Annotated in this window: 36 protein-coding genes, 1 tRNA gene and 1 pseudogene; 16 read left to right on the plus strand and 22 right to left on the minus strand. The window is 60.0% G+C overall.

The features are described from left to right. Window positions 1-238 precede the first annotated feature (238 nt). Window positions 239-1,258 carry a LacI family DNA-binding transcriptional regulator gene (locus tag BW14_RS06500; RefSeq protein WP_140489708.1) on the plus strand — a complete coding sequence of 340 codons (1,020 nt, stop codon included), beginning with the start codon at window positions 239-241 and terminating at the stop codon, window positions 1,256-1,258. Window positions 1,259-1,838: 580 nt separating this feature from the next. Here the strand turns inward: BW14_RS06500 and BW14_RS06505 are convergent. Continuing rightward, the gene (locus tag BW14_RS06505) at window positions 1,839-5,150 is read right to left on the minus strand and encodes a glycoside hydrolase family 2 TIM barrel-domain containing protein (RefSeq protein WP_258185252.1); all 3,312 of its coding nucleotides are present in this window, start codon (window positions 5,148-5,150) and stop codon (window positions 1,839-1,841) included. Window positions 5,151-5,313: 163 nt separating this feature from the next. Between BW14_RS06505 and BW14_RS06510 the strand changes: the two genes are divergently transcribed. Together BW14_RS06510 and BW14_RS06515 are read left to right on the plus strand one after the other, a co-directional pair. Beyond that, window positions 5,314-5,772 carry a LacI family DNA-binding transcriptional regulator gene (locus tag BW14_RS06510; RefSeq protein ID WP_140489681.1) on the plus strand — a complete coding sequence of 153 codons (459 nt, stop codon included), beginning with the start codon at window positions 5,314-5,316 and terminating at the stop codon, window positions 5,770-5,772. After that, on the plus strand, window positions 5,738-6,355 hold the full coding sequence (locus BW14_RS06515; protein ID WP_181162320.1) for a LacI family DNA-binding transcriptional regulator: 618 nt from the start codon (window positions 5,738-5,740) through the stop codon (window positions 6,353-6,355). The genes BW14_RS06510 and BW14_RS06515 overlap by 35 nt, the downstream gene beginning before the upstream one ends. Before the next feature lie 162 nt (window positions 6,356-6,517). On the opposite strand, the gene BW14_RS06520 is transcribed toward BW14_RS06515, so the two are convergent. The 8 genes and pseudogenes from BW14_RS06520 to dnaA all read right to left on the minus strand — a co-directional run bounded on the left by BW14_RS06520 (window position 6,518) and on the right by dnaA (window position 22,235). Beyond that, entirely contained in the window at window positions 6,518-10,744 is a 4,227-nt protein-coding gene (locus BW14_RS06520) for a bacterial Ig-like domain-containing protein (RefSeq protein ID WP_140489685.1), read from the minus strand. A gap of 294 nt (window positions 10,745-11,038) precedes the next feature. Beyond that, window positions 11,039-11,599, minus strand: a complete 561-nt coding sequence (locus BW14_RS06525) for a DUF3566 domain-containing protein (RefSeq protein ID WP_140463784.1) — start codon at window positions 11,597-11,599, stop codon at window positions 11,039-11,041. 67 nt (window positions 11,600-11,666) lie between these two features. Next, a complete protein-coding gene (gene gyrA / locus BW14_RS06530; protein ID WP_375138436.1) occupies window positions 11,667-14,384 on the minus strand; it encodes a DNA gyrase subunit A in 2,718 nt (905 codons plus the stop codon). Window positions 14,385-14,467: 83 nt separating this feature from the next. Then, window positions 14,468-16,558, minus strand: coding sequence for a DNA topoisomerase (ATP-hydrolyzing) subunit B (gene gyrB, locus BW14_RS06535; RefSeq protein WP_140489687.1), 2,091 nt, complete (start codon window positions 16,556-16,558; stop codon window positions 14,468-14,470). Window positions 16,559-16,723: 165 nt separating this feature from the next. After that, window positions 16,724-17,194: a DUF721 domain-containing protein gene (locus BW14_RS06540; RefSeq protein ID WP_140489689.1), complete on the minus strand. Its 471-nt coding sequence runs from the start codon at window positions 17,192-17,194 to the stop codon at window positions 16,724-16,726. Window positions 17,195-17,403: 209 nt separating this feature from the next. Beyond that, a pseudogene (gene recF / locus BW14_RS06545) lies at window positions 17,404-18,576 on the minus strand (DNA replication/repair protein RecF); the annotation flags it as partial. A gap of 48 nt (window positions 18,577-18,624) precedes the next feature. After that, the gene (gene dnaN, locus BW14_RS06550) at window positions 18,625-19,749 is read right to left on the minus strand and encodes a DNA polymerase III subunit beta (RefSeq protein WP_044089257.1); all 1,125 of its coding nucleotides are present in this window, start codon (window positions 19,747-19,749) and stop codon (window positions 18,625-18,627) included. Between the two features lie 965 nt (window positions 19,750-20,714). Next, window positions 20,715-22,235, minus strand: coding sequence for a chromosomal replication initiator protein DnaA (gene dnaA / locus BW14_RS06560; protein ID WP_140489691.1), 1,521 nt, complete (start codon window positions 22,233-22,235; stop codon window positions 20,715-20,717). A 318-nt stretch (window positions 22,236-22,553) separates the two neighbouring features. On the opposite strand from dnaA, the gene rpmH reads away from it, so the two are divergent. From rpmH to BW14_RS06615, 10 genes are all read left to right on the plus strand, one after another. Further along, the gene (rpmH, locus tag BW14_RS06565) at window positions 22,554-22,688 is read left to right on the plus strand and encodes a 50S ribosomal protein L34 (protein WP_007054596.1); all 135 of its coding nucleotides are present in this window, start codon (window positions 22,554-22,556) and stop codon (window positions 22,686-22,688) included. Window positions 22,689-22,722: 34 nt separating this feature from the next. Then, window positions 22,723-23,070, plus strand: coding sequence for a ribonuclease P protein component (rnpA, locus tag BW14_RS06570; protein ID WP_140463790.1), 348 nt, complete (start codon window positions 22,723-22,725; stop codon window positions 23,068-23,070). A 1-nt stretch (window position 23,071) separates the two neighbouring features. Next, on the plus strand, window positions 23,072-23,389 hold the full coding sequence (gene yidD, locus BW14_RS06575; RefSeq protein WP_140489694.1) for a membrane protein insertion efficiency factor YidD: 318 nt from the start codon (window positions 23,072-23,074) through the stop codon (window positions 23,387-23,389). Further along, the gene (gene yidC, locus BW14_RS06580; RefSeq protein WP_375138437.1) at window positions 23,386-24,399 is read left to right on the plus strand and encodes a membrane protein insertase YidC; all 1,014 of its coding nucleotides are present in this window, start codon (window positions 23,386-23,388) and stop codon (window positions 24,397-24,399) included. The genes yidD and yidC overlap by 4 nt, the downstream gene beginning before the upstream one ends. 125 nt (window positions 24,400-24,524) lie before the next feature. After that, on the plus strand, window positions 24,525-25,073 hold the full coding sequence (locus BW14_RS06585) for a R3H domain-containing nucleic acid-binding protein (protein ID WP_140489696.1): 549 nt from the start codon (window positions 24,525-24,527) through the stop codon (window positions 25,071-25,073). 100 nt (window positions 25,074-25,173) lie between these two features. Beyond that, window positions 25,174-25,839 carry a 16S rRNA (guanine(527)-N(7))-methyltransferase RsmG gene (gene rsmG / locus BW14_RS06590; RefSeq protein WP_140489698.1) on the plus strand — a complete coding sequence of 222 codons (666 nt, stop codon included), beginning with the start codon at window positions 25,174-25,176 and terminating at the stop codon, window positions 25,837-25,839. Window positions 25,840-26,425: 586 nt separating this feature from the next. Beyond that, window positions 26,426-27,394 carry a ParA family protein gene (locus BW14_RS06595; RefSeq protein WP_044089264.1) on the plus strand — a complete coding sequence of 323 codons (969 nt, stop codon included), beginning with the start codon at window positions 26,426-26,428 and terminating at the stop codon, window positions 27,392-27,394. Next, window positions 27,394-28,764: a ParB/RepB/Spo0J family partition protein gene (locus BW14_RS06600; protein WP_140489700.1), complete on the plus strand. Its 1,371-nt coding sequence runs from the start codon at window positions 27,394-27,396 to the stop codon at window positions 28,762-28,764. Before BW14_RS06595 ends, BW14_RS06600 begins: the two co-directional genes overlap by 1 nt. 566 nt (window positions 28,765-29,330) lie before the next feature. Next, a complete protein-coding gene (locus tag BW14_RS06605; RefSeq protein WP_258186067.1) occupies window positions 29,331-30,164 on the plus strand; it encodes a L,D-transpeptidase in 834 nt (277 codons plus the stop codon). Between the two features lie 835 nt (window positions 30,165-30,999). Then, a complete protein-coding gene (locus BW14_RS06615) occupies window positions 31,000-32,232 on the plus strand; it encodes an ATP-binding protein (RefSeq protein ID WP_140463800.1) in 1,233 nt (410 codons plus the stop codon). 136 nt (window positions 32,233-32,368) lie between these two features. On the opposite strand, the gene BW14_RS06620 is transcribed toward BW14_RS06615, so the two are convergent. The 5 genes from BW14_RS06620 to BW14_RS12415 form a co-directional block, all read right to left on the minus strand. Further along, window positions 32,369-33,394 carry an NAD(P)/FAD-dependent oxidoreductase gene (locus BW14_RS06620; protein ID WP_140463802.1) on the minus strand — a complete coding sequence of 342 codons (1,026 nt, stop codon included), beginning with the start codon at window positions 33,392-33,394 and terminating at the stop codon, window positions 32,369-32,371. A gap of 309 nt (window positions 33,395-33,703) precedes the next feature. Next, window positions 33,704-34,060, minus strand: coding sequence for an endonuclease domain-containing protein (locus tag BW14_RS06625; RefSeq protein WP_044089268.1), 357 nt, complete (start codon window positions 34,058-34,060; stop codon window positions 33,704-33,706). A 286-nt stretch (window positions 34,061-34,346) separates the two neighbouring features. After that, a complete protein-coding gene (locus tag BW14_RS12265) occupies window positions 34,347-38,459 on the minus strand; it encodes a murein biosynthesis integral membrane protein MurJ (RefSeq protein ID WP_258186068.1) in 4,113 nt (1,370 codons plus the stop codon). Next, a complete protein-coding gene (locus BW14_RS06640; protein WP_140489702.1) occupies window positions 38,456-40,738 on the minus strand; it encodes a DUF6049 family protein in 2,283 nt (760 codons plus the stop codon). The genes BW14_RS12265 and BW14_RS06640 overlap by 4 nt, the downstream gene beginning before the upstream one ends. 80 nt (window positions 40,739-40,818) lie before the next feature. After that, complete coding sequence (locus tag BW14_RS12415; protein WP_181162322.1) at window positions 40,819-41,754, minus strand: NUDIX hydrolase; 936 nt, start codon at window positions 41,752-41,754, stop codon at window positions 40,819-40,821. A gap of 539 nt (window positions 41,755-42,293) precedes the next feature. On the opposite strand from BW14_RS12415, the gene BW14_RS06650 reads away from it, so the two are divergent. Then, on the plus strand, window positions 42,294-43,712 hold the full coding sequence (locus BW14_RS06650; RefSeq protein ID WP_140489704.1) for a CCA tRNA nucleotidyltransferase: 1,419 nt from the start codon (window positions 42,294-42,296) through the stop codon (window positions 43,710-43,712). 78 nt (window positions 43,713-43,790) lie between these two features. On the opposite strand, the gene BW14_RS06655 is transcribed toward BW14_RS06650, so the two are convergent. The 8 genes from BW14_RS06655 to BW14_RS06690 all read right to left on the minus strand — a co-directional run bounded on the left by BW14_RS06655 (window position 43,791) and on the right by BW14_RS06690 (window position 53,454). Then, window positions 43,791-44,420, minus strand: a complete 630-nt coding sequence (locus BW14_RS06655; protein ID WP_044089275.1) for a LytR C-terminal domain-containing protein — start codon at window positions 44,418-44,420, stop codon at window positions 43,791-43,793. A gap of 45 nt (window positions 44,421-44,465) precedes the next feature. Beyond that, window positions 44,466-45,374 (minus strand): 4-(cytidine 5'-diphospho)-2-C-methyl-D-erythritol kinase, encoded by a 909-nt coding sequence (locus BW14_RS06660; RefSeq protein ID WP_044089305.1) that lies wholly within the window; start codon window positions 45,372-45,374, stop codon window positions 44,466-44,468. A gap of 118 nt (window positions 45,375-45,492) precedes the next feature. Then, entirely contained in the window at window positions 45,493-46,494 is a 1,002-nt protein-coding gene (gene rsmA / locus BW14_RS06665) for a 16S rRNA (adenine(1518)-N(6)/adenine(1519)-N(6))-dimethyltransferase RsmA (protein ID WP_044089276.1), read from the minus strand. Window positions 46,495-46,515: 21 nt separating this feature from the next. Next, window positions 46,516-48,024: a G5 domain-containing protein gene (locus BW14_RS06670; protein ID WP_044089277.1), complete on the minus strand. Its 1,509-nt coding sequence runs from the start codon at window positions 48,022-48,024 to the stop codon at window positions 46,516-46,518. 371 nt (window positions 48,025-48,395) lie between these two features. Continuing rightward, a tRNA-Thr gene (locus tag BW14_RS06675) sits at window positions 48,396-48,469 on the minus strand. 131 nt (window positions 48,470-48,600) lie between these two features. Next, complete coding sequence (locus BW14_RS06680) at window positions 48,601-49,542, minus strand: thioredoxin domain-containing protein (RefSeq protein ID WP_044089278.1); 942 nt, start codon at window positions 49,540-49,542, stop codon at window positions 48,601-48,603. 205 nt (window positions 49,543-49,747) lie between these two features. Then, window positions 49,748-52,165: a serine/threonine-protein kinase gene (locus tag BW14_RS06685; RefSeq protein ID WP_044089279.1), complete on the minus strand. Its 2,418-nt coding sequence runs from the start codon at window positions 52,163-52,165 to the stop codon at window positions 49,748-49,750. 119 nt (window positions 52,166-52,284) lie between these two features. Further along, window positions 52,285-53,454, minus strand: coding sequence for a helix-turn-helix domain-containing protein (locus BW14_RS06690; RefSeq protein WP_044089281.1), 1,170 nt, complete (start codon window positions 53,452-53,454; stop codon window positions 52,285-52,287). A gap of 277 nt (window positions 53,455-53,731) precedes the next feature. On the opposite strand from BW14_RS06690, the gene BW14_RS06695 reads away from it, so the two are divergent. Continuing rightward, window positions 53,732-55,639 carry a beta-L-arabinofuranosidase domain-containing protein gene (locus BW14_RS06695; protein WP_181162321.1) on the plus strand — a complete coding sequence of 636 codons (1,908 nt, stop codon included), beginning with the start codon at window positions 53,732-53,734 and terminating at the stop codon, window positions 55,637-55,639. Window positions 55,640-55,790: 151 nt separating this feature from the next. Next, window positions 55,791-57,200, plus strand: coding sequence for an MFS transporter (locus BW14_RS06700; RefSeq protein WP_044089282.1), 1,410 nt, complete (start codon window positions 55,791-55,793; stop codon window positions 57,198-57,200). Window positions 57,201-57,671 lie beyond the last annotated feature (471 nt).

Genomic DNA, 57,671 nt, shown 5'->3' on the forward strand with positions numbered 1-57,671 from the left:
CGCGCGAGGTTTCTCGCCGCGGCAAACGCCGTTCTCCGCAACCGCAAACACTGCTCTCCGCAACCGCAAACACTGCTCTCCGCAACCGCAAACGCCCCGCTCCGCAGCCGCTGTCTATTTGGGGAAGCATGGTATACACTAAGTTTGTGACCGGTCACGAGCCTAGTGAGCCGGAGCGATAAGCTGCGTCACACTCAAGGCAGAGTGGCACACGCGGAAAGCGGATACGATGACACATATGACGACGGAGCGCAAGAAAGCAACGATTAGGGATGTGGCCCGTATGGCAGGCGTGTCATACGGTACGGTATCCCGGTATCTCAACGGCAATGAACACGTATCGTCGAGCGCCGCCGAGCGGATCGCCAAAGCCATCGAGGAGGCGCAATACACGCCGAACAAGGCGGCCCGGTCGCTGGCCCAGCAACGCACCTCCATGGTCGCGTTCATCGTACAGGTGGAATCGATCTCGACACTGATGCAGGCCAGCGTCTCGGAAGCCATGGCGAACGCCAACCAGACCCTTGGCGAGGCCGGCTATCAGATGGTCACGCTGATCGCCAACAGCGAGGAATCGACCCAACGCATCGCGCAGCTGGTGCAGAGCGACTTCGCGGACGGCTACCTGATGTTCTCGCTGAGCGAGGATGATTCGCTACTGAACATCTTCCGCTCCGCAAACCGCCCGGTGGTGCTCTCGGAATCCAACTCACACAACACGACGCCATATCCGGCCGTCGATTTCGCCAATACCGCCGGCCAGCGCGACATCACGAACTATCTGATAGAGCGGGGATGCGCGAAGTTGGCCTACGTATGCGGGCCCGGGTATTCCCCCTCCTCGATCAAGCGACTGAACGGCTTCAAACAGGCGATGGGTGACCGATTCGATGACGGGCTCGTCTATTACGCCGACGATTGGGAGATCAACAGCGGCGAACTGGCCGCAGTCGCATTCCAGCCCAGGCTCGATGAGGTGGACGCCATCGCCTGCGCCAATGACGACATCGCCATCGGGGTCATCAACCAGCTGCATCGTTTCGGCTATCGCGTGCCCGACGATATCGCCGTGACCGGCTTCGATGACTCCCCGATCGCCCTGATGTCCGATCCGAAACTCACTACGGTCCGTCAGGATTCCAGCCTGCACGGGCGCGAGATGTCCCAACTGCTGCTGAGCATGCTGCGTGGGGAGGCCGTGGACGACCACACCGTCACCATGCTCCCGACCACGATCGTCGAGCGCCAGTCGGCCTAGCGGAAATTAAGCAATGGCTGTCGGTTTTCTCCTTCAGGGACATGGATGATTGTCCCTGAAGCTGGGATTCGCCCTTTCTTATCCTTCCGGGACACGAAAACCTGTCCCGGAAGCGCAATACGGACCTTTTCGCGCTTCCGGGACAGATTCACCGGCTCGCCGCACCGCAACACGCACACAACCGCACCAAGAATCCTTGAAATTCCGCCATTCCTTCCACCCGCAACCCACGCACCAGACAGCCCGGAAGCGGAATTCGTGTCCCGGTACACCAAAAACAGCCAAACCGCACTTCCGGGACACGAAAACCTGTCTCTGAAGACAGAATCAGCCCCTCCCCGTCCTTCCGGGACACCTCCGGGACACAAAAGCCCGTCCCGGAAGCCGCAATCTGCACGTTTCTCTCTTTCAGAGACACGAAAAACGTCCCGGTACGCGAATCCGCCCGTTTCCCCGCATACCGGGACATTCTCAACGCCTCATAACCCGTAAGAACCGAATCCATGGCCCGCATCCTGACCGAGTCCCGGAGCCCGAAGCCCCCACCGAACCCAAAACCCGGCCACAATCCGGCATACTGTTACAGCAGCTCCAGCGTCACGTCGAGCTTCAGCGGCTTGTCCGCCTGCAACTGGAACTCGGGATGCACGGGCGCGCCCCAAGTGTCGTCGCCGCCGACGCCCATCTGGGCGGCGAGCAGGCGCAGGAACGTATGACGCACCGGCGGCAACTCATCGGCATGCGTGGCGTCCTCGAGCATCAGCGAGCTGTACGGCAGCAGGCTCACCGCGAACGGCGAGGCGTCCGGCCCGGCCGCCGTGACGCGCATGCCGCGGCCGTGCACATCGGTGATCTCGGCCCAGCGCACGCCCTCATGGTTGCCGGTCTCCTGCGGAATCAGGTACGGCGCGAAGTCCTCGGACGCGGTCCGCTCGAAAATGCCGAGCTTGGCGCCATGCAGACGATCCGCGTACGTCTCCTCGGGTCCCAGACCGTAGAAGCGCAGATGATCGTACTGCGCCGGCAGCATCCATTCGAGGCCGAACGCCGGCAAGGTGGCCACGTCCGCCTCGCCCGGGTATTCGGCGGTCAGGTGGATACGCAAGGCGGCGTCGATCTCGTAGCGCACCACAACCGGCGTATGCGCGGCGTCGGCCAGCTCATAGGTGTATGTGCCGGTCAGGCCGTCCACGCCCTGCTCGATGGCGGTGTTCGTCACGCGCGCATAGCGTCCGGCGGCGAACCATTGGGCACGATCAAAGCCGGACTGGTTACCGCGATCGTTGTCCACCAACGCACGGAAGGTGGTCAGCGCGGGCCGGCGGATCACCATTTCGCGATCCGGCTCGCTGCTCTTGCCGCCGCTGAAGCCGTCCGTGCCGAAGCGACGGTACGATACCAGTCCGCCCGCGGTCTTGGACAGCAGCGCTTCGGCGGCATCGTTGTGGATGCCGGCGTTGAAGGGATCCTCGGCCACGACGGCCAGCGGCGAGGCGCCTGCAACCGAGCCGACACCAGCGCTCGAATCCGAATCCGAAGAATCCGCAGCACCCTCGCCATCCCCGAAGTCCATGCTCGCCACATACTGCCCGAACGTCAGCTCATATCCGGCCGGCGCCCAATCAGTAGCCGAAGCCAGTCGCTGGTCGACCTCATACACGACTTCGGCACGGCCCGTCAGCGGCACCAGATCGGTGACGCGGGGGAAGTCGATCGGCAGGCGCTGGGTGTCGCCGGCCGGCACATCGAACCGGTAATCCGCATGCCACCGTTCGACGCCGTTCACCAGCACGCGAGCGGTGAACACATACGCGGCGGTGGAGATGAACAGGTTGTCGTTGACGATGGTCACGCCGCTTTCGTCCGGCGTCAGGCTCACGTTGGCGTACAGCTGCTTGACCTCCTGCGCCTTGGGCGTCACACTGCGATCCGCGAAGACGATGCCGTTGCCGGCGAATTCGTAGTCGGTGGGGCGGTCGTCGAAGTCGCCGCCGTATCCAAGCCGCTCGGTACCGTCGCCGAGGTGCTGGAACAGGGCCTGATCCACGTAATCCCAGATGAATCCGCCCTGGTACTTCGGGTACTGTTCGAGCGCGGTGTACAGGTGCAGCCCGCCGGAGGAGTTGCCCATCGAATGGCAGTATTCGCAGGAGATGTACGGCTTCTGCCCCTCGCCGAACAGGTAGAGTTCCTTGATCTCGTCCGGCTTGGCGTACATGCGGCTCATGATGTCGGTCACGTCGCTGTATTCCGGCTCGTTGTACACGCTCTCGTAGTGCACCGGGCGCGCGGGGTCGGTCTCGTGCACGAAGTCGCGCATGGTGCGGAACACGTCACCGCCGAACGACTCGTTGCCGAGCGACCAGATCAGCACGCTCGGATGGTTCCAATCGCGGCGCATCATGCTGTTGAGGCGGTCCACGCAGGCGGCTCGCCATTCGTCGCGGCTGCCGGGCACGGCGGTTTCCGCGTGGAACGTGCCGTCGCCGTACGTCCAAGTGCCGTGGGTCTCGAGGTTGGTTTCGTCGATCATGTAGATGCCGTATTCGTCGCACAGCTCGTACCAGCGGGTCTGGTTGGGGTAGTGGCAGGTGCGCACGGCGTTGATGTTCAGCCGCTTGAATTCGCGGATGTCCTGCAGCATCACCGCTTCGGAGACCGTGCGGCCGGTACGTGCGTCGAATTCGTGACGGTTGACGCCACGGAACACGATGCGCTTGCCGTTGAGCTTCATCAGACCGTCTTCGATGGCGAAGTGGCGGAAGCCCACGCGCTGCGGCACGACTTCGATCACGTGGCCTGTGCCGTCCAGTGCGGTGACGGTCAGCGTGTACAGGGTGGGTTCCTCGGCGCTCCACGGGGCGACCTGCCCCACGTTCGCCTTCCATGTCACGACGGCATCGGGCGTGGCATCGAAGCCATCGTCGCCATCACCCTCACCCGAGGCCTCCCCGGCCAATCCAGCGGCGATTGTGGCGATGTCGGTGGTGTCCGAATCATTCACATGACGGGTTTCGCGCCAGACCTCCGCGCCATCGGCGTCGCGCAGCACCGCTTCGAATGCCGCCGCGCCTGCGGCATTGCGCACGATGGCGTCGATGCTCAGCTCGCCCTCGCCGCTGACGTGGTCATAGTCGGCGGTGATGCGCAGATCGTTCACATGCACTGACGGCTGGGCGGCCAGCTCCACCGAACGGAAGAGGCCGTGCATGCGCCAGAAGTCCTGGTCTTCGAGCCAGCTGGCGGAGGAGTACTGGAAGCAGGCCACGGCAAGGGTGTTCGCGCCCGGCTGCAGCAATGCGGTCACGTCGAATTCGCTGGGGGTGTAGGAATCCTCGGAGTACCCCACAAAGTCGCCGTTGAGCCAGACGGCGATGGCTGTGGATGCGCCTTCAAAGGTCAGGGTGATGGGGGAGAGCGGCTCTCCGGTTTCGCCGGCGCGCTTATTGGAGGCTATTGCAGCCGCGACTTTGGCTTCCGGCGCAAATGTACGCCGGTACAGCGCGATGTGATTGTGCTCGGGGATGCCTGGTGCCTCAGGTGCCTCATGGCCGGACCAAGGGTACTGCTGGTTGACGTATTGGTGATTGAGGAAGCCTTTGACTTCAAGGCATGAGGGCACGTCGATTGGCTCATATGAGGAGTCGTCGTACTCTGCGTCCGCGAATTCGGCTTGGGCCAGTGCATCGGTTCCGAGCTCGGCAAGATCGGCGATGGATACCAGCCATTCGCCGTCGAGGCTCTGCTTGAGATCCATTGTCTCGCCGGCGCCCGGCACATGGTCATAGTACTTGTGGCTGGAATGCGCGGTCAGCCTGTTCACCGCGAACACGCGCGGATCGGCGAGCCAGGCTGGATCGAATGCTGTGGCCGCCATCATTGAGCTGGTCATGTTACGTATGCTTCCTTTCACCGGCACCCCATAGTGCCTCGGCATTTGTTCATATCCTTTACCAATGGTACTCACACGTACTGTCCGAAGAACTGTTTGTGCTGCATCGTATTCGCAGAGATGACAATATGTTCGTATATTGGTGAGCAGGTAAGGAGTTCCTATGGTCACCATGAAGGATGTCGGGCGCGAAGCCGGCGTGTCCGCGATGACGGTTTCCAACGTGCTTCGTGGTAACGATAACGTTGCTCCGGAAACCGCCAAGCGCGTGCGCGAGGCCGCGGACAAGCTGCATTACCGGCTGAACACCACCAGCCTGTCCGCGCGCAGCCTGCGCGTATCCACCAGCCGTAAGGGCAAGGAGTACGGCACCATCGGACTGGCGATTTTCGAGCTTGACCAGCCATATCCCTCCCAACTCGCCTCGCTGATCTCGATAGAGGCCGAAAAGCGCGGCTATCAGACGGTGGTGCAGCAGACGCGCATCAACGAACTCAACGAACGTTCGATCATCGAACGCATGTCCAACCAGTTCTGCGACGGGCTGCTGTTCAGCTCCAGCCGACACGGCATACGAGATCGAGACCTTGTCCAATCACCGGCCGACTGTGCTGCTGGATGACGACCGCCGGCAGACCGATATCGATACCGTGCTGACACCGTGTGAGGCCGGTGCGCAGGCGGCGATCACCTACCTCTACGGAATCGGGCGTCGCCGAATCGGCATCATCGGCGCCAATCCGGCGGTGAATGAGGTGTCGCTCGACGACAATCGCGTAACCAAAGGCCGCCGTATCACCGGCTGCCGGACGGCGTTCGAGGAGTTGGGCATGCCTTGGGATTCCTCCCGCATCATCCCGACAGCATGGAATGACGTGGATGCCCGGCAGGCCGTACACACCTATGAATCGACGATCCGCGACTGCGACGCCCTGTTCTGCATGACCGACACGGTGGCGTTCGGCGTGATTCGCGGGCTCAAGGATATCGGACTCGATGTGCCGCGCGATATCGCCATCATCGGATTCGATGGCATCGCGATGGGGGCGTCCATGGTGCCGTCGCTGACCACGGTGGCCGTCGACATCGAAGACATCGCCCGGCGGTCAGTGGATCTGCTGATCAGGCGCATCGACGACGAACCCGACCTTCCCCATCAGCGCATCACCGCGGCATTCCACATCGAACGCCGCGAATCCGCCTGATATACGAAGAATGGCTCCCCAGCGGGGAGCCATTCACATACTGTGCGCACCTACCCGCGAGCTTACGTGCCCACGCACCTGCCCACGTACCGCACAAGCCTCACCAAACGTACGCTGAGTGGCGCTCAGCGTACGTTTGGTGAGGTAATAGACAGCCGAGCGTCAGTGGCGCTTGCGGTTGAGCAGGAGGATGCCTCCGGCCAGAATCAGCACCACAGCCATAGCGGCCACGATGGTGACGTTGGAGCCGGAATCAGTCAGCTTGCCACCCTGATCGGCGGTGTTCGGCTTGGCAGTGTTGTCCTTGTCACCACCGGGCTGCTGCTCACCACCCTTGGCCTTCACCGTCACCGTGAATGTGGTGGTGATGTTCTTATCGGCCTTGAGCGTGAGCGTCACCGTCAGGGTGCCCGCGTTGGCGAACGGCTTGGACAGATCCACCGGATGATCGGAACCGTCGAAGAAGGCGGCCGTCGCATACTCGCTGGCGTCCAAATCGCGCGTGGTACCGTTGGAGAGCTGGGCGCTCACCTTCAGCCCCTCGGCGGAGTACGTCTCGCCAACCGTGTATTCGGTCTTGGTGGGGTTCTGGGCCACGCCGATGCCGGTGATGGTCACGTCCGGCTCAGGCTGCACCTGTTTGGGGGCGACCGTCAAACCGAATGTGGTCGTGACCTCGGGATTCTCCACTGCGGATACCGTCACGGTCAGGTCTCCGGCCGGGAGCGGCTGGCTGAGATCGACCGCGTTGCCATCCTTGTCTGCCGCGGACAGCGTGTACTCGCTCGGCAGCAGTTCGTCGGTGTATTCACCGGTCCACTTGCCTTCCACCTTGAGACCGGAAGCGGCAGCGGAGAACAGGTCGCCCTCCGTGTACTTGGTCTCCGGGTTGACGGTAGCGGTCAGCGAATCCAGTGTGGGCAGCGGGTCGGCTGCCTGGAAGATCTTCACTTCGGCCACCTTCACGTACGGATAGTCGCTTCCGTTGTCCACCGGGGTGACGATCAGGCTGATGGCCTTGGTGGCGGGCAGTCCGCTCAGGTCGAGGACGGTAGGCTCGGCGGGCTTGCTGGCGTCGGGCTTGCCGATCAGATCGGTATCCACCCACTTGCCATCCTCGCCAAGGTACTGCACCTGGAACTGGGCGGGTGCGGCCTCGGCCTTGGTCTGGTCAACGTAGAACTCCAGATCTCCGAGCTTGTACGCTTGGTCGAAGGTCCAGTTGATCCATGCCGGATTGGCCGGCGCGTTCTCGGACTTGTCCTTCCAGTTCGACCAATTGGTGCCAAGATTGCCGTCGGACGCGTCCGAAGCCTTGGATGTGCTCCACATGGTCTGCACATCGGATGCGGCAGCGGACGAGCGGAACTTGTAGGCCAGGTTGGTCACGTTCTGCACGCGAACACGGAAGCGCGCGACCTTGCTGCCGTCCACATTGAGCTTGACCGTCACCGGCACGACGCCGGCCTTGGAGGAATCGAAGCCCAGCAGCGTGTACTCGGACGGATCGAGCACACGGGTAGTGCCGTCAGACAAGGTGGCTGTCACTTCCAGTCCGGAGACGTCCAAGGACTCGCCGGTCTGGTAGTCGGTCTTGGTCGGCTGCTTGGTCACGGCGATGGAGGCGATGTCCGTCACCGGGGCGGCCGTTTCGACCAGCGTCACGTTGTCCACATAGGCAGCGGAGGCATCATTCAGATCAGGCTGCGCGATGTTGACCCACAGGGCGCTGTCTGCCGGCACATCCCACGGCACAGTGAACGTACCGCGCACGTACACCTTGTCACCGCCGTCAGCGGTTTCGGCGTCCACCGACTTGTTCAGCAGCACAGTGCCATACTGGCTGAAGTTGCCGCCTGCACCGGAGCCTTCCTTGCGGGAACGGACGGTGGCGGTCACCGTGGATGGAGTCTGGTCGTTGCTGGCACCGGTGGTGACCCAGAATCCAAGTTCATAGGTCTTGCCGGGCTGCGCGGGGATGTTGCGCTGATCGATCTGCGTGAACGAGACGCCGTCGCTCTTGCCGAGCTTGGCGGCTCGTTCGCCGGAAACCACCGCGTTCTGCTGGTTGAGGTCGGAGCGGTAGCGCTTGATCTTGGCGTCGTTGTAGTTGTCGCGGTTCTTCGAATGGTCGCGGTTGGCCGGCGCCCACGGCGAGATGCCGTTCTTCGGCTGGCTGGCCTTGCCGTGGTTGATGCTTTCGAACGAACCGTCCCACAGCTGGTCGTATACGGTCGAGACGCTGATGCCGGTGACCGCACCGGACTTGCCGGTGTTGGTCAGGGTCAGCTTGGACACGTCGGACGAGGTGCGCACGTGCAGCACCTGCTCGCCTTCGCCGGTGGTCTTTTGTGCGTATCCGCGATCGTTAGCCAGTCCGGCTTCGAGCACGGCGTCACCGGCAGTGGTGGCCTTGATCTCCAAGGTGGCGTTGCCGGGCGCGTCGATGGTCACGGACTTGCCTGCGGACAGGTCCCCCACAGCACCGGTTTCGGTGGTATCGGCACCTTGGAAGGCACCCACGGCCGGGGCGGACCAACCGGACACCACGTGCTGGGTGCCATAGGTCTGCTTGGCGTGATCGAAGCCATGCGGGAAGTCGAGGGTCTTGAGCGCATTGTCACCAGTCAGATACTTGTTGCTGATGGCGAACGGGAAGCTGTCGCTGGCCATCGCACGGCCCTTGCCGGCTGCGTAATCGGTGGCCTTGGCGGAGTAGAGCGAGCTCAGATCGCCCTTGGCTACGGCCTCGAGGTCCAGTCCGGTGGCGGCGACATAGTCAGCCAGGGAGACGTACTGGTTGCCGTTCTCGCCGACCTTGGCCCATTGGGTCTGATCGCCGCCGACGTACAGGTTGCTGCCATAGTTGATCTGGAAGCCGTCGTCATTGATCTTGCTGTTCTGGTCGGTCAGCGTGGTGCCATCTTGCGCAATGATCACGTTGTTGTTGTACGTCACGCCGGCGTTCTGCGCATTGTTGGAGAACGTGACCTTCTCGCCCTTGGGCAGGATGGTCGTGTTGTTGTAATAGTTCATGTCGGTGATGCCGTCGAGCGTCACCGTGCGGTAGGTGTCGGTGGAGTCGTCCCGTGGCGTGGCGGCGACGCCGTCGTTGACGGACAGGTTGTATCGGAAGGTGCCGCCGAGAGCCGTGCCGATCTCGTCCGGATTGTTGTACCAGTCGGTGCAGGCGCACACGAGGGCCGCGCCGCCGGCGTTGTCATGGCTGTAGTTGTACTGGAATACGGTGTTGCGCGTGCCGTAGTCGAAGTCCCATGCGGTGCCGTCGTTGTTGCCGGGCAGCTTCTTGGTGTTGGTCACCTCGTTGAACTGGAACAGCGTGTTGTCGGAGTTCCAGTTCCAGATGCCGGCGTTGGAGCCCTGGCCGTTGACGCTTGCCGCGTTCTCCAGATAGTTCTTCTCCACCACTGCGCCATCGGACATCTGCACGACGATGCCGTCGCCGCCGATGTCCTTCAACGTGTTGGATGCGATGTACAGGTTCCTGTTCGGGGTCCACGGGTACTGGTCGCGGGTGGAGCCGCTCACGCCGCATTCCCAGGCCACGTCCTCGCGGCAGCGGAAGTCGGAGGACATGTTGATGCCGGATCGGTTCACGTTGGTGATGGTGTTGCCCACGATCTGCACGTCGTTGAACCAGGATCGGGTGGCACGGGAGGTATCGGACTTGACGCTGCCCTTGGTTTTGTCAGCGCCATCGACAGGGATGGAGCGACCGTAGTTCTCCAGCTGGATGGCCGCGGATCCGCCAAGGTCCTTCTGCTTTTCGCCGTAAATGTCGTGGATGGAGTTGTTGCGGATGATGATGCCGTTCAGCTCGCCGGCGTTGTCGTTTTCGGCGGTGATGCCACGGCGCATGTATTTGTAATAGTTCGCTTCGGTGTCGGTATTGGAGATGTCGAGGTTCTCCACGGTGATGTATTCGCTGTTGCGCAGCAGGACCACATCGGCCACGCCGGCACCGTCGAGCTTCGGTGCGGGGGCTGTGGCGTCGCCGTAATCGCCGATGACGATCGGAGCTTCGGCGGTGCCGCGCGTGTTCACGATGCGCAGGGCGGCTTTGATGGTGGTGCCGTCTACCGTCTGATCCTCACCGGTACAGGTGGTGCCGCGTTTGAACAGCAGTCGGTCGCCGGCCTTGAGGGTGACGTTGTTGGCTGCGGCGAATGAGTTGAACGGCTTGTCCTGCGTGCCGTCGCCATTAGGGGCCGCCTGGCAGTCGACGTAATATGAGGTGCCGGTGGCTGGGGTGTCTTGGGTCGTCTCGTCCGCATAGGCTGCGACGGTCGGCACCAGTGCCATACCGGACAGCAGCGTCGCGCTGGCGACTGTGCCCGCGAATAGGCGCCTTAGAGTGGATTGGGTCATTGAAGAAACCTCCTCGCTTCTTCTTCATTGATGTTTGCGCAATCAAACGAATGCGCACGCCATTTCTGCCCCCCAATAGCGCCCGCGTCCTTCCTCGCAGTTAGGCGCACCGAGGTAGTTTGTAAGTATAGTCAAAACACGTGACCGGTTACAAATTTTGGCAAATCTGCGCGCATGAAATGGCATCCATAACAAAAAAGCGGCCCCGAAAGGCCGCTGTTCAATGATTGATTGCACCCGAAAAGGTGTTAGCTGGGACTATGCCGGCGCTGTACCGGACTAGCCTAGCCGAACTCAGTCGTCGCCGAGCGTCAGGTGGACGCCGCCGACCAAGGTGCTGACCACGTTATACAGCAGGGAAATAATCGTGGTGAGCAGGGTGGCAATCACAACCTCGATGATGGAGAAGATGGTCACGCCGGAGATCACGGTGGTCAGGGACAACACGTTCTTCAAGTCGAATCCCTCGGTGTTGAGACCGGTGCTGGAAACGATCTGGGTGATCTGTCCGAAAACGCCGACGGCGTCAAGCATGACCCATACCAGCGCGGCGGCGACGATCTGGATGATGGCGCCGGCGATGGAAAGCATGAACGTCACCTTGGCCACGGACCAGGCGTCCACGCGGGTCAGGGACAGGCTCATGCGGCGTGCGCGCGGCGTGCGGCGCACGTTCGGACGCGAGGTGGTGGGAGTGCTGCCGTTCGGCAGAGCGGATTCCTCGGGATCGCTGGACACGGAACGTGCCACGCGGGGGGCACCCTGCGCAGGGCTGATCAACGGCTCAGCAGGTTCGACTGTGGGTGGGGCCACGGGCTGCATGACCGGCTCGTTTCCTTCGAGATTCTCGCTCATCGTTTCTCCTTACAGGCTATCGGTAGCCTCTGCTGTTAGCGAGGCTACCAGCTTTTCCGGACGCCGCTCACTCGGCGTCCGCGTTGTTCACATTCTCCTCGGATTGCGCGGATTCGGCGGCCTCGGTGGCCTCAGCAGGTGCGGCGGCCTCAGTGGACTCGGCTGCAGCATCGGCCGCATCGGCAGCAGATCCAGCCTCCTCGTCGTCCTTCTCCTCGTTGCGCGCGATGGACAGGATCTCATCGCCCTTGTCCGGCTTGGCGAAAGTGACGCCCTGCGTGGTGCGGCCGGTGCGGTTCACCTCGTCCACATTGGAGCGGATCACCTTGCCGGACTTCATGATGGCCATGACCTGATCGTCCTCGGACACCACGAGCGCGCCCACCAGCGAGCCGCGGCCCTCCACGAGCTGCACAGCCTTCACGCCGAGGCCGTTGCGGCCTTGCAGACGGTATTCCGAGATGGCGGTGCGCTTGGCGAAGCCCTCGTTGGTGACTACGAAGAGGTCCTTGTCGGAATCCTCCGGCACCACGTCCATGGCGAGCAGGCTGTCGCCCTCGCGGAACTTCATGCCCTGCACGCCGGCGGTCTGACGGCCCATCGGGCGCAGCTGCTCGTCGTCGGCCTGGAACTTCAGGCTCATGCCGAGGCGCGAGACCAGGATGATGTCGTCCTCGGCGTTGCACAGCGCGGCGCCGATCAGCTCGTCAGCGTTCTCGCCGTTCTCGTCGGTCATCAGGCGCACGGCGATCAGACCGCCCTGACGAGCGGAATCGTATTCGGCCAGCGGCGTCTTCTTGACCTTGCCGGAGCGGGTGGCGAGCACCAGGTACTTCGCCACGTCGTAGTTCGGAATGGACAGTACGGCCTGGATCTGCTCGTCGGGCGCGAACTGCAGCAGGTTGGCCACGTGCTGACCCTTGGAGTCGCGCGAACCTTCCGGCAGCTCGTAGGCCTTGAGCCGGTAGACGCGGCCCTTGTTGGTGAAGAACAGCAGCCAATTATGCGTGGAGGTCAGGAAGAAGTGATCCACCACGTCGTCCTCACGCAGCTTGGTGCCCTTGATGCCCTTGCCGCCGCGGTGCTGGGCGCGGTATTCGTCGGCCTTGGTGCGCTTGATGAAGCCGGAGTGGGTGACGGTGACCACCACGTTCTCTTCGGCGATCAGGTCCTCGACGTTCATCTCGCCGGAGAACGGCAGGATCTTGGTGCGGCGCTCGTCGCCGTACTTGGCCACGATCTCGTCGAGTTCGTCGCCGATGATCTTGCGCTGGCGCTCGGGCTTGGCGAGGATGTCGATGTAGTCGGCGATCTTGCGCTGCAGCTCCTCATGTTCGGCGACGATCTTGTCGCGGTTCATGCGGGTGAGCGTGCGCAGCTGCATGGCCAGGATGGCGTCCGCCTGCACCTGGTCGATGTCGAGCAGCTGCATCAAACCGGTGCGCGCGGCATCGGTGTCTTCGGAGGCGCGGATGAGGGCGATGACCTCGTCCAGCATGTCGAGCGCCTTGAGATAGCCCTGCAGGATGTGGTCGCGCTCCTCGGCCTCGCGCTTGAGGTACGCGGTGCGACGGGCGATGACGTCGAGCTGGTGGCCGACCCAGTGACGGATGAAGGCGTCCAGGCTCAGCGTGCGCGGCACGCCGTCCACCAGAGCCAACATGTTCGCGCCGAACGTCTGCTGCAGCTGGGAATGCTTGTACAGGTTGTTGAGCACGACCTTCGGCACGGCGTCGCGCTTGAGGACCAGCACGAGGCGCTGGCCAGTGCGGCCGGAGGTCTCGTCGCGCATGTCGGCGATGCCCTGGATCTTGCCGTCGCGCACGGCTTCGCGGATGGAGACGACCAGACGGTCAGGGTTCACCTGATACGGCAGCTCGGTGACCACCAGGCACATGCGGCCGTTGATCTCCTCGGTGTTGACTACCGCGCGCATGGTGATCAGTCCGCGACCGGTGCGGTAGGCCTGTTCGATGCCCTTGTGGCCAAGGATGGTGGCGCCGGTGGGGAAGTCCGGTCCCTTGATGATGCGGATCAGGTTGTCGAGCAGTTCCTCGCGGCTCGCGTCCGGGTGTTCGAGCGCCCAGTGCACGCCTTCGGCGACCTCGCGCATGTTGTGCGGCGGGATGTTGGTGGCCATGCCGACGGCGATGCCGGCGGAACCGTTGACCAGCAGGTTCGGGAAGCGCGCCGGCAGTACGGTCGGCTCCTGGGTCTTGCCGTCGTAGTTGGGCACGAAGTCGACGGTGTCCTTGTCGATGTCGCGCACCATTTCCATGGCCAGCGGAGCCATACGGCATTCGGTGTAACGCATGGCCGCAGCCGGATCGTCGCCGGGGGAGCCGAAGTTGCCCTGACCATCGACCAGCAGATAGCGCATCGACCAGGACTGGGCCATGCGCACGAGGGTGTCGTAGATGGCGGCGTCGCCGTGCGGGTGGTACTTACCCATCACATCGCCGACCACGCGGGAGCACTTGTTGTAGCCGCGGTCGGGGCGGTATCCGCCGTCGTACATCGCGTAGACCACGCGGCGGTGCACGGGCTTCATGCCGTCGCGCACATCCGGCAACGCGCGTTCCACGATCACGGACAGCGCGTACGCCAGATAGGATTCGCGCATCTCCTGCTGCAGATCCTTGCGCTGGATGCGTTCGCCGGTCATCAGACCGTAGTCGGTGTTGTCCGCCTCCTGCGGGCTCAACGGCTCCATCGAGCCGTCCGGCATGAACTGATCGTCGGTGCCGTCGCCGTCCGTCGGCACATTGTTGTTTTCGTCTGCCACTTATACCGTTTCCTTTAGTGATATCTGGCTCCCCTCAGAGAGGAGAGCCAAGGGATTGCATCCTCTGCTCGCGGAGGATTCCGTCACGCGTCGATCCAGCGGACGTTCTTGGCGTTGCGCTGGATGAACAGGCGGCGGGGCTCCACCTCGTCGCCCATCAGCATCGAGAAGGTCTCATCGGCCGCGGCCGCATCCTCGATGTGCACCTGCTTCAGGATGCGGTGCTCGGGATCCATGGTGGTCTCCCACAGCTCCTGGTAGCTCATCTCGCCCAGACCCTTGTACCGCTGGATGCCTTCGCCCTTGGGCAGCTGGCGACCCTTCGCCTTGCCTTCGGCGAGCACACGGTCGCGTTCGGCGTCGGTGTACACGAAGTCGTGCGGGCCCTTGGTCCACTTGAGCCGGTACAGCGGCGGCATGGCCACGTAGACGTATCCGGCGGTGATCATCGGGCGCATGTAGCGGAAGAACAGCGTCAGGTTTAGGGTGGCGATGTGCGCGCCGTCCACATCGGCATCGGCCATGATGATGACCTTGTGGTAGCGGACCTTGGAGATGTCGAAGTCCTCGCCGTAGCCGCCGCCCACTGCGGTGATCAGCGATTCGATGGTGTCGGACTTCATCATGCGGTCCAGGCTGGCGCGCTCGGTGTTGAGGATTTTGCCTCGCAGCGGCAGGATGGCCTGGGTGATGGGGTTGCGGCCCTGGATGGCGGAGCCGCCTGCGGAATCACCCTCCACGATGAACAGCTCGCACTCTTCGGGGTTCGAGGACTGGCAGTCCTTGAGCTTGTCCGGCATGCCTGCGGATTCGAAAATGGATTTGCGGCGGGTGTTCTCGCGCGCCTTCTTGGCGGCCAGACGCGCGCGCGAGGCTTCGATGGCCTTCTGGATGATGTTCTTGGCCTCGGCAGGATGGGCGTCGAACCAGTCGCCGAGCTTGTCGGTCATCACGCGCTGCACGAAGGTCTTGGCCTCGGAGTTGCCGAGCTTGGTCTTGGTCTGGCCTTCGAATTGCGGGTTGGTGAGCTTCACGGAGATCACGGCGGTCAGGCCTTCGCGCACATCGTCGCCGGACAGATTCTCGTCCTTGTCCTTCAGGATGCCCTTGTCGCGCGCGTACCGGTTGACCAGCGAGGTCAGCGCCGCACGGAATCCTTCCTCGTGCGTGCCGCCTTCGGTGGTGGAGATGGTGTTGGCGAAGGTGTGCACCGATTCGGAGTAGGCGGTGGTCCACTGCATGGCCAGTTCGGCGGAGATGCCGAGCTTCAGGTCCTCGGCCTCGAAGCTGATGACCTCATCCTCGACCGGGTTGACCTTGCGCACCTTGACCAGATAGTCGACGTAATCCTTGATGCCGTTGGCATACTGGTAGGTGACGGTCTGATGGGTCTCGCCGGCGTCCGGCGCATCGTCGCCGGCCACCTCGTCGCCGGCCTGATCGGGTTCGCGCAGGTCGGTGAGGCTGATTTTCAGGCCCTTGTTGAGGAAGGCCATCTGCTGGAAGCGGGAGCGCAGGGTCTCGAAGTCGTAGACCGTGGTCTCGAAGATCTTCGGGTCGGCCCAGAAGGTCACGGAAGTGCCGGTGGACTCGCCCTCGGCCATCGGCTCGCCCTGCTTCAGACGTGCGGTGGGGTGCTGGTCGAGGTAGGTCTGGGTCCAGTGGAAGCCCTGACGGCGCACTTCGATGTCCACTCGGGTGGACAGCGCGTTCACCACGGAGATGCCCACGCCATGCAGGCCGCCGGAGACCGCGTAACCGCCACCGCCGAACTTGCCGCCGGCGTGCAGCTTGGTCATCACGGTTTCCACGCCGGAGACGCCTTCGCCGGGCACCTCATCCACCGGGATGCCTCGACCGTCGTCCACCACGCGGATGCCGTTGTCCGGCAGAATGGTGACTTCGATGTGGCTGGCGTATCCGGCCAACGCCTCGTCGACCGAGTTGTCGACGATCTCGTAGACCAGATGGTGCAGGCCGCGCGGGCCGGTGGAGCCGATGTACATACCCGGGCGGATACGCACGGCTTCCAGTCCTTCGAGCACTCTCAGATCAGAGGCCTCGTAATGTTCGGGGGCCATGGATTCGTCAAGTTCGCCCTCGGTGAGTTCCGCAGTGTTGATATGCTCCGCAGCCGCCTTCAGCTGCTCCTCTTTGCTGGTTTCGTCTGCCAACAGGCTTCCTTCCGTAACTACCGGTCAACCTCGCAAATATCGTCTATTGCTGAAGCGATATGCCGTAAGACGCCCATAAAGGGCTCTTCTAGCCGTTTGACCATACTTCATGAGATTTTACTCGTTTAGCACGACGAGCGCCATAGCGAGCCTTCTGCGGGTTCGCTACTTCCGCCGCGCCCATTTGCGCGAATAGCCGACGGCCGGACCGGTGACGCGGATTTCGTTGATGGTCAGTCCTTTGAGATTGCCCCGGATCGTTTCGGTCAGCTGGGGGATGAGATAGGTCAGCTGCGTGGCCCAGATGGTCGATTCCGCGCGTATCGTCAGCACGCCATTCGTGAAGTCGGCCACCGCCGTATGCTTGGCGACGCCTTCGCCCACCACCTGATCCCAATGGGTGCGCAGTTGCGCCAGTTTCAGGTTCGTGCTCCAGACGCCATCGCCCGCGATGGTGGACATCACGTCGCCGAGCTCGATGGGGTCGCGTCCGGGTTTGCCGAAGTTCTCGACGGCTTCCTCACGTCGCCGGCGCCGGTCTTTGAGCAGCGCTCCGCGATGCGAGATCTGCTCGAATACCTCGGCGGCGAGCTTGGTCTGGTCAAGGTGCAGGGCGAAAGCCACCGGCGGCGTCATCGTGGCCCCGATTCACCGGTATCAGCGGCGTGAGATGCGGCGTCGGCGGCCGGAGCCGCAGACGCCGCAGTATCGCCCGACAGCGAGGCATCGTCCGCAAGCGCAGTATCGCCCGACAGCGAGGCATCGTCCGCAAGCGCAGTATCGCCCGACAGCGAGGCAATCGACTGCTGCAGCGACTCTTGCAGCGACTGGGCGAAGGCGTCATACTGCGCTTTCAGCGAAGCGACATCTATCACATGCGCGCGCCCCTCGCGCGTGGCCGCCGCCGGAGCATCGCCTTCCGCAGCCACGGTGATCAGCGTCTGATCCTGCCTAGCGGCGAAATCAAGAATCTGCGCGCGTCGGCTGTCGTCCAACTGGGCGAACACATCATCGAGAATCACGATGGGCCGAGTTCCGAGCCTGTCCTGAATGACCTGGAACAGCGCCATTTTCAGCGCCAAGGCCATCGTCCACATCTCGCCGTTGGAGGCGAATTCCTTGGCGGGCATATCGAACAGTTCGAGGCTCAGGTCGTCGCGCTGCGGACCGATGAGGTTCACCCCGCGAGCCACTTCGCCGGGGTAGATGCGTTGGAAATGCTCGCTGATCGCCTGATGAGGCTCATCGAAGATCACTACTTCGTCGAACGATGGCAGATACCCCAGACTCACCTGTTCGGTCTCGCCGGCGAGATCGCGATAGATCCGCGCGAACGGTTCGGCTAGCAGCGCTATCAGATGCCGTCGCATGCGGGTGATGGCGATGCCGGCTTCGATGAACTGCCCGGTCCAGATCTCCAGACCGCTGAGCACGGCGTCCACCGGCTGTCCGGCGTTCTGGTTCGCACCCAGCTGTTTGAGCAGTGTGGCGCGCTGCTTGCCGATGCGCGTGAACTGCTGCAATGCCGCCAGATATCCAGGCTCAATCAGTGCGCCGGCCTGATTGAGGAAGGTTCTGCGCGCGGCCGGGTCGCCGGAGATCAGCCGCTGGTCCTCCGGCGTGAACGATACCGAGGGAATCTGTCCGATGATGTCGCGCAGGTACATCGACGAGCCGGAATTCACGCGGGCCCGATTCGCCCCGCGCGCATGGATGGAGGCCTCGTACGTGGTGACGTGTTCGGTGGCGGTCGTCCGGTCCTGGCCGTCGACGCCGAACTCGCCGGTGCCGTCGACCACGTTCGCGCGGATGGTGGCAGTCGTCTGTCCGCGCTCGATGAGCGGCAGGGTGCTGGAGGTGCGATGGCTGGATCCGGTGGACAGCACCTCCACTGCCTCGACGATATTGGTCTTCCCCAGGCCGTTGTTTCCGATGATCAGGTTCACACCCGGTACGAAATCGACCACTACTTGGCTCCATGAGCGGTAGTGGTCGAGGGCAAGTCGCGAAATGTACATCGGATGATGGTCGATTCCTAGGAATTACCGGATCGCGGTCCTATGGGTTCAGCTGTTGAAACGCATCGGCACGAGCAGGTACCGGTAGTCCATCGATTCGTCGGAATCGGCTTCCTGCTGGCCGTTGAACTCCACCGGCTTGACCGGGGTGGTCATCTTGATGCGCACGAACGGTTCGGCGATGGCGGACAAGCCTTCCTTGAGGTAGGAGGGGTTGAACGCCACGGTGATGTCGTCGCCGTCCATATCGATGTCGAGCGTTTCGTTGGCCTGGGCCTCATCCGCGGAGCCGGCGGACAGCGCCACTTCCTGGCCGGAGAAGACCATGCGGATCGGGGCGTTGCGTTCGGCTACCAGAGCCACGCGGGTGATGGCATCGAGCAGATCCTGCTTGTTCACCACGGCCTGAATCGGGTATTCGTCGGCGAACAGGCGGTCGACTGCCGGGAATTCACCATCGATGAGCTGGGAGGTGGACACGCGGCCGGCGTTTTCGAAGCCCAGCAGAGTCGGATTGTCGGCGTCGAAGTCAAGGCGGATGTTCTGGTGCTCGTCCAGCGAACGGGCCACATCCTTGAGCAGCGAACCGCGAACCAGCGTGGTCGTGTCCACATCCGGGTTCACCGGGCTCCAGGTGAAGGTGGCGCGGGCCAGACGGAAACGGTCGGTGGAGGTCAGCACGACCTTGTCGCCACGGAACTGCATGCGCACACCGGTGAGCACCGGGCGGTTCTCCTCGCGGGAGACCGCGACCGACGCCTGGTTGACGGCCTGCACGAAGGTCGGTGCGTCTACCTGGCCGAGGGCTGCGGGCACGACGGGCAGGTCAGGGTACTCGGTATCGGGCATGAGTTGCAGCGTGAACGTCGACTTGCCTGCGCTGATGGTCAGTGTCGAGTCGGTGGTGGACATGTAAGTCTTCTCGGAGCGCAGCGACTTGGTGATATCCGCCAACAGCTTGCCGAGGACCAGTACGGAACCGGGTTCGTCGACGCCGGCTTCGATGTGGTGACGTGCCGAGATTTCGTAGTTGAAGGCCGAGAACTGGAGTGTGCCGTCGACGGCTTCCAGCCGGACGCCAGCCAGAATCGGGTTCGAGGGTCGAGCGTCGATGACGCGAGACGTCCAGGCTGCGGCGTCGGCCAAGGCTGCGGTATCGATTTCGACTTTCATATGGGTTTCCCTTCGTCTGATTTCGCTGAAGAACATTCTAGCCGGTGAACGGCTAAGTCGATGTGGAGCAGTGCTCGCCGATTACTGTGCTGATGATGCCCTTCTAAGTACTGAGTAAGTAATCGCCATAATAAGCGCGGTGGATAGTGTGGATAAGTGCTCGCAGGGCTTCTGCCGCAACGGTTGATAACTATGTGCACAATGTGGATAACTTCTGCATAGCATGTGGATAAATCGCCAAGTTATCCACACCGGAAATGCCGGGTTTTGGTTATCCACATCGAGGTGGCACTTGTGCACGACTTATCCACCGCTATTTTGGGGGTAATCCACGAGTTATCCGCAGAGTTTACCCACATTTGTGAATAACTATGTGGATAACTTCGCCGCGTTTTTCGCGTGCGCACGGCGTGTTGGGCCCTTCGGCGTCGAGCAGAATCGATCCTGGAGACCGTTTTCGAGGGTTTTCGGAACCGGGTTGCGCGAAGTGCCGAAAACGTTCGCTGAAACGCATTCTCCCGGATAGCGTGATGTTCGTCCCCTGTGGCCGTAGGGAAGGCACCAGTGCCATGCGAACGGATGCTTGTGAGTTATCGGCATACAAGGCATTGGAGCGGCCGCCCAGCGCGTTTGTAGTTCGTTGCTTTTGCCAGCTCCCCTTGTCAGGACAGCACCGTAAAGCAAACAGCAGAGTTGTTTGTAGGTGTTGTGCGAGCCGACAGGCGAGCTGGCAAACCGCGCGCGAAGCGCGTCCCTGATTGCAGGACGAGCTGGCCCGCGAAGCGGGACTGAGGGGTAGTCGCTTCGTCAACAAACCTTCGCTGTCCGTAAGCCCGTCTCGCGAGGGCTTGCACCCATCTCGCAGAATCGATTCTGAAGACGAAAAACGGCACTTTTCGAGACCTCAGTCCCCAAAAGTGCCGTTTTCGGTCGCTCAGACGGATTCTCCCGGATCGGTTCCGGGCTTACTTGTCGCTGTTCTGCTTCAGACGCACGGTGAGTTCCGTGACGTAGGTGTAGATTTCCTGCTTCTGCTGCATCTCGTCGCTCACACGCGTGTAGGCGTGCATTACCGTGGTGTGATCGCGGCCGCCGAACACCTCGCCGATATCGAGAAGGCTCATACTGGTCATTTCGCGGGCCAGATACATGGCAATCTGGCGTGCGAGGGCCACGTTCTTGGTGCGCGAGCGTCCGACAAGGTCGTCGAAGGTCAGGTGGAAGTACTTGGCGACCTGGCCGATGATGTCGGTGGGCTTGATCTCCACGTCGGTGGTGAAGAAGTCCTGAAGCGTCTGCTCGGCCAGGGCGCGGGTCACCGGCTGGTTGCTCAGCGACGCAACGGCGGTAACACGGGTCAACGCGCCTTCGAGCTCACGGATGTTCTCGGTGAAGCGTTCTGCGATGAGGTCGAGCACGTCGCTGGGGATCTTCGAGCCGTTGATCGAGGCGATCATGCGCAAAATCGCGATGCGGGTCTCAAGATCCGGCGGCTTGACGTCTACGGTCAGGCCCGATTCGAAACGGGAGATCAGGCGCGCCTCGAATCCCTTGAGGTTCTTCGGCGCCACATCGGAGGCGATGACGATACGCTTATTCGCCTGATGCAACGCGTTGAACGTATGGAAGAACTGATCGAGGGTCGCTTCCTTGCCGCCGAGGAACTGGATGTCGTCGATGAGCAGCACGTCGACTTCGCGGTAGCGACGGTTGAATGCAGCGATCTGACCCTGGCTCTGGTTCGGGTTTTGCAGCGCGTCGATGAATTCGTTGGTGAATTCCTCGGACGTGACGTACCTGACCTTGAGGCTGGGGTCCTTGACCAGGGCGTAGTTGCCGATGGCGTTGAGCAGGTGGGTTTTGCCCAGACCGGACCCGCCATAGATACACAACGGGTTGAAATCCTGCCCGGAGCCTTCGGCCACCGCCAATGCCACGGTGCGGGCGAACCGGTTGGAATCGCCGGGCACGAACGAATCGAACGTGAAGTTCTTATTGAGATGCGTCTCCGGGTCGCGGTTCATCTTCTGACCGCCTACCGGATAACGGGGCTCATTCACCGGCGCGGGAACGAATTGCGTCTCAGGTTGGGGTGCAACCTCAGGCTGCTTGGCGCCATACGGTGACTGGCCGAACTGTTTGACCGTTGGGGAGGCATCCCTGCGATGGGGAGCCTTCGGCTTGGGCGCAGGCTTGGGTTTCGGCGTCATCTTAGGCGCGACTTTGAATGCGGGGAACATGGTGGTCCCGGTTACGTTCTGCAACGCCTGCAGCAACTGCTCGTTGAGATTGCCCTGAATGGCCTGCAACGTGTCATTGGAATCCACGCATAACACAATGGTCGGGCCGAACACGCCCTCGGGAATCACTCCCTCGAGCCACCCTTTTTCACGGGGAGTCAGCGACGAGCTGTGTTTGAGTATGGTGAGCGTGTCCGACCAGATGCGGGCAGCTTCGACCGCGGGGTCGGCAGATGAACCAGCCATACAGACCCCTTCTTCTTGCTCGTGCGTACATGGATACAATAGGACATGTTTACTACTATCCGCGGAAGTTATCCACCGCGTTGCGTGTTGGAAATGCTCGATTGTGAATAACATGAGTGTAATTTGTGGATAACTATCCGGGCGGAATGGTTGATATTACGCCATTATCGAGCCCACGGCGTGTTGTAATGGTTGTGTCGAAATGTGAAAACTCATCCGCTGTTTTGACTTGTGGGCAGGGTTGAGAGTAGGTTGGTATAGCTTGACTCACGTGAGGGCAGCGCGAAGCGTTGCCAAATAGACCTAGGAGCATTGATTATGAAGAGGACGTTCCAGCCGAACAACCGTCGTCGCCACATGAAGCACGGCTTCCGTCTGCGCATGCGCACCCGTTCCGGCCGCGCGGTGATCAACCGCCGTCGCGCCAAGGGCCGCAAGTCCCTGTCCGCCTGATCCCATCGATCAATACCACAGCGGCATAGTCGAGGTGGAGCGGCTGAAAAGCCATCGCGATTTTGTGTCCGTGCTGAAGCGCAGACGTAAAGTCGGTGGCCGAGATATCGTCGTGCACTATTTGGTGCCCGATGAGCAGCATGACGACCAGGCGAATCATCGTCGCCTGGGTTTGGCCGTCTCTAAATCCGTCGGCAAAGCGGTTACCCGTAATACGGTGAAGCGTAGGTTCCGAGTCCTGGCCAGGATGCACGAGCACCAACTCCCGGAACAGTGCGATATCGTATTGCGCGCCAAGCCGAGTGCGGCAACTGCCTCGTTCGCTTCTTTGGATCAGCAGATCGCAAAGTGCTTTGCTGCCGTGGCATATAAGGCGAAGTGACATGTCTACTTCCATCAAGGCGGTGATGATTCGCGGTGTGCGTTGGTACCAACGTCACATTTCAGCGAACACGCCGCCTTGTTGCAAGTATTATCCGTCATGCTCGAATTACACCATTCAGGCAATCGAACGGTATGGGGCTTTCAAAGGGGGAGTGCTCGCTGTACTGCGATTGCTTCGCTGCAGGCCGTGGAGTCGCGGGGGAATAGACGACGTGCCGCAGCGTTACTCGATTTTTTACAGATTTTCGTGGTCGAAGGCTCATGAGGAGCCTCGACTGACACCATTGGCCACAACCCAAGGAGAGGCCCAACGATGATCAACCAAAACCAATTCTTCCTCGATAGCGGTTTCTGGGGGTTCTTCTACAAGATTCTGACCCCTGTCGAGTGGCTGCAGACCTGGATTCTCAAGATCGTTCATGATTTCTTCGTGCTGCTTGGCATGAACGAGGTCGGTGTCTCCTGGGTGCTCGCGGTCATCGCTCTGGTGCTGGTCGTTCAGGCATGCATCTTCCCGCTGTTCTATAAGCAGATCAAGTCGATGCGCAAGATGCAGGCGTTGGCTCCTAAGATGCAGCGCATCCAGAACAAGTACAAGGGCAAGACCGATCAGGCTTCCAAGGAAGCCATGAGTCGCGAAATGATGAAGCTCTACCAGGACAACGATGCCAATCCGGCCGGGTCCTGCCTGCCGTTGCTCATCCAGAGCCCGGTGTTCATGTCCATGTTCTATACGCTTTCGGCCATTCCGTACATCGCCAGTGGCGTGAAAAAGGAGTCGCTGGGCGCGTTTGATCAGGCTACTGCTCAGCAATTCACGCAGACCGATGTGTTTGGCATTGTCAGCGTCACCGACAATTTCAACTCCGCAGACATCGCAGGCAAAGTCGTCATCGGCGTCTTCGTGGCGCTGATGTGCTTCTGCCTGTGGTTCACGACCTACTTCAGCATGAAGCGCAACACGCCCACTGCTTCGATGAACAAGCAGGCGGAGAGCATGCAGAAGATGATGCTGTGGCTCTTCCCGGTGATGTACATCTTCTCCGGTGTCACCATGCCCTTCGCCGTGCTGGTCTATTGGTTGACGAACAACGTGTGCAACTTGGTTCGTACGTTCTGGCAGGTCATGTATTTCCCGACTCCTGGTTCCCCGGCTGCCGAGGATAAGGAAAAGCGTGATTATCGCCATGAGAATGAACGTCGCGCCAAGGCCGGTTTGCCTTCCCTCGAAGAAGAGGAACTGCAGAAGGCGAAGGAAGCGGCCGAGCGCCGTGACGCCAAGGGATATCAGCGCTTCCAGCCGCAGCGTAAGCGGAAGCGGAAGTAGTGATTCATCATATGTCGAACGTGCTCCATGTTTCACGTGAAACATGGAGCACGTTCGACACTCTACGGGTATTTACCCTGAACACGTTAGACTTGTAAATCAGTATCTGCTAGAAGGAGTATCGCATGGCACAGGATGACGAGAAGACGGTTGATCAGCTCAACGAAGAGGCTGACATCGCCGCTGATTATCTTGAAGGTCTGCTTGATATCGCCGACTATGAAGGCGATATCGAAATGGGCATCCGCAACAATCGTCCGACGGTGCAGATTGTTGCGGATGATGACACTGACATCAAGAACCTGATCGGACGTAACGGGGAAGTGGTTGATGCATTGCAGCAGCTGACTCGTCTTGCTGTTCAGCAGAAGACCGGAGAGCGCTCCCACTTGATTGTCGACGTTGATGGCTTCCTCAAGCGGAAGCGTCAGAAACTTCGTGATATCGCTCTCGATGCTGTGGATGCAGTCAAGGAATCCGGCGAGCCTGTCGATCTTAAGCCTATGAATTCCTTCGAGCGTAAGGTCGTTCATGATGTCGTGCGTGAAGAAGGTCTGAAGTCCCGTTCGCATGGTGAGGAACCGAATCGGTTTGTCACGGTATATCTTCGGAAGTCCGAAGACGATGCTGAGGACGGTACCGAAGATTACGATCAGGACACGGTCATTGCATAGTCATGGTGTCTGAATCAGACCGTGTTTTAGGCTGTGGATTTCTTGCCAAGCCGATGAGTCTGATTGTTGTTTCACGTGAAACAGAGAGAAGGAATGTCGTATGGCAGATGCCCTTAATGGTTCGCCAGTACTTGAACAGGTGCTCGGCGATGCATTGCCTCGACTCGAGCGTTTTCATGACAAGCTCGAACAGGAAGGCGAGCCGCGTGGACTGATTGGCCCTAGGGATGTCGATATTATCTGGGAGCGTCATATCCTCAATTCAGCTGCCATAGTTCCGTACGTCATGCGATCCACTGCTCAGGACAGATTCAAAACGGTGGCCGATGTCGGCAGTGGTGGTGGTTTTCCCGGCTTGGTTGCTGCCGCATGTTTGCCTGACCATCGGTTCACGCTGATTGAACCTATGGAGCGTCGTGTCGAATGGTTGAGCGAATGCGTGGAGCTCATGGAGTTGGATAACGTCACGATTGTGCGAAGCCGTTCGGATGAGGTCATCTCACAGGTTCGGAAACATGCGCTGCATCCTTTTGCGGTAGTAACCTGTCGTGCGGTAGCTCCCATGACCAAGCTATCCGGTTGGACACTGCCCCTGTTGAAACCATCGGGTCAGCTCATCGCTTTGAAGGGTCGTTCCGCTCAGGCTGAACTCGATAAAGCAAAAGATCAGATCAACCGATATGGAGGTCGCAATCCTCGCGTCGTCGAAGCAGAAGTTGGTCCAGGACTGGAATCGACACATGTGGTGATTGTGGATAAACGATAACGCTCTGCTGTACATAAATCGATGCGATGTCCTATCCTATCCAGCGCCAATGTTCGTTGATGTTGTTGTTGGCTCCCCTTGTGAGGACAGCACCGTAAAGCAAACAGCGGAGCTGTTTGCAGGTGCTGTGCGAGCTGACAGGCGAGCTGGCATACCGCGCGCGAAGCGTGTCTGTAATTGCAGAACGAGCTGGCCCGCGAAGCGGACTGAGGGGTAGTGGCTTAATAAACGACCTTACGATGAGGCATACTAGTTGCTTTCATCGAACGAGGACTGGGAGGGGATTATTAAGGATTGGAATCCATTCTGGAGCAGCTGAGTACAGGCAATCAGCAAATATGTGGATACTTAACTTATCCACATTTTGCATCGAACAAATAGTTATCCACATTTTTCGGCATGAGTTGTGGACAATACCAAAAACGTTGATAAATCAAGGGTTTTGATTGGTGTGATTTGCTATTTTCATGGTATAGCGACTGTGGTTATCCACAGTTATCCACAATAGTTTTGCACATGGTGGATAACTCAAAGACTGTCCATGCGGATAGCAAGACTTGGAACATACATATTGCAAGGAGGATTGATGGCCAAGAAGGATCATCACGAGGAAGCTATCGAAACAGCTTCTGAAACTCTTCATCGTATCTTTGAAGGGCAAGATTCGGGCCTCGGCACGCAGATGGCTGACGAAAGCTCTCGTTATGAGGCCCTTCAGAACGCCACATTCCCCAAGCCGAAGCGTACCCGTCTGATAGCAGTCGCTAATCAGAAGGGGGGAGTGGGCAAGACCACGTCGACAGTCAACCTTGCTGCTGCACTGGCGAAATATGGCGCTCAAGTATTGGTCATCGATATGGATCCCCAGGGCAACGCTTCCACGGCATTGGGCGTACCCCATGCTTCAGGAGATCCCTCGACTTACGATGTTCTTGAAGGACGCAAGCCGATTCAAGATGTGCTGAGCGTCTGCCCTGATTTCCCCAATCTGGATGTGGTACCTGCATCCATCGATTTGAGCGGTGCCGAATTGGAAGTCGCCGATCTGCCGAACCGTAATACTTTGCTGAAGGAAGCGCTAGACCTGTATCTACGCCAGTCGGATAAGCACTATGATTACGTGTTCATCGACTGCCCGCCTAGCCTGGGCCTGCTGGTGATCAATGCGATGTGCGCGGTCACAGAAATGCTGATTCCTATCCAAGCGGAATACTATGCACTTGAAGGTCTCGGACAGTTGATCAATACCATCGGATTGGTTCAGGATCATTTCAATCCCGTACTGCTGGTATCCACCATGCTGGTCACCATGTTCGATCGACGCACGTTGCTGAGTAGGGAAGTGTTCAACGAAGTCAAGGGCCACTATCCCAATATCGTTCTGGACACCACAATTCCACGATCGGTGAAGATTTCCGAAGCGCCAAGTTTCTCACAATCCGTGATTGCCTATGACCCCCGTGGTCTTGGGGCCATCGCCTATAGCGAAGCGGCATTGGAAATCGCTGGACGCTCCCAGCATGTACTTGACGCGATTGATGCGAGGAGGAAGTAATGGCATCGAAATCACGACTGGGCAAAGGTCTCGGCGCTCTATTTCCTGATCTCCCGGGGGAGGACTCTGCCGAGCACACCAAGAAGGATACCGAGAAGAAGGTGAATCCGGAAGAAGCCGCCAAGAAGGTCGCCGAAACCAAGTCGGCTTCCAAGGTGCTAGCATCTGCTGCCACCCCGGCTGCAATCAAGGGCAAGCCGTCAACCAATGTGAAAAAGAACATGGCGAAACGTGCCGCCATGCCAGCGTTGGATGATATCGCCCACCCGAGCGACTTGTTCTTTGGTGCTGATAAGCCGCAGCCGCAGCTGAGCGGGGTTGAATCAACCTCGCTGTCCGGAACTGCGAGCAAGCATGTTTCACGTGAAACATCTGCTGCAGCAGCAGTTAGTTCCGCCAAGAACAATGCTGATACGGCAAAGGGCAAGAGCGGCGACGAGGAGAAGCCGGAGCTGAAGCCTGTGGAGGGCGGCTACCTCGCTGAGCTCAAGCTCAGCGAAATCGGTCCGAATGCCCACCAGCCTCGTACCATCTTTGATGAGGACGATCTGAACGAACTGGCCGCTTCTATCAAGGAAGTCGGCATTTTGCAGCCGATTGTGGTGCGCAAGCGTCCGGCCTCTCAGATTGCCGAGGCGAAGCAGCACCATGAGCCGCACGATGGCGATGCCGCTGCCAATCCATTCGCCGGCCATTTGGATAGCCCCTATGAGTTGATTATGGGTGAGCGGCGTTGGCGCGCCTCCCAGCTCGCTGGGCTGGAGACCATTCCGGCAATCGTCAAGACCACAGCGGACGACGATATGCTCCGCGATGCGTTGCTGGAAAACCTGCATCGCGTGGCGCTGAACCCTCTCGAAGAGGCTGCCGCATACCAGCAGATGATCGACGAGTTCGGTCTGACTCAGGCGCAGCTGTCGAAATCGGTGTCGAAGTCCCGTCCGCAGATTGCCAATATGCTCCGATTGCTCAACCTGCCTGCCACCGTGCAGAAGAAGGTTGCGGCCGGCGTATTGTCTTCTGGACATGCGCGAGCATTGCTGGGATTGACTGATCCCGAAGAGATGGACAAGCTGGCGTCGCGCATCATTGCCGAAGGATTGTCGGTGCGCAGCACTGAGGAGATCGTCGCGATGAAGATCGCCTCGGGTGAGCAGCCGAAGAAACCGAAGAAGTCGAAGACCAATCCATGGCTGGGATCGGCTGTCCAGCAGAGTCTGGAGAACCATTTCGACACGAAAGTATCCATCAAGGGCACGCAGCAGCATGGACGCATCGAGATTGTGTTCTCCTCGCCGGAGGACATGGATCGCATCCTCAATCTCCTGGTGCCCGAGCAGTCCAAAGCTGACGGTTCCAAGTGGGTGTGATATTGCGTGTCGTGCAGTGCAGAGCGTTAATCTGAAATAGTCGGCAGAGCGCCGATTGAGCTCGATTCTACCAATCGCACAAGGGGCTGCCTTGTTCACGTTGCGAGGCAGCCCCTTATCTCGCATTCAATTTACTATAGATTCATATACCAATATTTTGTACAACGATTTTTTCACTAGTTCTCACTTGGTTCTCACTTGGTTCCCACTATTTCTCACCAATACAAACCCTGAAGTATTTTTGAGCCCAATGGTGACGGGTGTCGAATGGATTCCACTGCTGGGTTGCCGGTAAAGGCTTCGATGACTTTGCTGTGTGCAGAGCGATCGGATGCAGGGAAGCAGGGGGAAGATGCGCCCTCCGCACCGGAAAATTCGTTCATTACTATTCCTGCGAATGGATGCTTGCTGGTACCGGCATGGTCGTTTGCTGTGATTGGAGTGCCGACTGACACTGATCTGTGAGCGGCGATCATTTGGAGGTTCGAGACTGCTTGTTATTGCGGCGAGGTATCCTATGCATAGCATAGAGAGAAGCGGGTGCGGTGGTGGCCCGATGAAGGCAGATGATGATGGGATTTACGGGCAACGTGTCGGGGCGGCACATCAAGAATCGTGACAACAGCGCGGCACTGGTCAGGAACACATCAGTCGGCGTGGTAGGCCTGATGCTGGTACTGGCCATTGGGGCCGGAACGATGAATATGAACAACGTCACGGCCGAGGCGGAGGATGCCTCCATTCCCATGGTTGTGGATAAGCCGGCGAAGGCCGTCCCGCTTCCTGCGTCCGTAGCCAAGACGAACGCGCCGGCTCCCAATGCCAAGATTATCGCGGAACGTGAGGCACAGGCGAAGGCCGCCGAGGAAGCCAAGAAGCAAGCTGAAGCGGCAAAACTTCAAGAGGAACAGGCAAGGCAACAAGCCGAGCAGGCTAAGTTGCAGGCTAAGTTGCAGGCTGAACAGGCAGCCAACAACGCCGCTTGGATGAATCCGACCGGCTCTCAACCGAATCTTGCCGATTATCCGAATCTCAGCGTCCACGTCAGCCTTGCCGAACAGCAAGTGCACGTGATGAGCAACGGTCAAGACATCTATGTGATGAAGGCCAGCACCGGTGTGGATGATGCCACGCCGCACGGGCGGTATTACATCAATGGTCTGCGGGGTGATTCATTCTACAATCCGAACGAGCAGATGGGTGCGCGCGACTGGGTCGGATTCATCGGCGGCACTTACCTGTTCCACAGTGTGCCGACGGACGCCAACGGCAACTGGATCGTTTCCGAAGCCGAGAAGCTCGGACAGCCTGCGTCCCACGGATGTGTGCGCCTCACTGTAGCCGATGCGGCGTGGTTCCGCCAGCAAATCCCGACTGGCACCCCCATCGACATCGGCTGAGAGGCGGTCGCATCGGCTGACGCCTGATTGCGATGCCTGTATGTGGCTATATGGCGTTCAGTAACTGTTAAGGATCCTTGAATAGCAATACGGGCACAGCGGTTTGTCGGGATCATTGTAAGCGTAGCCTCGAATGCAGCTTTCATGAAAAAGACTATTGCACTCATCGCATAGCACGCCTTCGCCGTATTCAATCGGCTGATTGCAGTACGGGCATTTGCTCAGTCCCTTTGTGCTATATGAATATCGGATCCGTCCATTGGTCGACACAATCACATGTGGGCCGCTTCTACGGAGAGGGCCGCTTCCACCGGAAGAGCTCCCACTGGAAGAGCTCCCACTGGAAGAGCTTCCACTGGAGGAGCTTCCACTAGAGGAGCCATACTTCAGATTCTCTCTGAACTCTTTATACTGCTTGCTCATTAAAGCCGGAATCAGCAGATTAAACACCGCGGCGAGGCTGAACATCAGCATTATCCAAAACGAATGGACAAAGAACCCATATACCGCACCAATAAGCAGGACAAGACTGACTATCACCCTCAGTATGATTTTCATACTTCCATAGTAGCCCTGTAATCATTGTGCCGATTTCGCTTGTTCGGACGTATATCGACCTTTCGCAACCCCTAATACGGTTCGATGTTTTGCGTAAGAATGCTGATGGCATAATTACGGCGTAGCATCTATCAGCGTATTGCGGCTGAAACTCATCGTAGAAGTCGTTATTGTGCTTTCCTGGGGTGTTTCCGGGGGGTATTATTGAAAAAAATGCGATTTATACCCCCGGAAAACACGTTTAACCAAGACTGTACATGCAGAAGAGGAATATGCCATGGCGTTATACCCGCGCGAACGATACTTGGAGCGACTCCGTCCTTTCTATGATGATGCTGGGTTAATAAAGGTGATCACAGGCATTCGCAGATGCGGCAAATCATCGTTGATGGCATGCGTCGCAGATGAGCTTAGGAATCGCGGTGTTGACGGGCGGAATATCATTATGCTGAATCTGGATAGTAGGGAACTCCGCAAAGTAACCACCGCGGATCAGCTTGATGCGGCCATCGAATCGCGGATTCCTGATGAAGGATTCGTCTACCTTTTCATTGACGAAGTACAGAACGTCAGTGGTTTCGAGAACGTAGTCAACGCTTATCGTGAGGACGGTCGGTTTTCTATCTTTATAACCGGGTCGAATTCTTATCTGTTGTCTGGCGAATTGGCAACCAAACTTACCGGGCGATACGTAGAGCTGGAGATGTATACCCTCTCGTATGGCGAATATCTTGGTATGAAAAGCTTCATTGGGATTTCAAGTAATGCTGACATGCTGTCATTTAACGATTACCTCACCTATGGCGGGTTTCCAAAGGCGCTGGAATACAGCGATCCTGATGCAAAGGCCATGTATGTTCAGGATGTGATTCAGCAGATTTTTGACAAAGACATCACTGCCCGTAGCCGCATCTCGAATCGGGATTCATTCAACCGTGTGCAAACGTATCTAATCAACAACTATGCGTCTCCCACAAATCTGACCCGCATTGCTCAGTATCTGCAGCACAGCGAGCACGTGATTATAAAACGAGAAACTCTTGCCAAGTATGTGCGTATGCTCGAAAACGCAAAGGTCATATACAAATGTCCTCGCTTTGATCTGAAATCACGCAGATCATTACGCGGTGGTGAGAAGTACTATATTGCTGATCCAGGCGTATATTTTGCGCGCAACATCGATGTAAGACTGAGCTATGGGCCGGCTTTGGAGAATGCATTGTATTTGCATCTGCGTGCTAAGGGGTATGAGGTTAGCGTTGGGCGCATCGGTAAGCTGGAGTGTGATTTCATCGTTCGCAAACGTGGACGATATGCATATATTCAAGTTTCAATGAGTGTTCTTGACCCATCGGTCGAAGAGCGTGAGTATCGACCGTTTACGTTCATACGTGATGGTTTCCCGCAGTATTTGTTCACTCTTGACCAGCTTCCCTTGCAACGTGATGGTGTACGCCATCACAACCTCATGGATTTCTTGGCCAATGATGGGGATATCGAATTTGAATGATTCCACTGATCTGATACGCCGACGTTCGAATACTAGGTCAGTGGTTGCGGCCTTTCAAACATAGTGGACAAGAGACATTCGGAACTTCAGCTCCCGGACGGCTGTACGTCCGGGAGCTCTGCGCATCTGCTAGTCGCTAATCGTTCAGGTAGGCCTGCGCATCAAGCGCGGCGCGGCATCCCATGCCGGCGGCGCTGATGGCCTGGCGATAGACGCGATCCACGCAGTCACCGGCGGCGAAGATTCCCACGGCGCTGGTGCGGGTGCTGGCACCATCGACCGTAATGTATCCATCGGTGTCACGAGTCACCACATCTGCGGCGAAATCGGTGGCCGGCGTATGTCCGATAGCGACGAACACTGCGGCGGTCTCCAGTTCGCTTTCCTCACCAGTGACGGTGTTCTTCAGCGATACGCTACTGACATTGACCTGCGGCTTGGGCGTAAGCGCCAAACCGCCGAGGTTCAGCGCCGGTGCTGCAGGAGCCGCAGCCGGCGCAGTCTCGGTACCATGAACTTCAGTCACTACGGTATTGGTCAGCAGACGCAGCTTCGGGTTCTCCTTGGCGCGGTCGACCATGATTTGCGAGGCGCGGAACTCGTCGCGACGGTGAATCAGGGTGACTGATGAGCCGAAGCGCGTCAGGAACAGCGCCTCTTCGAATGCGGAGTCACCGCCGCCGACCACGACAATAGGCTTGTCACGGAAGAAGAAACCATCGCAGGTGGCGCAATAGGATACGCCGTGACCGCTCAGCTCCTGCTCGCCCGGAACGCCGAGCTTACGGAAATTGGATCCGGTGGCGATGATCACGGCTTCGGTCTGCAGTACATCGCCGTCGGACAGGTTGAGGCGATAGCTGGGGCGTGCAGAGTCCTGGCCATCGGTGGCTGGCTCGACGGCTTCGATGGCCAGGACATCGTCGGCGATGAACTCGGTGCCGAAGCGCTTGGCCTGAGCACGCATGTTGTCCATCAGCTCGGGCCCCATGATGCCTTTCGGGAAGCCGGGGAAATTCTCGACTTCCGTGGTGTTCACCAACTGTCCGCCGGGAGTCAGCGCGCCGGTGACCATCACCGGATCCAGACCGGCGCGTCCCAGATAGATGGCCGCGGTATATCCGGCCGGACCCGATCCGACGATAACGACCTTGTGCTGCATGTGCCACCCCTTGTTCCGTATGAATGCTCGATTCGTATTCGTTACTCCAGAATCTCCATCATAGGGGTGGCTAGCGCCCATTTGCGCCATTCAGCTGCAAGCTGTAGCAGAACATGGAGGGAGCCCATGCCTCCCTCTGATGGGACGCACATCCTCTCTGAGCGTAAGAGTTTATGGCTCCCTCTGATGAGGGAGCTCCCGGCGGCAGCCGGGTGAGGGAGAGAAGCCCGCAGGCGCAAGCCTGCGACATAAGCACAGTATCGGCCGAAGGCCGATGCCACCGCCCAACCAAGCATTGCAAGACCGCTCTTATGCAATTCGTTGGCGTACCACCTGATCTATCCGTGTGCATACTTCAAGGAACAAGCGATCCACTTCAAGGTTCGAGAATCTGATGACCATCAGGCCTTCATGTTCCAGTTCCTGTGTACGTTGCAGATCCTCGATCTGTTGCTGCTGTTCGTAATGGCCACCGCCGTCAAGTTCGACCACAAGCCGTGCTTTGGCGCAGTAGAAGTCGACGATGAACCGTCCAATAGGTTTCTGTCTTTGCCAACGTATTGGATACGTTTTCAGATATTCGTGCCAGAGTTTGCGCTCCCATGGAGTCATGTTGCGTCTGAGCATCCGCGCCCTTGCGGTATTGGCCCGATCATAATCCTTCATGTATCGAGGATACGCTGGATTTGTGGGAATGGGAATGGAATCGGCCTTCGGCCGATGCTGTGTTGTATGCCGCAGGCTCGTGCCTGCGGGCTTCTCTCCCTCACCCGGCTACGCCGGGAGCTCCCTCATCAGAGGGAGCCCAAAACTCCTCCACCCGGAGAACCTATACGTCCCAGCAGAGGGAGCCGCAAACTCTTCCACTCAGAGAGCCTGTACGTCCCTTCAGAGGGAGGCGCGAACATATACACACCTTCTCGTCAGAGGGGCTGCGGGCTTTTACTTTGGGTTAGAAGACTTCGATCTTGACGATATAGAGCTGGTTCTGGGGGAGGCTGTCCATCGGGACCCACAGCATCAGATCCTGTGTGGTGATGGACTTGGTGAACTTCACTTCGGTGGTGCCACCCTCGGCGAACGTGAACGAGGCCATCTCGGTGCCGTCCGCCGGGTTGCCGGTGGTGTTGGCGCGGATGTAGCCCTTGCCACCCGAACTGCGGATCGTGATGATCATACGGGACACATCGTGCGGCTGGTCGAGGTGCAACGTGTAGCCGTAACCGGACTGGCCGCCGGGGTTGGATACGAAGTTCGCGTTGGCGATGGCGTACGCGGTGGTGTTGTTCACGTGCGGCTTTGGCACGGAGCTGACCGAGCGATCCTCCACGACCTTCTTCACAGTGGACTTCTTCTCCGTGGACTTCTGCTCAGAAGACTGGTTCCCGGAGGACGCGGACGATGAATCGGACGAATTCGATGAGGAATCCGACGATGAAGAGCCGGTGGCGGAGTCGGAATTGCCGTTGCTGGCCGAATCGGAGGAACCAGCCGATGAGGAGTCCGACGACGATCCCGGGGTGGAATTGCCGAACGGCACTTCGTTCATGTTCACATCCGGCCAAGCGTCCTTGGAAGACGATTTCGTATCAGTGGCATCGGCGGGATCGTTGCCACTGGCCTGGAAAGCGCTCCATGCCCAGAAGCCGGCTGCGACCACCACGACCAGCGCCACGACCAGCGCCACAACCTTCGTCGTGAGGCTGCCGAACAGGTTCTCGTCCGGCAGCTTGTCATCCTCCGCGCTGGACTTGACAGGCGGGTTCTTGGGGTCATAACTCGGCGGAATGGCAGCCACCTCGGCGATACGGGCCTGCTCCTCTTCCAGCGCGCGCAGCGATTCCTCGCCGGGCTGGATCTCACGTCCGCCGCCATCGTAGATCGGGATACGGCTGGTAGTCTCCCCGGTGGCATCGATTGGCACGGTCGGATGCGAATTACCGGCAAACGTGCCGTTGGCCGGCGTATTGAAATCGTTGAACCAGTCGGCTGTGTCATCGCCGGAAAAGTTTTCCGCGTTCCATGCATCGGAGAACTTGAAGTCGAAGAGACGACGTCCTTGGGCATCCATGCCATCGGTGCCCGCGGCGGAAATCATCGGTCCTGCCTGCGAGATGGCCATCTCGGGCAGCTGCTTGCTGGTAATCAGCGAATCGGGAATCTCGGCAAGGTTCGGTTTGCCTTCGAGATCGCGGAACTGGGTACGCACAATGGAGCATTCGCCGGCAGTGATCGGCAGATCGATATCCGATTCGGCGAGGTCCTTCACCGGCTTCCATTCGCCCAGCAACGCATCGAGTTCGGCCAGTGAAGCCATCGGCAACGCCAAGGCATCCTCGTCGAACAATTCCAGCCCGCGCTTGCAGATCACCTGGAATTCGCCCGGAGTATCCGCAGGCAACGCGGAAAGATGGAATTCAGGCTGCTTGCGGCTGCGCTGACCGGTCAGCATCGAATACAGCAATGCCGCCAGCTGACGAACGGCATGACGCTCGGAGCCGTCATGCTCAAGCGTGTTGCCCGATGTGTCGGCCAGCAGCGGAGCGAACGGAGCGTCGGTGATCTCCACGCCATTGCCGGTGATGCGGACGGTGTCGGTGTTGACCACGATATTGCTGGTCACGCCGAAGAGCATCGGGCGAAGCACTTCGGACAGCTCGCCGATGATGGAGCGCATCGCCTGATAGCTCAGTGGAGAAGACGCCTTGGTGGCCAGATAATCGCTCAGTGACCGGCCGTCGTCTACCGGCGTGATGACCAGCAGCACATCCCCCTGACGGCGGTATTTGAGCACAGATACGAAATTCTTGGGGTGCGTGGCGGTGATGGTGCCTGCAATCTCGTTGATCATCGTGAGATGGTCACGATTGGAGACCAGATATAGCTGGCAGTCCTTGGCCAGAATACGGTCGTTGGCCTTCCATGCTTCAATGCCCGGTGCTTCGCGCAACAATGACACCAATGTATATCGATTGAGAATGGTATCGCCCAGTTGCGGTTTCATATGCTTGTCCGACTCCATACGATTGTGGCTTGGAATTGTCTTTGACATTCTATCCGTGGGGATGGCCTTGGCGGCGTCCTCCTCAGGGGTGATTTCAGGGGATGGTTCGCTGGGTGAAACAGGCTCTGCGGGACCGTCCGGATTCCCGCTCGGGGTGCCGTCGGAACCGCTGTCTGGCCCCTCGTCCGGACCGGTATCAGGGTCGGTGCCGGAACCGCCGGTTGCTGCGGTGGCATCTTCCGCGGCTGCGCCTTTCACGGCGGTATCGCCTGCCGCAGTCGCAGGGGAAGGAATGAAGGGGACTACGCGGGCGACTTTGGCGAGCACCGGTCCGGCGATCGCCCTTAGCTCAGCTGTGCGCAACAGCCACAGAACCGTCACATATACGACCGCTAACACGATGGTGAGCACTATGCAGATGCCCAGTGCGGAAAGCCAGCTTATATGGCCGCCGCCGGATTGCCCGGCGATGTGCCCTGCAGATTGTGCCCCGGCTGCATCAGTGGCGGCCACTGCAGCGTCACGTCTGCCGAATCCGCCATCCATATGCTTCGCCGGCTGGATGTCGGCCCTGAACAACGCCACCACCGGTGACTTGAGCAGCCACACCACCACGCCGGCCACTACAGCTGCCGCAATCGCCTTGCCATAGGCTACGGCCACCGTCTTCAATCCAAGATGGCCGTCGAACTTGCGCCTCAGCATCATCAGCGTTGGCGGCAACGCCACAATAGAACCGATCGGGGCGGCGCAGGCGATGCCTACGACCCACCACTGCGGCGGCAGCACCATCATGCCGCCCACCATCAGCGCGATGACGAATGCGTAGTCGATGAGATTGCACAGGAAGGGGTGCAGACCGTCCTCGAACGCATAGAACGTGCGTTGAATGAGCAGGAAGCCGGAGACCAGCGGGATGCCGAAGCTCAGCGGAATCAGCGCATAGGAAATCAGCATCGTCTCATTCATCGACACGGACGGCAGCAGCGCGCGGATGATCGGCTCGGGAAACACGATCATCGCCGCGGCGAAGAACATGATCACCAGCCCCACATTGTTCAGCGCGCTGCTCAGATCATTGCGGGCTTCACTCAGATCATGGTCGGCGATGGATCGGGAGATTTTCGGGAACATCGCTGTGGAAACGGACACGGCGATGAGCGAGTACGGCAGAATGAACAGCGTGTACGCGTTCTGATAGGTGGCGTTGCCCGCGATGTCGAACAGACTGGCACCGGTGAGCTCCTGCGCCCGCAATGGCGCCAGCGTGGCGATACGTGTCTGGATGATCGTGGCGATTTCGGTGATGACCACCACGCCCAGCGAGCCCAAGGCCACCGGTCCCATAGCCTTCAGACCGAATCCGGACAGTCCGAACTGAGGTCGGTATCTGAACCCCAGTTTCACTAACGGTAGAAACAGGACCAACGCCTGGAAGGCCACGCCCAGCGTCCAGGTGCCGGCCGTCAGCGCTATCTTGCCCGGGTCCCAGAAGTCCAGCGGCTGCTCGTTGGCCTTGCCGAACAGCAGGATGAACGCGGTGAAACCGGCGCAGCTGATGATGTTCGCTCCGGTGGAACTCCACGCATAGGCGGTGAAATGGTCCTTGGCGGCGAGAATCTGCCCCAGCACGGTATAGAGGCCGTAGAAGAAGATCTGCGGCATGCACCAGAGCGTGAAGGCGGTGGTCAGCGCGATCATCTGATCATTGTCGCCGCCCACATACAGTCGGGTCAGCAGCGGCGATGCGGCGCCCATAAGCACCGTGACCGACAGCAGGATTACGATGGCCAGCGTGATCAGACGATTCAGGCGGGCCTCGGCGTCCTTCTCCTTGAGCGTGCGCACGATCTGCGGAACTAGCACCGCATTGAAGATGCCGCCGGTTACCAGCGTGAAAATAGCCTGCGGAATCATCGAACCGGCCTGATATGCGTTCGCGGCCAGACCGGTGGTGCCCATTGCCGCGGCCAGCAGGATTGTACGAATCTGACCGGTCACACGGGAGGCCGCGGTACCGGATGCCATGATCAGGGAATTACGGCCTACGGTAGAACTCATTCGTCGGGATCCTTCTTACGGTTGAACTGGCGCCACAAACCCACGACGCCGAGCAGCACCGCGAAGCCGATGATGATGAAGCCGCTCGCATCGCTGATGCGTAGCACGCTGGTGATCGGCGTGTTCTGTACATTGCCGAACGCAGTGCCGCTGCGGTCCGTCAGCGAGACATGTGCGGTGGTGGAACCTGACGTGGAGACGCGGATCGTGAACGCCACCTGTGCTTCGCTGTGTGCGGGAATCACCAGGCTAGTCGTGCGCGAGGTGACGATCTGCATGGAATCGGTGATGGAATTGACGTTGATGCTGACCGCGTATGGCAGCGCGTTGCTGACGGTGATTGGCATCTTCGCGGATTCGCTGAACACCGATACCGATTCGGACGGCGTGATGCTCACGCTGTTGAGCAGGGTGCTGGCCATGTTCATCGCGGCGTCGGCCATGCGCTGGTGGGCGTCCGAAGGTTCCGCTCCGGTGAGCGCGCGTAGGGCCATATCGTCGTGGACCGCAAGCAGGTCGGCCATCCATTGCGTCGGGTCGTTGTCGTGATTCGCCGTGCTGTTGGCGTCACGTCGGGCAAGCGCCTGCGGATCCAACGACGAGAGGTCTGTGGCGTTCACGCTGTCTTCCAGGATGGAGTCGCCCAGTCGCAGTATGTGCTGCCGGCTGGTGATCAGCTGGTCGAGTATCGTGCGCGTGGCGGACATGTCCGGTGTGCCATCGCCCTGGTTCACCGAATCGCTCACGTCATACGGGTCCGCTGCGGCCATGGCGTCAAGGCCGGTGAGATTGAGCCAGGATGCGCCTTCGAGCGCGCTCATCACCTGATTCACCCAGCCCGACGTGCTGTCCCTGTTGAAGGTCATGAGCAGGTGGCGCGAGGTGTACGGCTGTTCCATCTGATAGAACGCGCTCTGCGCCATCAGACGGGCGAGGCGGCCGGCGTCGCTGGTTTCTGCAGCAGCCGCCTCGCTGGTGGCACGGCCCTGGGCCAGCGTGCTCAGTTCGGATTGGGCTTTGAGCACGGTCACATCCCCGGCTGACGTGTTCACCACATACGTGCCGGTGTGCACGGTATCGGTCTGTTCGTTGTCGAACGAAGCGTTGGCTATGACTGTGGTATAGCCCTGCGCACGCGCCTTGGTCAGCGCGTCCATGCTCCAATCCGCAGCGCCCTGCCAGGCATATGCAGTGGGCGCGGCTGCGGTTTTGGCGGCCACTGCATACTGCGTCTGCGCGGTTTTCGCCGACCACTGATTATCCGCTATGCCGGCGTTGCCGTATGAGGCGGGATCGTTGATCGCGGCATAGGACGTGATATCGAAGTCGGCGGGCTGCATGACGCCCGCCACGGTGCCGGTGCCGCCGGACTGTTGCACGTATACCGGGTCGGCTACGAGCTGCAGCGCGGGATGCTTGGCGGCCGTCTGCTCAAGCGTGCGAGTCGCCGCAAGGCTCTGCGCATTGATCGCCAATGGCGTGCCGCCTGAGGTTGCCGCCGTGCCGGTGCCGCCATTGAAACTGTCAGAGGAACCTGAATCTTCCGCGGAACCGCTTGTGGAGGAACCGCTCGAGGAACCGTTGCTGTTACCGGATGATGAGCCCGCATCCGTGTCGCTGCTGCCGGTGCCGGTATTGTTCGCGTCGTCGTCGGTATCTTTTTCGCTGCCGTTCGCGGACGCAGGAGCGTCGGTTTCTTCGATGATATTGGTGATGGCCTGATCGTTGGTCTGCCAATCGCCCGAGGTCAGCGGCATCGCCACGGTGAGGTTCATCGCCGGGGTCTGTGCGGTGCTCAAGCCGTCCGTGGAGCGGGTCAGGAAACTGTGGAGCTCGGCCTGGGCGTCGCCGGCGACATAGACGAGCTGCAGCGGTTTCGGTCCCCAGCTGCGCAGCAAGGACAGTGTCTGGTTGTCCGCTGGAACATTGAACGACACGGTGCTGCTGCCGCCAGCCTTGATGGATGGGACATCGACTGAATCGAGCAGGTTGGGCGTGGGAATATGGGTGCCGTTTTCCGCCCACGACTGCATATCCGACCGTGAAGCGAACGTGAACAGGGCATTGATGGTCGCGGTCAGGCTGCCGGCGGGAACGTCGCTGTCGCTATGATTCGCGACCACCACTTGCATGTGGAATCCGGAGGATGCGCTGACCACCGGTGTGCTTTGCGCGATGGTCAGTGTGTTGGCCTGCTGCCGGGCCGAGGATTGGTCCGATTGCGACGCCGAAGCGTCACCTGTGGCGTCATCGGCCCATGCGACCGGCGTAAACAGCATCGCTCCGACTGCAATGAGAGCAGCGAGGGCACGTGCACATCGTCCGCCGTGATGCGTACGGCGTTGCATTGCGGGTAGGTTCACTCGTTTGCCTGCCTGTTCTTCTTCTTGGCATACAGCCACGCGATTTTCCGCTCGTTCGGGTAGCTCAATACATCATCCAGATCATCGAAGCGCACCCAGATGGCGTCCTCCGCCTCGTGGTCCGGATCGCCTTCCACCGTCAGTTCGCCGCCGGTCTGACGCAACGCGAAATGGTGCACCAGCTTGTGCACGCGCTGGGTGGTGCCGGTGAACCAGTAATCGATGGTGGCTATCGAATCGATGACCTCGCCCAGAATGCCGGTCTCCTCATGCACTTCGCGTACGGCGGTCTGCTGCGGAGTCTCGCCTTTTTCGATATGCCCCTTGGGCAGACACCATTCCAGATGTCCGGAACGCGAATGGCGGGCGATGATCGCCACGCGATTCTGGTCGTCGAAAATCAGTCCGCCTGCCGAATATTCACGCACCACCGGCAGCTCCTGCGCATCCAAGGACGCGAATGTGGTGGGGCCTTCCGATGTACGGCGTTGCGGCATGATGGCCGGCGTCGGGCCTGAACTGGCAACGGCGACGGTTGATGCCGCCAGTTCAGTTGCAGGCGCTGCAGCCGGTGCCGGTGCGGCAGGTGCGACGGTCGCGGTATGGTTCGTGCGATTCGATCCGACTTTGCCCAAAGTCGCTGCTGCGATGGCACGCATGGCGGCCGCCGCCGAAAGCGGGGCGGACGCCGGCGTCTTGGGCCCTGATGCTGTTGTAGCTGACGCATCTGATGCGGCAGTAGGCTTTGCCGCAGCCTCAACCGTGTCCCCGGCTACGGTGGTGTCCACGACTGCTGCCGAGACGGCTGCGGCATTGGCGGCGACAGTCTCGGCTTCGGCGGCGATGCCCTCGGTTTGACCGATTATCGTCCCATTCGCCGTGGCGATGGTCACCGTGGCGCGCATGCCGAACACCATGGCGGGAGTAGGCATTGCGGGCTTTGATTCCGGTTTGCGATCCACCGGCAGCGGATGTGGTTTCGGCTGCGGCTTCGGCGGCGGAACCGGGCGCGGTGCGGCCGCAGCGGACTGAGGCTGGCTGACAGCCGTCGCCATATGCGATTCATGTGCGGCATGTGAACCACTGGAGTCCACAGTCTGATCATCCTGACCATCACCGGTGTGCGACTGATCGGCATTCGCGGTCGCAGCCCGGTGGATAATCGCGGCGATCATTGCCGGACTGATCGGAGCGCGGGCGTCATCATCGGATGCATCGGCATCCACAGCGGCTCCGTCAGCACTGTGCCAGTCTGCCTCAATACCGTCCAAATCGGCGGAATTCCGCGGAGTCTGCGAGGAATACAGCAGTTGGTCTTGGGTATGGTTGCCCGCATCACTGGGTGTTTGCCCAAGCATGTGGGCAAGGTCGGCGGGCGTAATCATGCTTTCCACCATACTCAATCCCGTGTGCAGGTGGGGTAACGGTATGCTGGGAGGGCAGAAAAATGTCACATAGGGGAAGGTGCCCATTGGATTTTGAAGTGTGGCCCGAGGCGATCGAACTTGGCCGAATGTTCAAGGAGCAGGGCTATGAGCTGGCACTGGTCGGCGGTCCAGTCAGGGACCTGCTGCTGCACCGGCGCAGCCACGACCTCGACTTCTGCTCTTCGGCGCGGCCCGAGCAGTTCGAGCCGATTCTGCGCCGGTGGGGACATGACGGCTTCTGGGATATGGGCCGCAAATTCGGCACGCTGGGCGCCATGCGCAGACGAGCCGATGGCACCGAAGTCAAAGTCGAGGTGACCACCTACCGTTCGGACACCTACGACCCGGATTCGCGCAAGCCGGAAGTCAACTATGGCGACACCCTTGAGGGTGATCTGTCCCGTCGTGACTTCACCGTCAACGCGATGGCGCTGCGCGTGCCCGATCTGGAATTCGTCGACCCGTTCGGCGGTGCCAACGATCTGGCCAAAGGGGTATTGCGCACGCCGGTCGATCCCCGGCAGTCATTCGACGACGATCCGCTGCGCATGATGCGCGCCGTGCGGTTCGTGGCCCAGCTGGGCTTCTCCATCGCTCCGGACGCGGCCGAGGCGATCACCTCGATGCGCGACCGCATCGGCATCGTCTCGGCCGAGCGCGTGCGCGACGAGCTGACCAAGCTGCTGCTCTCCGATCGTCCGCGCGCGGGTCTTGAGGCGCTGGTGGATTCCGGGCTGGCGGACATCGTATTCCCGGAGATTCCGGCGTTGCAGCTGCAGATCGACGAACATCATCGTCATAAGGATGTGTTCGAACACACGATGATGGTTCTGGAGCGCGCGATTGCGTTGGAGACCGGCCCGGACGGCCCGGTGCCTGCTCCCGACCTGACGCTGCGTCTTGCCGCCGTCATGCATGACATCGGCAAGCCGAAGACCCGCAAGTTCGAGCCCGGCGGCAAAGTGAGCTTCCACCACCATGACGCGGTGGGGGCCAAGATGACCCGCAAGCGCCTCAAGGCGTTGCGCTTCGACCATCATCTGGTGGAGGACGTCTCCGAACTGGTGAACCTGCATCTGCGCTTCCATGGGTATGTGGATGAGCCGTGGACCGATTCCGCGGTGCGGCGCTATGTCAAGGACGCCGGACACCTGTACGAGAGGCTCAACCGTTTGACGCGCGCGGATGCCACGACGCAGAACAAGCGCAAGGCGCAGATTTTCGCGCATGCGATGGATGAGATGGAAGAGCGTGTGCGCGAGCTCAAGAAGAAGGAAGATTTCGACGCGATCCGTCCCGATGTGGACGGCAACGAAATCATGGCCCTGCTAGGCCTCGAGCCCGGACCGATGATCGGCCGCGCCTACAAGCACATGCTCGAATACCGCCTTGACAACGGTCCGGTCGAGCATGACGTGGCCGTGGCCGAGCTCAAGCGCTGGTACGCCGAACTGCAGCAATAAGCGTCCGCTGTTGTGCTTCTCTCCCTCACCCGGCTGTCGCCGGGAGCTCCCTCGTCAGAGAGAGCCAAGGCATAGCTGCTACTGCTGATCCGTGTTGGCGGGCTTGACGTCGGCGGGGAGGTCGGTCATCTTATCGGCGGCCTGGCAGCCTTGGATGTCGGTGATTTCCTTGCCTTGCTGCGGGGATTGTTTCTCGTCGTTCAAATCGCTGAACGTGGCGCCGAGCACCACATCGACGAGCTGATCGTCGCGCTGGATCATCACCATCGTGGCGTCAGTGAAGTTGCCGGCCACCGTATACGCCTGATTGATGGCGTTCTTGCCGAAGTACACCGTAGTGCGTTCCACGCTGGTGGAGGAGAAGTTGCCTGCCTCCTGCATGGCGAATCCGCGCTTGGCCAACGCCTTGCTCACCGCCGAGGCGAACTGCACATGGGATGTGCCGTTGAGCACGCGCACATTGACGGAACCGTTGGGCACATACGTGGCCTTGCCGCTGTCATTCTTCACTGCACAGGGGGCCGGATTGCCAAAGTTCGGTTCGGCGAGCGGCGTGGCTACCAGTCCCAGTCCGCCCACGTGGAAATTGAACAGCAGCGCAACCACCAAGGTGGCCGCCACAATCACGCCGGTGATGGAGAATACGACGGTTTGACGGTGGCGCACATAGCGCTTGCGGGCCTGACGTTCGTCAATCTGTTGCGGCATCGTGGGACTTCCTTCACTTACGAATGGCTTGTTGCTACCTTAGCGTCACTGGGTGACGCCGATTATCGGCATCACAGGGGCTTTGGCCCGGATGATTCGATCGGCCGCATCCTCACGCACCCATGCGTCGATGACTCGTTGCGCAGAGGCGTCGTCCGGCACGAACGCCACCACCGACGGGCCGGAGCCGGAAATGAACGCATGACGCGCTCCGGCTGCCAGAGCCGCGCTGATGGCGCGCCCGCTGCGAGGATGCAGGCTGATGGCCGCGGCCTGGAGATGGTTGCGGTCGCCGTCTGCGGCTCCCATGATGTCGAACGCGTGATAGACCTCGGGCGTGCTGAGCTGCGATTGGTACGCCCCGACCAGTACGTCGCCGCAGAATCCCTGCGATTCGAGTTCGCGGGCTGCGGCGCTTTCGGCCGTGATGTCTTCGATCTGCTCGCCGAAGCCTGTGCCGTGCGCCAGACCGCCGGTCAGGCAGAACGGCATGTCCGCGCCCAGTGTGGCGGCGATGGCGCGCAAGCGATCGATAGGCCAGTCGAGGTTCCAGAGGCGATTGATGGCCAGGATGGTGGCTGCGGCATCCGCTGACCCACCGCCCAGGCCGGCACCGACAGGAATGCGCTTGGTGATGGTCAACGCCACATCCGGATCGCGGCCTGCGGCCTCGGCCATGGCGAACAGGGCCAATACCGCATGATTGCGGCGCATGTCGCTGGTCGACGACGCCAGGTCGCCCAGATGCGCTCCTTCCAGATCAAGGGAGAATCCGCTGCCGGGAGCTTTGGCTGTCGCGGTGACCGTGTCATACACGCCTACAGCACAGTAGATGGTATCTAGGGCATGCCGTCCGCCCCATTCCGCATGCGGCTCACCGACGGCAAGGGTGAGGTTGGTTTTGGCCGGGCAATCCACGCGGATCGTGAACGGCAGCGGCGTGCCGCTGCGCATCGGGATTTCGCGGTGATCGCCCTGCGTGGGCTGTCCGGAGTGTTCGGTGAGGTGCTCTAGGTGTTCAGGGTGCTCGTCATGCGCCGAGTGGATACGTTCGAGAGTGGCGGTGCTCATATCATGCCACCTTGCTTTCGGTCGGGTCGTCGGCGCCGGTATCGCCCTCCGTGGAGGCTGCTGTGGTTGGTGAGGTCGCCGTGGCTGAGGTCGCCGTCAACGCGGACGCCAGCGCGGAGAATTCGGAGATGGTCAGTGTTTCACCGCGACGGGTCGGGTCGATGCCGGCCTGCGCAAACGCTTCGGCGGGCACCAGATGTTTCAGGGCCGCATGCAGGGTTTTGCGCCGTTGTCCGAATGCTGCGTCAATCAGCTGGAACACGGTCTCGCGGTTCGCGGCATGCTCGCCGGTGGCGGGATTGACCGGGTCGTCGGCGGCGAACCGGGTGAATTTCACCAAAGCGGAATCCACGTTCGGTGCTGGCCAGAACACATTGCGGCCGATGGTGCCCACACGCTCGGCCGTACCATACCATGCGAGCTTCACGCTGGGGGTGCCATAGATCTTGGAACCGGGTTTGGCGGCGAGCCGGTCGGCCACCTCTTTTTGCACCATGACCAGGAACGAGGTGAGGTTGTCGAATCGCTCCAGCAGCGTCAGCAGAATCGGCGTGGCTACGTTATACGGCAGGTTGGCCACCAGGGTGAAACCCGTGTCTCCGTTGAAATCCGGCACATTCTCGGGGGTCACGGTCAGTGCGTCGCGATTGACCACGCGCAACCGGTCGGACGCCTCAGGCATGAATTCGGCGACCGTTTCGGGCAGACGTTCAGCCAACGGCGGGTCGATCTCCACGGCGGTCATCGAAGCGCCGGTCTCCAGAATCGCCAGTGTGAGCGAACCCAGACCCGGGCCGACCTCCATCACATGATCGGAGGCGGTCACGCCGGCCTCCCGGACGATACGGCGTACCGTACCTGGGTCGATGACGAAATTCTGACCGAATTTCTTGGTGGGGCTCACGCCGGCCTCGTCAGCGATGCGACGGATGTCGGCCGCGCCCAGCAGATGGCCGGTCGTTTGACCGGATTGCGTGCCGGTAGTGATGGTGTTGTCAGTCATAACGTGTTTTCCTTGCGGTCCTTAGTACCAGCCGACTTCTTCCGAATGCTGCCATGCCTTGGATGGACTGCCATAGCTTTGCGCGATATAGAACAGTCCCCAATCGATCTGTACGGCGCCATCGTCACGGTAATTCGCGCCGAACATGGCCATTTTGTCGGCGGGCAGCGACTGTGGGATGCCGTATGCGCCGGACCGTTTGTTCTCTGCGGACCAGGACCATCCTGACTCACGGTTCCACAGCTTCACCAACGCATCCCAGTCGGTGCCTGTCCAGCCGCGCTGTGCCGCGGCACCGGCGGCATAGGCTTGCGCCTGAGCCACCGTTGGATGCCAGAGGCGACCGGAAGGCGCCGGGTCGGTAGGGGTGGTAGTGCCGCTGTTGCCGCCCGAATTGCCCGAGTTACCGGAATTTCCCGAGTTACCGGAGTTATTGCCTGAGTTGCTGCCGTTGTTCGAGGAATCGTTCCCGGAGCTGCCCGAGTTACCCGAATTATTCGATCCTGAGTTACCGCTTGAGTTACCGGAATTGTTACTCGAGTCGTTGCCGGAGGAATCGTTCTTGCCGGAATCATTGGAACCGGAATCATTGGAACCGGAATCGGCCTTGGTATCCGAATCGGCGGAATCGGAGTCCTTGGAATCATCGGAACCTGACCCATCGCCGTCGGTTTTCGGCTTCGCTTGGCCCACGGCGATGATCTGATCGACTGCCATCTTGGTCACGGTTTCGGACTTCAACGTTTCGGATTCGGCCACGCCGTCCACATAGGTGACGCTGTACACCTGTGTTTTCTCGCCGTTCTGCCCTTGTTGACGGACCTCGGTCTTGCCCTCCTCGAGATTGGGGTCGATGATGGTCCGCGTGTCGAACGGGATCGAAGCGGTGCGCGTCTCCTCGCCGTGGGTCACGCGGCGGACGCGCAATATCGTCTGATCGCCGTCCTTCTCCACACTGACCCGGTCTTCCTTGCCCAGCACGATGCCTTTGGAATCGAGGATGGAGGCTGCGGGCAGCTTGCCATTCGGTGCCACCGAACTCTTGCCGTCCGCGATGACGGTGACCGGGCCTTCCTGATTGATGACCATGCCACCGGTGAGCTGGTTGTAGATGTTATTGATGTCGACGGTGATCTTGGCAGCTTGTGCGTTGTTCTCCTGGAAGAAGCCCAGCAGCTGGTCGGCGCTGGTGGCCACGGTCCAGAACGGCACCGATGTGCCGTCGATGCTGATGGTGGTCTGATAGGCGGAGCGCACGGTGACCACGGCGTGGTCGGCGAGATGGTCGCCTGAAGATGTTTCGACGATGTCATGGGATTTGACGTCGATGCCCTGTTCCTCGAGCAGGCGGGCGGTGGTCATGGCGTAGGTAGTGACTTGCGTGGTGGTGCCGTTCACGTTCAAGGCCACCGATTTGCGCGCGGTGAAGGCGAAAGTGCCCATCATCGCCGCTGTAAGTGTCACTACACAAGCCATTACGCGGATGCGACGCAGTGTAACAAACCGCTGCGGGGTCCAACGCCGAGCCATGTCTTATCTCTTCCTGATCGCCGGATACATACGCCCACCATCGTAACGGCTGGTCTGGTACGGCTAGTGCGTTCCCCGGCCACCGTTACCATTCCTGCCCGGATATGCGGCTCTGACGCGGCCGGAGAGCGGGGCGGAGTGGTCAGGAGTGGCGAGGGTTGGGTTATGAAGTAAAGAAAAAGGGGGCGGGAGAGAAGGGGATTTCCCGCCCCCTATGAGGGCACGGAGCAGGTTGGGGGACGCTCCGCCCCTAGTCCAGGAAGCCATAAGTTGGGGGAAGGCTCCTGGAGAACTTACACAAGCAAGATCTCTTATACGCGGGAGCAACCGCGCATCCCTGTTACTATGATACGCTTTTTTCTCGCGCAACGAGCCTCTTGTCGGGATCGAACCGACGACCTGCCGCTTACAAGGCGGCCGCTCTGGCCATCTGAGCTAAAGAGGCGTGTCCCGAAAACGCAACATCGCGGATGCAACGTTTTGAACAAGTGACTAGCATACCAGCACTCCGGGAATGCGCACTGCCCGTGTCGGGACAGGACACGGGCAGTGCGCAGACGGAACGCGGGCAAAATATCAGGCGGTGATATCGATGGGCTTACCATCGGCGCCGATGGATGGCATGTCACCCTCCACGCCCACCTGATCGGACGTCAGACCGATGGCCTTCAGGAAGCCGTCCACCATCGTGGTGTTCGCCAGCGTGATGTTGTTCAAGCTCCAGTAGTTGTTGTTGATGGTCAGCGTGGGGGAGGAGAAGGAGCCGGAGGAGTTGAACAGCTCCGGGCGGGAGACGGTGTAGTCGTTGGAGGCGTTCAACCAATCCCAGTACTCGTTCTTGCCGCTGAATGCTGCCTTGGCCACGTCCTCGCTCACCCCGGCCTTGATGGCCTGCTCCTGAAGCTGGGAATCCTTGACCGAGACGTACTCGGTCAGCTCGCCGGGCTGGAATCCGTCGGCGTAGATGTTGGCGAGGTAATCGACCAGATGGTTCGGATCGTCGTCATGCTCGGCGATGTAGATGGCACCGTTGAAGGCGCGGTTCGAATAGTTGTCCGAGCTCTTGTTGTCCTGGAAGTTCAGGAAGTGCAGCTCGAGGTTGAGCTGGCCGGCGTTCATCATCTTCACCAGTGTGGGGTCGAGGTTGCGGTTCACCGAAGCGCAGCCCGGGCATAGCGGTTCCATGTAGATGGCCACGGTCGGCGCCTTGTCCACCTTCTTGCCGTAGCCGTCCTTGGACATCAGGAAGCCGCCCTTGTCGTCCGCCTTGGCGGGTTTGGTGGCCGCGGACTGCATCTTGCTGTAGGCCTCTTCCGCGCTGGCCGAGGTCTTGGTGACATTGCGGTAGATGACCACGCCGATCACGGCCACTAGCGCCACGACAATCGCCACGACGATGATGGTCTGCTGCTTGCGCTCCTTGGCGGCCTGCTCGGCGCGCGCCTTCTGCGCTGCCTCTTCGGCGGCGCGACGCTCCGCACGGGTGACGCGCTTGACCTGACGCTTGGAATCAGCCATGAAAACCCCTTCGCATTCGTTCACATACTGTGAGATTCGCTAGATAGCTGGGCTCCATCATAATGATGGGCGCTGAGTACGACTGTGCTGAGAGCTGATCTGAGATGAATTCCATGTGAAAACCCGGGCTCGGGGAGCCGCTGGCCGGACATGCTGCAGTGAATGATGCCGTGATGCTGCGGCTGCCTAGGGCCGAGGAAGCCAATCAGATCAACGGAAACCAGCTGATTGGTATGCCGATCAGCGGTATGCCGGCACAGGCCAGCGACAGTATCAGCCATATGGTGAACATCACAGTGCCGCGATGCCCTCGCGCGGGCGGCGACACCGGTTGCATCGGCGATGCCGCGCCATTGAGCGGATTGAAGCCATTCAGCCTGCTCGGGCCTGGGGTGGTCGGGGCTGGTGCCGTTGGAGCTGGTGCCGTCGGGCTGGGGGCACCAGCGGCCGTCGCTGGCCTAGTACCGGAGGCATCGGCGATGGCCGCATTGATGGCGTCGATCTGCTGCGGTTTCAAACCGCGCAGCACCCCGGCACCCAGTCGCATCATCATCGCCTGCGGCCCGAACACGGTGACCAGCCAGCCCACCGCCATGAATCCCGCCAATGCCATACCGGACGGGGAGAACGGCACATCGCTCAGCAACGGCAAACCGAAGCCCCAACCCGCCGTGACATACCAGGGAATGGTGTTCACCGGCAGCGCCAATGCCACGCTGGCCACGGCGACACCGACGATGTCGATGATCAGCAGCAATATCGCGCGCGGTATCGTGAACAACAGTCCCTTGACCAGATGCCAAGGCAGCGTAGCCGTACGGATCAGCGCATCCGAGCCTTTGCGCTCGCCGCCCCGCCGGCCCTCGCGCTCCAGCTGCGCCTCCTCGTTATAAGCCAGCACCAGCAGCAACCACAGCATGACTACCGCCGCCGCGGCACCGATAATCGGGAAGCTCGCCGATAGGGCCGACAAAGGGATCGCAAGCAGGAACAACGGCAGCGTGCCGCGTTGCAGGTACGCACCACGGCGTATGTCGGCGGGATTGGGCGCGGGCGTGCGCTGCATGAGCGCTTCCGTGGGTACAGCCTGGGCGGTCTGGTCGATTACGCGCTGCATGGCTGGGCGAACCGCAGGGTCGAATGCAGGGGGGACTGCCGCGGGCGGTGTGGACGTAGAGGTAGGCGGCAGCGACGGCGGCACTGTAGGGGGCATCACGGGAGGCAATGCCGCAGTGGGCGGCAGCGCTGCAGTGGGCGGTAGCGACGGCGGCAATACCTCAGTGGACGCGGCACTGGGCAACAGGCGCGTTCGCGTGGTGGCTATTGTCGCTTCGTCAGCTTCATTGGATTCACCCGGCAGCGCCTTGGTGGCTTCGACCGGATCAGCGCTGATTTCGGGGAGTATCGCGGTGGCGACTGTCCCGGCCGCATTATCGGGAATCAGCGGTATTGCCGAGGCGATGGTCGGGGCGTCCTCGGCTGGCAGCAGGGACGTCGGCAGTGACGAGGTCGGCAGCGTGTCGGATACGCGCCACAAGGTGCGCGGATTGTCCTCGTCCGGTTCAGCTCCAAAAGGGGGCATCACCTCGGTTGCTTCTTTTGGTGCCCCTGCGCCGGCGCCAGCCGAGCCGGTTGTGCCGGTACCGAATGCGCTGGAGCCGAAGGGGCTGGCTTGGGCGTCTTGCCAGGCATAAGGATTCATCGTATCCAAGGCGATGGCGTGCAACAGCTGGTCCGGTGTGCAGCGCTTGGAGCGGTCGGGGTCGAGCGCGGAGCGGAATGCCGCCAATGTGCCGGCCGGCAGACCGGTCAGATTGGCGTTGCCCGAGGCCGCGCGCTCCAGTACCGCCATCATCGGCTTGGTACCGAACACCGGCGTACCGGTGGCGGCGAAAGCGAGCACGGACGCCACCGACCACCAGTCGGTCATCTCGTCGGCCTCAGCGCCATCGATGATTTCCGGCGCGATGAATCCCGGCGTGCCCATGACCAGACCGGTGCGCGTCACATGGCTTTCGCCCTCGCCCATCGCGATGCCGAAATCCACCAGCACCGGGCCAGTGGCCGACACCATCACGTTGGTGGGTTTGATGTCACGGTGGATGATGCCTGCCGCATGCACGGCCTTGGTGGCGTCGATGAGCTTGCGGGCCAGACGTTCCAGATCATCACCGATGTAGCGGCCGTTGGCGGCCACGTCGTCCCTGAGGTTCTTGCCTTCGATGAGTTCGGTCACGATGAACGCCAGCGAATCGTCGAGCTCCATGTCCACGATGCCGCAGACGCCGGGGTGATTGACTTTCTTCAGTGCCATGGCCTCGCGGCGGAGACGTTCTCGCGGAGTCACATCGGCTTTGAGATTCGGGTCGTGTGCGGGTTGTGCAGGTCGTGCGGGTTGCGCGAATTGTGCGCCGCTGCCTGCGGCTTCGGATGCCGCTGGCGTCGCGGAATCATCCACCAGCGAATCGCGCAGGATCTTCATGGCGTAATTCGTGCCGCCGTCGTCGCGCACGCGCCAGACCGAGCCCATCGCACCTGAGCCAAGCCGGGAGACCAAGGTGTAGCCGCCCACCACTTCGCCCGATTCGAGATTCAACGCCGTCAGATCGCTCATACCACCCATCCTAGTTGGGTGGGCGGCGGAATGGCCCATGATGTAGGGATATCCGCACGGTGTAGGGAAAAGCCCACGGTGTAGGGATGCAAAATGGCTTTATTCCGCGGAAGGTAAATTTTTACTCCCTACACGGTGGGCACTTCCCTACACGGTGGAGTGCGGTGGTGCCGCGCCGTTGCATCTGTGTTGGCCTGCGACGTTCGGTCTTTGCGTCCTTCGCGGAGCATGACCGATATCTCGTGTGGGACCGGTAGTTCGACGTCAATGAATGGGGTATTGATATGGGGCTGCGCGAAGGTCTTGCGATAGTTCGTGGGGGTCAACGACGTGTGCTTTTTGAACTGCTTCATGAAATTGCGGGCGTCGTTGAAATAGGCGTACCGGGCGACCATCGGTATCGGAAGGTCGGTGCGCACCAGCAGTGCTTTCGCGGTCTCGATGCGCAGCGAGACTATGTAGTCGCGCAGGGTGACGCCATTCTCCCGCTTGAACAGGCGTGTGAGATAGTCGGGATTCAGCATGAAATGACTTGCCACGTCGATGACGCTCAGGGAGGATGACATATTGGTGTGAATCCAAGCGGTGATTGGTGCTGTTCGTCGTTCGCTGGTCGTGGCGTTGGCCAAGGTGCTTAGATAGTCGTCACTGAGTTCGATGAGTAGACAGGAGGTCAGAAAATCGTTTTCCCGTTGCGAATACCGGTAGGAGTTTGTCACAGACAGCAGGTTTCTGGCGGCGAGCAGGATGCGGTTCATGTTCTGCACGATGAAGCGGCTCGGTAGAACCACTGTGTTGTTGACGTCCGGGCAGTATTCGCGCTGTCGGATGCATTGGAATGTGCGGGCGGCGTCTGGATGGGTTGCGGTGTGGATGATGTTGGCGGCATCATCTGTCTGTCCGTTGCCGTGTTGGCGGGTTTTCGGATCGGCTGGGCGATTGGCTATCGCGGAAGGTCGGGAATGGACACTATTGTTCTGAAATCGTTCACTGGTATGCCAGTCGGCAAGAAAATGGATCCAGATGAAATCGACGCTTTCGCCTGTGCGTTCGGCGCCTTGTACCACGATTCGCGGCGGCAGGAGCAGGCACGTTGAGGGGCTTACTCGGAGACGTTGCTCTCCGTGATTGCCGGAAAGATGGCGCACTGCTAGGTCGAAATGCCCGGAAAGTCCAATGATGAGCTCGAAATCGTCCTCGTGCTCGTAGCGAGCGTGCGTCCAGCCTGGTTCACTGGTGAACTCGCCGGCGATGTAGTAATACACGGGCTTGTCGATGGCGATTTCATAGGTGGTCATCGCAGAGCTTTCTCTATGGGCTGTATTGGTTTCGGTGGATCAGTCTGCTACGGAAGTCGGAAACTGATACTTTTGCTCATAATGTAGCACATGCTGGCCGGGCTATCGTAAGTGATGTCAGCAAACGATGGTGAGTGGCGATGAACAGCGTTGTATTTGCCTCGAACCATTGCAAATACAACAATCATGCGTGTGCCGTGGCTCTGCTCGGCCTTGCGCAAGCATACCCGAAGGGGGGTCGTCGATGAAGCGATATGAAGCGTTTCCAATACAACAAGTGTCATTAAACGATGGTGAATTCCTACGTCGACAGCAGTTGGTGAAGCGGTATGTGCTGGACTTTGATCTGGACCGACTGCTGCACACGTTCCGTGCGAACGCCGGATTGCCGAGCCTAGCCGAGCCTCTCGGTGGCTGGGAGGCGCCGGACTGTGGCCTGCGCGGACACTTCGTCGGCCATTTCCTCTCCGCTGCGTCGAAATTCTTCGTGGACGCCAACAATACCGAAGATGAGCGTGAGCGGCTCAAAGCCGAAGTCGATACCATCGTCGCGGTGATGAAGCAATGCGCGCTGCCGAACGGATATGTCAGCGCCTTCCCCGAATCGGAGATCGACCGGCTCGAGCAGAAAGAATTCCGTACAATCTGGGCACCCTACTACACGTTGCATAAGATCATGCAGGGGCTGGTGGACGCTTACCGGTATACAGGGAACAAGGATGCTCTGACCCTCGCAGTGAACCTGGCTCACTATATCGCCGGACGATTCGCTAAGCTCGGATACTGGAAGATTGAGAATATCCTGCACCCCACACGCCTCAATCCGTTGAACGAATATGGCGGCATAGGCGAAGTGATGTACACGCTCTATGGTCTGACCGGGGACGAGACAATCCTCGAAACCGCGAAGATCTTCGATCGCGACTACTTCACCGGCCGTCTTATCAATGGCATTGACATGCTCGAAGACCTGCATGCCAATACACATCTGCCCGTGGCGTTGGCCGCCATGCGCCGTTATGATGCTACCGGCGACGAGCGGTACAAGACCGCTGCTGAGAACTTCTACCGTTTCCTGCATACCCGCACGTTCGCCAATGGTTCCAACAGCTCCAAAGCCACCCATTACACCACGGTCTATGGCGTGTCCGACAAGGCCGAGCATTGGGGAGCGGCCGGCGACCTGCATGATGCGCTCACCTGTGGCGAAAGCGAATCATGCAACGGCCACAACACCGAGTTGATCGCTTCTGAACTGTTCTCGTGGAATGGCAGTGCTGATGTGCTGGCCCACGTGGCGCGCCTCAAGTTCAATGCCATCCTCAACTGCTTCAGCCCGCGTACTGGACTGTCGCAATACCATCAGCCGATGGGGGTGGGTGTGCGCAAGGTCTTCAGCACAGCCGACCAGTCCTTCTGGTGCTGCACCGGTACCGGCGTCGAAGGCGGATCAGATCTGCAGAAGGACATCTGGTTCCAGTCGGTGCCTTCGGCCGATACTGCGGACGTGACCGGCTTGGCTAATCCGGTGGATGACGTGCCCGCGGTGGTGCTGTCCGCATTCATTGCATCCCGCTTGTATTGGACGGCACTAGGCGTGACGCTCGATCTTGCCTCCGCATATCCGGCGGATCTCAACGTCGGCATCACCGTACGCACGGCGGCTGCGGCGTCGGTACGTTTCCGCCTTAGCCTGCGTGCGACGCTGGTGGCATCAGTGACGGTCGAAGATACAGACGGCGCTCCGGTGCCAGCCGACGTGAATGTGAACAATGAAGGCTTTGTAACCGTGGAGCGCGCGTTCAATGATGGCGACATTATCCGCATCGTGTTGCGCGCCGACCTACACGCGGAACCGCTGGCCGGCGCCCCCAAACGTGTGGCGCTGCTGTACGGTGATGTGCTGCTCGCTGCTGAAGGCAATCGCGCTAACATCGGCACGATACCGGCAGAATCATTGGCTGGCCGCGTGACGCCGGCAAATGCTGGAGATGGTACCGATGCCGACGCCGGTCTGCACCTGCGTCTCACGATGTCGGACGCCGAGGCCCCGCTCGACCTACTGCCGCTTTATGACGTGCCCGGCGGCGAGGACTACTCGGTCTATCTCAACACCGATGCTGCGCATCCCGTCGCTCCGTGCCACTTCGTTCCCGTAGCTGAAGGTGCCAACGACCCCAGCTGACGGCCACGTACACGTCGGATTCGCGTTGCCTGCCTATCGCGTGCGATGCACTTCACAGGAAATTGCCGCTGCGCGCATCGCACCTTTCCCGATCCTTGCGAGGCATCATCGCAATACCAACAACCATCAGTAATCATCAATGGAGTAATGCATGAGCGAACATATTGCATCACCGGCATCCATAGCGCCGGTGCAGTCCACCAAACTGACTGTCAAAGAGAAGATTGCCTATTCCTTCACCGATATGGCAGGCAACCTGCTGTACGTGACGATCTCCTCATACATCATGTACTTCTACACGGATGTGTTCGGTATCCCCGCATCCGGAGCCTGGGGTGCCAGCGTCATCCTGCTGGCTGCCCGTTTCGCCGACGCTATCGCCGCAGTGTTCTGGGGCTCGGTCGTCGACCATACGCAGACCAAGTGGGGGCAGTCGCGCCCATGGTTCCTGTGGCTTGCTGTGCCGTTCGCTATCACCGTCTGGCTGGCGTTCACCGCGCCAAGCCTGCCGGATGGCGCTCCAAAGTTCTGGTACGCCATGTTCACATACATCCTGGCCGCTGGTGCCGTGTACACCGGCATACAGACGCCGATTACCGCCATCCTGCCGAACCTGACTTCCGACCCAACCGAACGCATCAGCGCCAACACCTACCGTATGGCCGGCGGCAATATCGGTTCGTTCATCACCTCCGCGTTCTGCATCCCGCTGGTCGGATTCTTCGGCACGGTCGTCGGTGGTGGGGACAAGGCCGGTTTTATGATCGTCACGGCGATCTTCGGCCTGATTGCCGTCGCTCTGCTCCTGTTCTCCTTCAAGAACCTCAACGAGCACAACTACCATCCCGAACAGCAGAAGCCTATCCCGTTCAAGGATTCACTGCGAGCCTGCAAAGGAAACTGGCCGTGGATCATCTTGGTTGTGGCATTTGTGATCTTCTGGATCGCCGCTTCTACCCGCAGCGGCATGGCCGTGTACTACTCGAAGTACGTGCTCGGCAATGAGAACCTCACCTCGCTGTTCAACGGCGTGAACGTGCTCGGTCTCATCGGCACTCTCTCAATGCCGTTCTTGGTGAAGTACACGAAGAACAAGACCCTCACCATGATTATCGGTCTGATCATCGGCATCATCGGGCAGTCGCTCATGCCGCTCGCCGGCAATAGTGTGGCGCTTGCAGTCATCTTCTGGACCATTGGCGTGCTGGGTGCGGCCATCGCCTGCGGTATGCCGTTCGGCATGCTCGCAGACACCGTGGATTATGGCGAATGGAAGACTGGTATCCACGCTGCAGGCTTCCTGACCGCCTTCGGCTCCGCCTTCTGCATCCAAGTTGGCTCCGGTCTGGGCGCTTTCATTCCGCTCCAGATCATGAACCATTTCGGATATGTGGCGAACACCAAGCAGTCCGCATCCTCGCTCGGTGCCATCAGCTTCTGCTTCATCTGGCTGCCGGTCATTATCTATGTTATCGTGGGCGCAATCATGCTGCTCTACCGCAAGTACGAGAAGATGGAGCCGCAGATTAAGGCCGAACTCGCCGAGCGCCACGCTCAGTGAGCGGCGAATAGCATCGATTGCGGTAGCATCTTGTCTGACGTGTTGATGTTGTATTGAGACAAGATGTCATACAGTGACTTCGTACAGGAGACAGGGGCTTTGGTTGCCGAGACGAATCTCGGCAACCAAAGCCCCTTTTGCAGTTCTGGTGGTCTGTCTCGTAGTAATTGAGGGATTCGGCTTTTTCTCTCCCCCAGTCAGCTTCGCTGACAGCCCCCTCGTCAGAGGGGGCCAACACCACTCAGACAATTACGAGACGGACACTAGCCGTACGGGTGTGGACGTGAAGTGATACTTGCGAATGAGAAAGGGGCTGTGGGCTGCTGGGCTGCGGCTTGGCGGGCGGCGGAATGGCCCACGGTGTAGGGATATCCGCACGGTGTAGGGAAAAGCCCACGGTGTAGGGATGCAAAATGGCTTTATTCCGCGGAAGGTAAAAATTTACTCCCTACACGGTGGGCGAATCACTAC

Source organism: Bifidobacterium sp. UTBIF-68, assembly GCF_006408855.1.
GTDB classification, from domain to species: Bacteria; Actinomycetota; Actinomycetes; order Actinomycetales; family Bifidobacteriaceae; genus Bifidobacterium; species Bifidobacterium reuteri.

What these genes read in the sequence shown, in the direction of transcription:
- BW14_RS06620 (WP_140463802.1), bottom strand. Translation starts at nt 33,394, where the DNA reads ATGCAGCACAAGGTCGTTATCGTCGGATCGGGTCCGGCCGGATATACC.
- BW14_RS06585 (WP_140489696.1), top strand. Translation starts at nt 24,525, where the DNA reads ATGGCACAGGATGACGAGAAGACGGTTGATCAGCTCAACGAAGAGGCT.
- BW14_RS06605 (WP_258186067.1), top strand. Translation starts at nt 29,331, where the DNA reads ATGATGATGGGATTTACGGGCAACGTGTCGGGGCGGCACATCAAGAAT.
- BW14_RS06685 (WP_044089279.1), bottom strand. Translation starts at nt 52,165, where the DNA reads ATGGGTGGTATGAGCGATCTGACGGCGTTGAATCTCGAATCGGGCGAA.
- rsmA (WP_044089276.1), bottom strand. Translation starts at nt 46,494, where the DNA reads ATGACTGACAACACCATCACTACCGGCACGCAATCCGGTCAAACGACC.
- rsmG (WP_140489698.1), top strand. Translation starts at nt 25,174, where the DNA reads ATGGCAGATGCCCTTAATGGTTCGCCAGTACTTGAACAGGTGCTCGGC.
- BW14_RS06700 (WP_044089282.1), top strand. Translation starts at nt 55,791, where the DNA reads ATGAGCGAACATATTGCATCACCGGCATCCATAGCGCCGGTGCAGTCC.
- rpmH (WP_007054596.1), top strand. Translation starts at nt 22,554, where the DNA reads ATGAAGAGGACGTTCCAGCCGAACAACCGTCGTCGCCACATGAAGCAC.
- BW14_RS06640 (WP_140489702.1), bottom strand. Translation starts at nt 40,738, where the DNA reads ATGCTGTTTACGCCGGTCGCATGGGCCGATGACGCCACAGGTGACGCT.
- BW14_RS06525 (WP_140463784.1), bottom strand. Translation starts at nt 11,599, where the DNA reads ATGAGCGAGAATCTCGAAGGAAACGAGCCGGTCATGCAGCCCGTGGCC.
- BW14_RS06690 (WP_044089281.1), bottom strand. Translation starts at nt 53,454, where the DNA reads ATGACCACCTATGAAATCGCCATCGACAAGCCCGTGTATTACTACATC.
- BW14_RS06520 (WP_140489685.1), bottom strand. Translation starts at nt 10,744, where the DNA reads ATGACCCAATCCACTCTAAGGCGCCTATTCGCGGGCACAGTCGCCAGC.
- yidC (WP_375138437.1), top strand. Translation starts at nt 23,386, where the DNA reads ATGATCAACCAAAACCAATTCTTCCTCGATAGCGGTTTCTGGGGGTTC.
- BW14_RS06655 (WP_044089275.1), bottom strand. Translation starts at nt 44,420, where the DNA reads ATGCCGCAACAGATTGACGAACGTCAGGCCCGCAAGCGCTATGTGCGC.
- BW14_RS06670 (WP_044089277.1), bottom strand. Translation starts at nt 48,024, where the DNA reads ATGGCTCGGCGTTGGACCCCGCAGCGGTTTGTTACACTGCGTCGCATC.
- BW14_RS06510 (WP_140489681.1), top strand. Translation starts at nt 5,314, where the DNA reads ATGGTCACCATGAAGGATGTCGGGCGCGAAGCCGGCGTGTCCGCGATG.
- dnaA (WP_140489691.1), bottom strand. Translation starts at nt 22,235, where the DNA reads ATGGCTGGTTCATCTGCCGACCCCGCGGTCGAAGCTGCCCGCATCTGG.
- BW14_RS06505 (WP_258185252.1), bottom strand. Translation starts at nt 5,150, where the DNA reads ATGACCAGCTCAATGATGGCGGCCACAGCATTCGATCCAGCCTGGCTC.
- BW14_RS06500 (WP_140489708.1), top strand. Translation starts at nt 239, where the DNA reads ATGACGACGGAGCGCAAGAAAGCAACGATTAGGGATGTGGCCCGTATG.
- dnaN (WP_044089257.1), bottom strand. Translation starts at nt 19,749, where the DNA reads ATGAAAGTCGAAATCGATACCGCAGCCTTGGCCGACGCCGCAGCCTGG.
- BW14_RS06595 (WP_044089264.1), top strand. Translation starts at nt 26,426, where the DNA reads ATGGCCAAGAAGGATCATCACGAGGAAGCTATCGAAACAGCTTCTGAA.
- BW14_RS12265 (WP_258186068.1), bottom strand. Translation starts at nt 38,459, where the DNA reads ATGAGTTCTACCGTAGGCCGTAATTCCCTGATCATGGCATCCGGTACC.
- BW14_RS06625 (WP_044089268.1), bottom strand. Translation starts at nt 34,060, where the DNA reads ATGAAGGATTATGATCGGGCCAATACCGCAAGGGCGCGGATGCTCAGA.
- yidD (WP_140489694.1), top strand. Translation starts at nt 23,072, where the DNA reads ATGTCTACTTCCATCAAGGCGGTGATGATTCGCGGTGTGCGTTGGTAC.
- BW14_RS12415 (WP_181162322.1), bottom strand. Translation starts at nt 41,754, where the DNA reads ATGCCTACTCCCGCCATGGTGTTCGGCATGCGCGCCACGGTGACCATC.
- BW14_RS06680 (WP_044089278.1), bottom strand. Translation starts at nt 49,542, where the DNA reads ATGGCTGATTCCAAGCGTCAGGTCAAGCGCGTCACCCGTGCGGAGCGT.
- BW14_RS06615 (WP_140463800.1), top strand. Translation starts at nt 31,000, where the DNA reads ATGGCGTTATACCCGCGCGAACGATACTTGGAGCGACTCCGTCCTTTC.
- BW14_RS06540 (WP_140489689.1), bottom strand. Translation starts at nt 17,194, where the DNA reads ATGACGCCGCCGGTGGCTTTCGCCCTGCACCTTGACCAGACCAAGCTC.
- BW14_RS06660 (WP_044089305.1), bottom strand. Translation starts at nt 45,374, where the DNA reads ATGCGCAGCGGCACGCCGCTGCCGTTCACGATCCGCGTGGATTGCCCG.
- BW14_RS06600 (WP_140489700.1), top strand. Translation starts at nt 27,394, where the DNA reads ATGGCATCGAAATCACGACTGGGCAAAGGTCTCGGCGCTCTATTTCCT.